57 protein-coding genes and 1 other RNA gene (2 of these 58 running past the window's edge) are annotated in these 57,671 nt (G+C 39.7%); 29 read left to right on the top strand and 29 right to left on the bottom strand.

Translation table 11 applies throughout. The features are described 5' to 3' along the window. Positions 1-2,526, top strand: partial view of a M16 family metallopeptidase gene (locus NBG71_RS11100; RefSeq protein WP_099659997.1) — the 3' portion only. The gene continues 273 nt to the left of window position 1, outside the view; 2,526 of the gene's 2,799 nt are visible here — the last part of the coding sequence; the start codon falls outside the window, past its left edge; the stop codon is at positions 2,524-2,526. 150 nt (positions 2,527-2,676) lie between these two features. Here NBG71_RS11100 and NBG71_RS11095 read toward each other — a convergent pair whose 3' ends face one another. Beyond that, a complete protein-coding gene (locus NBG71_RS11095) occupies positions 2,677-3,093 on the bottom strand; it encodes a DoxX family protein (RefSeq protein ID WP_075671373.1) in 417 nt (138 codons plus the stop codon). Positions 3,094-3,362: 269 nt separating this feature from the next. Here NBG71_RS11095 and NBG71_RS11090 point away from each other — a divergent pair, with 269 nt between their 5' ends. Beyond that, entirely contained in the window at positions 3,363-5,381 is a 2,019-nt protein-coding gene (locus tag NBG71_RS11090) for an NADPH-dependent 2,4-dienoyl-CoA reductase (RefSeq protein ID WP_191901777.1), read from the top strand. A 114-nt stretch (positions 5,382-5,495) separates the two neighbouring features. On the opposite strand, the gene sstT is transcribed toward NBG71_RS11090, so the two are convergent. Then, a complete protein-coding gene (gene sstT / locus NBG71_RS11085) occupies positions 5,496-6,749 on the bottom strand; it encodes a serine/threonine transporter SstT (RefSeq protein WP_156733027.1) in 1,254 nt (417 codons plus the stop codon). Positions 6,750-7,485: 736 nt separating this feature from the next. On the opposite strand from sstT, the gene NBG71_RS11080 reads away from it, so the two are divergent. The 5 genes from NBG71_RS11080 to NBG71_RS11060 all read left to right on the top strand — a co-directional run bounded on the left by NBG71_RS11080 (position 7,486) and on the right by NBG71_RS11060 (position 9,994). Further along, positions 7,486-8,145, top strand: coding sequence for a DedA family protein (locus NBG71_RS11080; RefSeq protein WP_075671379.1), 660 nt, complete (start codon positions 7,486-7,488; stop codon positions 8,143-8,145). Between the two features lie 263 nt (positions 8,146-8,408). Continuing rightward, on the top strand, positions 8,409-8,714 hold the full coding sequence (locus tag NBG71_RS11075; protein ID WP_075671381.1) for an ElaB/YgaM/YqjD family protein: 306 nt from the start codon (positions 8,409-8,411) through the stop codon (positions 8,712-8,714). A 6-nt stretch (positions 8,715-8,720) separates the two neighbouring features. Continuing rightward, positions 8,721-9,131 (top strand): phage holin family protein, encoded by a 411-nt coding sequence (locus NBG71_RS11070; protein ID WP_075671383.1) that lies wholly within the window; start codon positions 8,721-8,723, stop codon positions 9,129-9,131. Beyond that, a complete protein-coding gene (locus NBG71_RS11065; RefSeq protein ID WP_223672548.1) occupies positions 9,112-9,417 on the top strand; it encodes a YqjK-like family protein in 306 nt (101 codons plus the stop codon). Before NBG71_RS11070 ends, NBG71_RS11065 begins: the two co-directional genes overlap by 20 nt. A gap of 184 nt (positions 9,418-9,601) precedes the next feature. Continuing rightward, positions 9,602-9,994 (top strand): DoxX family protein, encoded by a 393-nt coding sequence (locus tag NBG71_RS11060; protein WP_075671385.1) that lies wholly within the window; start codon positions 9,602-9,604, stop codon positions 9,992-9,994. Positions 9,995-10,082: 88 nt separating this feature from the next. Here the strand turns inward: NBG71_RS11060 and NBG71_RS11055 are convergent, their stop codons facing one another. After that, positions 10,083-10,985 carry a LysR family transcriptional regulator gene (locus NBG71_RS11055; RefSeq protein WP_036933024.1) on the bottom strand — a complete coding sequence of 301 codons (903 nt, stop codon included), beginning with the start codon at positions 10,983-10,985 and terminating at the stop codon, positions 10,083-10,085. A 113-nt stretch (positions 10,986-11,098) separates the two neighbouring features. Here NBG71_RS11055 and NBG71_RS11050 point away from each other — a divergent pair, with 113 nt between their 5' ends. After that, positions 11,099-11,803, top strand: coding sequence for a pirin family protein (locus tag NBG71_RS11050; protein ID WP_223672549.1), 705 nt, complete (start codon positions 11,099-11,101; stop codon positions 11,801-11,803). A gap of 67 nt (positions 11,804-11,870) precedes the next feature. Here the strand turns inward: NBG71_RS11050 and rnpB are convergent. Both rnpB and rsmI read right to left on the bottom strand, forming a co-directional pair. Then, an RNA gene (gene rnpB / locus NBG71_RS11045) (RNase P RNA component class A) lies at positions 11,871-12,246 on the bottom strand. Positions 12,247-12,306: 60 nt separating this feature from the next. Further along, on the bottom strand, positions 12,307-13,185 hold the full coding sequence (gene rsmI / locus NBG71_RS11040; RefSeq protein ID WP_075671389.1) for a 16S rRNA (cytidine(1402)-2'-O)-methyltransferase: 879 nt from the start codon (positions 13,183-13,185) through the stop codon (positions 12,307-12,309). A 61-nt stretch (positions 13,186-13,246) separates the two neighbouring features. Here rsmI and NBG71_RS11035 point away from each other — a divergent pair, with 61 nt between their 5' ends. The 4 genes from NBG71_RS11035 to dolP all read left to right on the top strand — a co-directional run bounded on the left by NBG71_RS11035 (position 13,247) and on the right by dolP (position 16,660). Next, positions 13,247-15,001, top strand: coding sequence for a penicillin-binding protein activator (locus NBG71_RS11035; protein WP_099660000.1), 1,755 nt, complete (start codon positions 13,247-13,249; stop codon positions 14,999-15,001). An 80-nt stretch (positions 15,002-15,081) separates the two neighbouring features. Continuing rightward, a complete protein-coding gene (locus tag NBG71_RS11030; RefSeq protein WP_075671393.1) occupies positions 15,082-15,459 on the top strand; it encodes a YraN family protein in 378 nt (125 codons plus the stop codon). A 22-nt stretch (positions 15,460-15,481) separates the two neighbouring features. Next, complete coding sequence (gene diaA / locus NBG71_RS11025) at positions 15,482-16,072, top strand: DnaA initiator-associating protein DiaA (RefSeq protein ID WP_004245257.1); 591 nt, start codon at positions 15,482-15,484, stop codon at positions 16,070-16,072. A gap of 9 nt (positions 16,073-16,081) precedes the next feature. Continuing rightward, the gene (gene dolP / locus NBG71_RS11020) at positions 16,082-16,660 is read left to right on the top strand and encodes a division/outer membrane stress-associated lipid-binding lipoprotein (RefSeq protein WP_036933029.1); all 579 of its coding nucleotides are present in this window, start codon (positions 16,082-16,084) and stop codon (positions 16,658-16,660) included. Positions 16,661-16,774: 114 nt separating this feature from the next. Here dolP and ureG read toward each other — a convergent pair whose 3' ends face one another. Genes ureG through NBG71_RS10985 form a run of 7 tightly spaced genes read right to left on the bottom strand, consistent with a single transcriptional unit; the run spans position 16,775 to position 21,804 of the window. Continuing rightward, a complete protein-coding gene (ureG, locus tag NBG71_RS11015) occupies positions 16,775-17,392 on the bottom strand; it encodes an urease accessory protein UreG (protein ID WP_006535303.1) in 618 nt (205 codons plus the stop codon). Positions 17,393-17,401: 9 nt separating this feature from the next. Beyond that, complete coding sequence (locus NBG71_RS11010; RefSeq protein WP_250916857.1) at positions 17,402-18,067, bottom strand: urease accessory protein UreF; 666 nt, start codon at positions 18,065-18,067, stop codon at positions 17,402-17,404. A gap of 24 nt (positions 18,068-18,091) precedes the next feature. After that, on the bottom strand, positions 18,092-18,583 hold the full coding sequence (ureE, locus tag NBG71_RS11005; protein ID WP_250916856.1) for an urease accessory protein UreE: 492 nt from the start codon (positions 18,581-18,583) through the stop codon (positions 18,092-18,094). 25 nt (positions 18,584-18,608) lie between these two features. Next, complete coding sequence (gene ureC, locus NBG71_RS11000) at positions 18,609-20,312, bottom strand: urease subunit alpha (protein WP_075671399.1); 1,704 nt, start codon at positions 20,310-20,312, stop codon at positions 18,609-18,611. Then, entirely contained in the window at positions 20,309-20,635 is a 327-nt protein-coding gene (locus NBG71_RS10995) for an urease subunit beta (RefSeq protein WP_075671401.1), read from the bottom strand. Before NBG71_RS10995 ends, ureC begins: the two co-directional genes overlap by 4 nt. Positions 20,636-20,643: 8 nt before the next feature. Continuing rightward, positions 20,644-20,946 carry an urease subunit gamma gene (gene ureA, locus NBG71_RS10990; protein ID WP_075671403.1) on the bottom strand — a complete coding sequence of 101 codons (303 nt, stop codon included), beginning with the start codon at positions 20,944-20,946 and terminating at the stop codon, positions 20,644-20,646. Between the two features lie 21 nt (positions 20,947-20,967). Beyond that, positions 20,968-21,804: an urease accessory protein UreD gene (locus tag NBG71_RS10985; protein ID WP_075671405.1), complete on the bottom strand. Its 837-nt coding sequence runs from the start codon at positions 21,802-21,804 to the stop codon at positions 20,968-20,970. 494 nt (positions 21,805-22,298) lie between these two features. On the opposite strand from NBG71_RS10985, the gene NBG71_RS10980 reads away from it, so the two are divergent. Continuing rightward, the gene (locus NBG71_RS10980) at positions 22,299-23,189 is read left to right on the top strand and encodes an AraC family transcriptional regulator (RefSeq protein WP_075671407.1); all 891 of its coding nucleotides are present in this window, start codon (positions 22,299-22,301) and stop codon (positions 23,187-23,189) included. Between the two features lie 2 nt (positions 23,190-23,191). Here the strand turns inward: NBG71_RS10980 and mtgA are convergent, their stop codons facing one another. The 3 genes from mtgA to arcB all read right to left on the bottom strand — a co-directional run bounded on the left by mtgA (position 23,192) and on the right by arcB (position 27,138). Beyond that, positions 23,192-23,893 carry a monofunctional biosynthetic peptidoglycan transglycosylase gene (gene mtgA, locus NBG71_RS10975; RefSeq protein WP_196563737.1) on the bottom strand — a complete coding sequence of 234 codons (702 nt, stop codon included), beginning with the start codon at positions 23,891-23,893 and terminating at the stop codon, positions 23,192-23,194. 20 nt (positions 23,894-23,913) lie between these two features. Then, complete coding sequence (elbB, locus tag NBG71_RS10970) at positions 23,914-24,564, bottom strand: isoprenoid biosynthesis glyoxalase ElbB (protein WP_075671411.1); 651 nt, start codon at positions 24,562-24,564, stop codon at positions 23,914-23,916. Between the two features lie 237 nt (positions 24,565-24,801). Further along, complete coding sequence (arcB, locus tag NBG71_RS10965) at positions 24,802-27,138, bottom strand: aerobic respiration two-component sensor histidine kinase ArcB (protein WP_075671413.1); 2,337 nt, start codon at positions 27,136-27,138, stop codon at positions 24,802-24,804. 672 nt (positions 27,139-27,810) lie between these two features. Here arcB and gltB point away from each other — a divergent pair. From gltB to NBG71_RS10945, 4 genes are all read left to right on the top strand, one after another. Continuing rightward, positions 27,811-32,271: a glutamate synthase large subunit gene (gltB, locus tag NBG71_RS10960; protein ID WP_250916855.1), complete on the top strand. Its 4,461-nt coding sequence runs from the start codon at positions 27,811-27,813 to the stop codon at positions 32,269-32,271. A 9-nt stretch (positions 32,272-32,280) separates the two neighbouring features. Continuing rightward, entirely contained in the window at positions 32,281-33,678 is a 1,398-nt protein-coding gene (locus NBG71_RS10955) for a glutamate synthase small subunit GltD family protein (protein WP_099660007.1), read from the top strand. 502 nt (positions 33,679-34,180) lie between these two features. Then, positions 34,181-35,455 carry a C4-dicarboxylate transporter DcuC gene (gene dcuC, locus NBG71_RS10950; RefSeq protein ID WP_075671419.1) on the top strand — a complete coding sequence of 425 codons (1,275 nt, stop codon included), beginning with the start codon at positions 34,181-34,183 and terminating at the stop codon, positions 35,453-35,455. Positions 35,456-35,469: 14 nt separating this feature from the next. Further along, complete coding sequence (locus NBG71_RS10945) at positions 35,470-36,738, top strand: amidohydrolase (protein ID WP_075671421.1); 1,269 nt, start codon at positions 35,470-35,472, stop codon at positions 36,736-36,738. A gap of 116 nt (positions 36,739-36,854) precedes the next feature. Here NBG71_RS10945 and sspB read toward each other — a convergent pair whose 3' ends face one another. The 5 genes from sspB to zapE form a co-directional block, all read right to left on the bottom strand. Then, positions 36,855-37,364, bottom strand: coding sequence for a ClpXP protease specificity-enhancing factor (sspB, locus tag NBG71_RS10940; protein ID WP_099660009.1), 510 nt, complete (start codon positions 37,362-37,364; stop codon positions 36,855-36,857). A 6-nt stretch (positions 37,365-37,370) separates the two neighbouring features. Next, positions 37,371-38,012, bottom strand: coding sequence for a stringent starvation protein SspA (gene sspA, locus NBG71_RS10935; protein WP_075671425.1), 642 nt, complete (start codon positions 38,010-38,012; stop codon positions 37,371-37,373). A 656-nt stretch (positions 38,013-38,668) separates the two neighbouring features. Beyond that, positions 38,669-39,061, bottom strand: coding sequence for a 30S ribosomal protein S9 (rpsI, locus tag NBG71_RS10930; protein WP_004245284.1), 393 nt, complete (start codon positions 39,059-39,061; stop codon positions 38,669-38,671). A 15-nt stretch (positions 39,062-39,076) separates the two neighbouring features. Beyond that, positions 39,077-39,505, bottom strand: a complete 429-nt coding sequence (gene rplM, locus NBG71_RS10925; RefSeq protein WP_006535327.1) for a 50S ribosomal protein L13 — start codon at positions 39,503-39,505, stop codon at positions 39,077-39,079. Positions 39,506-39,939: 434 nt separating this feature from the next. Continuing rightward, positions 39,940-41,055 carry a cell division protein ZapE gene (gene zapE, locus NBG71_RS10920; protein ID WP_075671427.1) on the bottom strand — a complete coding sequence of 372 codons (1,116 nt, stop codon included), beginning with the start codon at positions 41,053-41,055 and terminating at the stop codon, positions 39,940-39,942. A 203-nt stretch (positions 41,056-41,258) separates the two neighbouring features. On the opposite strand from zapE, the gene zapG reads away from it, so the two are divergent. From zapG to degS, 3 genes are all read left to right on the top strand, one after another. Beyond that, a complete protein-coding gene (gene zapG / locus NBG71_RS10915; RefSeq protein WP_075671429.1) occupies positions 41,259-41,663 on the top strand; it encodes a Z-ring associated protein ZapG in 405 nt (134 codons plus the stop codon). 229 nt (positions 41,664-41,892) lie between these two features. Beyond that, positions 41,893-43,284 carry a serine endoprotease DegQ gene (gene degQ / locus NBG71_RS10910; protein ID WP_250916854.1) on the top strand — a complete coding sequence of 464 codons (1,392 nt, stop codon included), beginning with the start codon at positions 41,893-41,895 and terminating at the stop codon, positions 43,282-43,284. A gap of 207 nt (positions 43,285-43,491) precedes the next feature. Beyond that, entirely contained in the window at positions 43,492-44,562 is a 1,071-nt protein-coding gene (degS, locus tag NBG71_RS10905) for an outer membrane-stress sensor serine endopeptidase DegS (RefSeq protein ID WP_250916853.1), read from the top strand. A gap of 26 nt (positions 44,563-44,588) precedes the next feature. Here the strand turns inward: degS and NBG71_RS10900 are convergent, their stop codons facing one another. From NBG71_RS10900 to mlaF, 9 genes are all read right to left on the bottom strand, one after another. Further along, on the bottom strand, positions 44,589-44,834 hold the full coding sequence (locus tag NBG71_RS10900; RefSeq protein WP_075671435.1) for a CPCC family cysteine-rich protein: 246 nt from the start codon (positions 44,832-44,834) through the stop codon (positions 44,589-44,591). A gap of 33 nt (positions 44,835-44,867) precedes the next feature. Beyond that, positions 44,868-45,929, bottom strand: coding sequence for a DUF2157 domain-containing protein (locus NBG71_RS10895; RefSeq protein WP_075671437.1), 1,062 nt, complete (start codon positions 45,927-45,929; stop codon positions 44,868-44,870). A gap of 195 nt (positions 45,930-46,124) precedes the next feature. After that, a complete protein-coding gene (gene murA, locus NBG71_RS10890; protein WP_099660011.1) occupies positions 46,125-47,387 on the bottom strand; it encodes a UDP-N-acetylglucosamine 1-carboxyvinyltransferase in 1,263 nt (420 codons plus the stop codon). A gap of 48 nt (positions 47,388-47,435) precedes the next feature. Then, positions 47,436-47,690: a BolA family iron metabolism protein IbaG gene (gene ibaG, locus NBG71_RS10885; RefSeq protein ID WP_006535338.1), complete on the bottom strand. Its 255-nt coding sequence runs from the start codon at positions 47,688-47,690 to the stop codon at positions 47,436-47,438. A 140-nt stretch (positions 47,691-47,830) separates the two neighbouring features. Continuing rightward, on the bottom strand, positions 47,831-48,124 hold the full coding sequence (gene mlaB, locus NBG71_RS10880) for a lipid asymmetry maintenance protein MlaB (protein ID WP_075671441.1): 294 nt from the start codon (positions 48,122-48,124) through the stop codon (positions 47,831-47,833). A 1-nt stretch (position 48,125) separates the two neighbouring features. Further along, positions 48,126-48,755, bottom strand: coding sequence for a phospholipid-binding protein MlaC (mlaC, locus tag NBG71_RS10875; protein WP_075671443.1), 630 nt, complete (start codon positions 48,753-48,755; stop codon positions 48,126-48,128). Between the two features lie 86 nt (positions 48,756-48,841). Further along, positions 48,842-49,366: an outer membrane lipid asymmetry maintenance protein MlaD gene (gene mlaD / locus NBG71_RS10870; RefSeq protein ID WP_250916852.1), complete on the bottom strand. Its 525-nt coding sequence runs from the start codon at positions 49,364-49,366 to the stop codon at positions 48,842-48,844. A gap of 3 nt (positions 49,367-49,369) precedes the next feature. Continuing rightward, positions 49,370-50,149, bottom strand: coding sequence for a lipid asymmetry maintenance ABC transporter permease subunit MlaE (mlaE, locus tag NBG71_RS10865; protein WP_075671447.1), 780 nt, complete (start codon positions 50,147-50,149; stop codon positions 49,370-49,372). Between the two features lie 3 nt (positions 50,150-50,152). Then, the gene (mlaF, locus tag NBG71_RS10860) at positions 50,153-50,965 is read right to left on the bottom strand and encodes a phospholipid ABC transporter ATP-binding protein MlaF (RefSeq protein ID WP_075671449.1); all 813 of its coding nucleotides are present in this window, start codon (positions 50,963-50,965) and stop codon (positions 50,153-50,155) included. A 240-nt stretch (positions 50,966-51,205) separates the two neighbouring features. On the opposite strand from mlaF, the gene NBG71_RS10855 reads away from it, so the two are divergent. The 9 genes from NBG71_RS10855 to ptsN form a co-directional block, all read left to right on the top strand. Next, positions 51,206-52,186 (top strand): calcium/sodium antiporter, encoded by a 981-nt coding sequence (locus NBG71_RS10855; protein WP_075671451.1) that lies wholly within the window; start codon positions 51,206-51,208, stop codon positions 52,184-52,186. 18 nt (positions 52,187-52,204) lie between these two features. Next, positions 52,205-53,179: an arabinose-5-phosphate isomerase KdsD gene (kdsD, locus tag NBG71_RS10850; protein WP_075671453.1), complete on the top strand. Its 975-nt coding sequence runs from the start codon at positions 52,205-52,207 to the stop codon at positions 53,177-53,179. 27 nt (positions 53,180-53,206) lie between these two features. Further along, positions 53,207-53,764, top strand: coding sequence for a 3-deoxy-manno-octulosonate-8-phosphatase KdsC (gene kdsC, locus NBG71_RS10845; RefSeq protein ID WP_075671455.1), 558 nt, complete (start codon positions 53,207-53,209; stop codon positions 53,762-53,764). A gap of 16 nt (positions 53,765-53,780) precedes the next feature. After that, entirely contained in the window at positions 53,781-54,359 is a 579-nt protein-coding gene (gene lptC, locus NBG71_RS10840) for an LPS export ABC transporter periplasmic protein LptC (RefSeq protein ID WP_075671457.1), read from the top strand. Then, on the top strand, positions 54,340-54,873 hold the full coding sequence (gene lptA, locus NBG71_RS10835) for a lipopolysaccharide ABC transporter substrate-binding protein LptA (protein WP_075671459.1): 534 nt from the start codon (positions 54,340-54,342) through the stop codon (positions 54,871-54,873). The genes lptC and lptA overlap by 20 nt, the downstream gene beginning before the upstream one ends. A gap of 6 nt (positions 54,874-54,879) precedes the next feature. Then, a complete protein-coding gene (gene lptB, locus NBG71_RS10830; protein WP_006535352.1) occupies positions 54,880-55,605 on the top strand; it encodes an LPS export ABC transporter ATP-binding protein in 726 nt (241 codons plus the stop codon). A 59-nt stretch (positions 55,606-55,664) separates the two neighbouring features. Continuing rightward, positions 55,665-57,146, top strand: a complete 1,482-nt coding sequence (gene rpoN / locus NBG71_RS10825) for an RNA polymerase factor sigma-54 (protein WP_171455255.1) — start codon at positions 55,665-55,667, stop codon at positions 57,144-57,146. A gap of 23 nt (positions 57,147-57,169) precedes the next feature. Continuing rightward, on the top strand, positions 57,170-57,457 hold the full coding sequence (gene hpf / locus NBG71_RS10820; protein WP_036913954.1) for a ribosome hibernation promoting factor: 288 nt from the start codon (positions 57,170-57,172) through the stop codon (positions 57,455-57,457). Between the two features lie 149 nt (positions 57,458-57,606). Continuing rightward, positions 57,607-57,671 carry the 5' end (the start) of a PTS IIA-like nitrogen regulatory protein PtsN gene (gene ptsN / locus NBG71_RS10815; protein ID WP_023582879.1) on the top strand. Its footprint extends 403 nt past the window's final position, so the window shows 65 of its 468 coding nt (coding positions 1-65); it begins with the start codon at positions 57,607-57,609; its stop codon lies off the right edge, out of view.

The following is a 57,671-nucleotide window of genomic DNA, read 5'->3' as shown; positions in this document are numbered from 1 at the left end:
TTTCCGGGAACAACGGGCTTTAAACAACTTGAAAGCCTTGGCATGAAATTAGGTAGCCATGTTAATGCCGCGACAAGTTTAAATGCGACGACTTATAAACTGTCATTACCGAATGCAAACCCGATCCAAATTAAAACGGGGTTAAAGATCTTATCTGATTGGGCATTTGAAATGACATTTGACCCTATTGAATTTGATAAAGAACGTCCGGTTATTGTTGAAGAGTGGCGCTTGCGCCAAGGTATCGGTTTTCGTATTAACCGCCAGTTAGAGGAATTGCGTTATTACGGTAGCCGTTATCTAGACCGTGACCCTATTGGTGATTTAGAAATCGTTAAACATGGCGATGTGAAAGATGCAAAACGCTATTACGATACTTGGTATCAACCAGAAAGAATGGCATTAGTACTGGTTGGTAACTTTAATCAGGGTGACGCTATTGCTGATATTAAGCAGCTGTTTAACGCTAAAAATAGCGAAAATAAAGGAATTGATGATCCTTCTTGGCACAATTTTATTGATCATAAAGATCTACTGGTCAAAACGATTTTCGACAAAGAGCAAGGTTCGCGTATTTTACAGTTCACCTTGCAACGTACTTTGCCAGCACCTTTAAATAGTCGCCAAGGTCAATATGAAGATTTAATGGATTCATTATGGCTATCAATTTTAAATCAACGTTTTTCCACTATTGTTGATAATGGCTTAATGGCTTCTATTAGCGCTAATGCACAAGGCGCAATGTTAGACTCTCGTCGTTCACAACAATTGATGATTGCGCACCCTAAAGGTAATGATTACCAAGGTGCATTAGATATCTTATTTACAGAAGTTCAACGCCTCGCCTCTGTTCCAGTGACTCAAGAAGAGCTAGATAATGCCCGTAACGCAATGCTAAAACGCCTAAGCCAACAAGCTGCAGGTGAAGAGCGCTATGAGCACGATTATTTGGCCAACCAAATCACAACAGCCATTGAATTGGATATGCCAATTCAAACGAAAAAACAGGCACTGAATTTAAGCTATCAATTAATCAATAAAGTGACCCCTGAAACATTGTCAGCTTATTTTTCTCAATATCTAAAACAATCATCACCACGAGTTGCGGTGATTGGCCCTGATAATGATGCTAATTTGTTCAATGCAACTAAAGCTGCGCAACGTTGGCAAGAAATTAGACAATCAAACCCGGGAGCATTTACCCTAAAAACTCAAGCCGTTGTACTCGATATTAAACCTGAGCTCACGGGTTCAGTTGTTTCAACACAATCACTTCCGATTGAAAAAACGCAAGAATGGACGCTGAGCAATAATGTAAAAGTGATTGTGAAAAATGACAGTTATCTCAAAGATAATATTCAAGTTTCACTACGTATTCCGGGCGGCTCTTCACTTGAAACAAATCAAAGCTTAGGTATGGTGCAATGGGCATTAAAATTACCCGAAGTAAGTGGATATGGTAATTATAATGCACGTGAATTAGCGCTATTTACCAAGCAACACCAAATTAGTTTGCGCCCTTACAGCGAACTATTATTCCATGGTTTCCGTGGCGAAGCGCCAATTGATGAACTAGAAACCTTGCTAACATTGATGCATCTAAAAATTACATCTCCACAGTTTAATGGCGAGAAGTTAGAGCAACAGAAGCAAGCGATGGCATTAGGTATTTCAAAAACACCCGTTGAACGTACTTTCTTGGATAATATCAATAAAGAAAGCTATCAAAATGGCGATCGTTTAGTAATTTCTCCGCAAGGTGCTTGGAAACAGTTTACTGCTCAACAATTACAGCGAACAAACCAAATGATCTTAGGACAACCTGCTGATATGACATTAGTTATCAGTGGTCCTGTCAATATTAATCAGGTAAAATCTCTCATTGAACGCTGGGTTGCAAGTCTCCCAACACGCTCTGAACAGCGTCTATTCTGGGCAGATCCTGCCATTAATCCAAAGCTGACTTCATTTAACAAAACATACCCTATCGCAAGCAGTGATAAGAGTATGGTAAGTATTCAATATGCAGCGCCAGCTCAATGGTCACAACAACAAGTACTTGCGCTTAATTTACTGGATACAGTGATCAGCCAACGTTTAAGACTCAACCTACGTGAAAGAGCTGGTGGGATTTATTCACTTGGGTTCTCTGAAATGTTAACGAAAGTGCCTACAAGCTACTATACCGGTCGTTTAAATTTTACAGCATCACCTGAGCGCGCAGATGAATTAATCACTCTCGCCCGTAAAGTCGTGAATGAAGTTAAGCAGTCAGGTATTACAGAGAAAGAGTTACAAGAGGCTAAAAATATCTGGCTAACTGAAAATTCACAGGTGAATGACAGTGCAAGTTATTGGACAGATGCTCTTGCTCAAGTTGCAACGGATGACCAACAGTATCAGCGTTTACTCACTGATCCTGCCATTATAAAAACATTAAGTGTTAACGATATAAACCAAGTTGCTCGCCAGTGGTTAGGTGAAAATGAAAAGGTCTTTAAGTTAACGCCAGCAACTCAAAAATAAAAATGACTTAGGTTAAACCGATAAGCCATAAAGTCACTTAAAATAAAACGCCCAGATCAAGTCTGCATATAGCATGAGAACTGGGCGTTTATTCATCTATTTTAATCAAGTTATAGCAATAATATTCAATTTTATTGACTATTAAATTTATTAATCTTTTTTCACTGCAAAACGACCACTACCTAAAAACATCACCGCAATCGCAGCAAATAGGTAAAAGCCAGCGCTTTCTGGTGCCCATCCCCCTGTTTTAGGGTTTAATGCAAATAAATCACCAGAGTGAACCATCAAGACAGCAACAAACATTGTACCTGCTAAAACAAGTGCTGACGCACGAGTAAACAGACCGATAATCAGTAATATAGGTGCAACCACCTCCCCAATCACGGTACCGTAAGCAATAAAGGCGGGTAGATTAAAATTAGCCAACATCCCCTGAATACCAGCTAATCCACCCGGTTCCATTTTATGAAGCCCATGTAATAACATTAAAACGCCAAGAGAAACACGTAATACAAGTTTACCCAAGTCAGAACAGTCAACAAGTTGATTAAATTTATTAATCATAACGTCTCCAAATTGAAAATAGTGATGTGTATTTTTAATACGTATTAATAGGTACACTACATTATATGATGAAATATTATGAATGAGTGTGATTTTTATTATCACTATTTGTTCTCATTAAGTAATCACTTAGATTATTATTGCTTTATAACGTGCTATTCACCTTTTCCATGATTAAGATCACAACTTATTAACATAATGAACTCTTAATCACCGACTTCTCGTTATGCTATAGATATCTCATCTGACCAGTCTAAAAAGGGTATCTGATGGCACATTATTCTCATCTATTTTCGTCGCTTGATTTAGGGTTTACTGTACTTAAAAACCGTATTCTTATGGGCTCTATGCATACTGGACTCGAAGAAAACCCAAATGATGCCCCAAAACTTGCACAGTTTTATGCCCAACGTGCGGCTGCGGGTGTTGCATTAATAGTCACTGGAGGGATCTCTCCCAATAAACAAGGTGTGTTATTGCCTCATGCTGCGACATTAATGTCTGAAAACCAACTAGCGACTCATCAACTTGTTACGGATGCAGTTCATCAACAAGGAGGTAAAATTGCTTTACAGATCTTGCATACAGGTCGTTATAGCTACCAGCCAAACTTAGTTGCCCCTTCTGCTATTCAATCTCCAATAACCCCTTTTATACCAACAGAAATGAGTCATGAACAAATCGAACAAACTATCGATGACTATATTCATTGTGCTCAATTAGCCCAAAAGGCGGGCTATGATGGTGTTGAGATAATGGGATCTGAAGGCTATTTAATTAATCAGTTTTTAGTCAGTCATACTAATCAGCGAAACGACCAATGGGGTGGAAATATTGAAAATCGTTGTCGTTTCGCTTTACGTATTCTTGAAGGCATAAAAAAAGCAGTAGGTGAGCGGTTTATTATTATTTACCGCCTCTCTATGTTGGATTTAATTAAAGATGGCTCGGATGCCTCAGAGGTGCTTTATCTTGCTAAAGCTGTAGAGAAAGCGGGCGCAACAATGATCAATACGGGGATCGGTTGGCATGAAGCGCGTATCCCAACCATTGCCACTATGGTGCCAAGAGGCCAATTTGCGAATGTAACACGCGAATTAATGGGAAAAGTGAATATCCCTCTTATTACATCAAACCGTATTAATACACCACAAACCGCAGAAGCTATTTTAGCGGAAGGCTGTGCTGATATGGTTTCAATGGCTCGCCCTTTTCTTGCTGATCCTGAGTTCGTACTTAAAGCACAACAAGGACGTGAAGATGAAATCAATACTTGTATTGCTTGTAATCAGGCGTGTCTTGATGAAATATTTTCAGGTCAAACAGCCTCTTGCTTGGTTAATCCTTTTGCTTGCCGAGAAACCGAACTTCTAGTTATTCCAACCCAACAACCTAAAAAGTTAGCGGTTGTTGGTGCTGGGCCTGCGGGATTATCTTTTGCGGTAACCGCCGCAAAACGTGGTCATCATGTCACACTATTTGAAAAAGAAGATATTATTGGTGGGCAACTGAACATTGCTAGCCAAATACCCGGAAAAGAAGAGTTTCAAGAAACCCTGCGTTACTTTAAACGGCAACTACAACTTACGGGCGTCATTGTTAAAAATAATACCGAAGCCACACCTCATCACCTTAAAAACTTTGACGAGGTTATTTTAGCCAGTGGTGTTACTCCTCACAGTCCTGACATTGAAGGGCAAGATAATGAGATAGTTAAAACTTATCTTGATGTTTTAAAACACCATCAACCTGTGGGTAAAAATGTGGTGATCGTTGGTAGCGGAGGTATTGGCTTTGATACAGGCCTTTATCTTACGCAAAAAGGGCAATGCAGTAGCCTAAGTCCTTGTGCTTTTAATAAAGAATGGGGCATTGATCCGACGCTTTCATCTCGTGGTGGTATCAAGCCCACTAATCACCTTAAAGACAATACCAAACACATTGTGATGACACAGCGTAAAGCTGGAAAGATAGGTTTAAGTTTGGGTAAAACAACAGGTTGGATACACAGACTAACATTAGAAAAAAAAGGCGTTAAATTTTTAACACATTGTCATTATCAAAAAATTACGCCAGAAGGTCTTGTTATTGAACAAGATGGAAAACAACAACTTCTTATGGCTGATAATATTATATTGTGTACAGGACAACGCGCTTATCACCCTTTATTTGCCCCCTTAGAAAAAGAAAACAAAACAGTTCATCTTATTGGTGGAGCAAAAGATGCCAGTGCATTAGATGCAAAACGCGCTATTAGACAAGGAACTGAGCTAGCACTTGCCATTTAAACCGTTAACATGATGATAAAATGACAAAAAGAAACCCCACATAAATGTGGGGTTCTATTTTTTATTATTGATTATTATTTTTACAGCATCTTCCTGTCTTACTACCTACCCTTTTTACCCATTATTTTTTTCAGTTAATGGATTATCTGAAATACGATTATCTTCAGCAATACAGACTGTTGCAGTAAAAAGAACATCTGTTGCTGAATTTAATGCAGTTTCTGCTGAATCTTGCAACACACCAATCATGACTCCAACAGCAACAACTTGCATTGCAATATCATTACTAATACCAAACATGCCACAAGCTAATGGAATTAATAGTAATGATCCTCCAGCAACTCCTGATGCACCACAGGCACAAATTGCAGCAACTAGGCTTAATAACAGCGCAGTTGGGATATCAACAGGCATCCCCAGAGTGTTTACAGCCGCGAGTGTCAAAATAGTAATAGTGATTGCAGCTCCCCCCATATTGATGGTTGCACCTAATGGGATGGAAACAGAATAAGTGTCTTCATTTAAATTCATACGACGACACATAGCCATATTCACAGGAATATTTGCAGCTGAACTACGCGTAAAGAAGGCGGTTACACCACTTTCACGCAAACAGGCAAAGACTAATGGATATGGGTTACTGCGAATTTTCCAAAATACAATTATTGGATTCACTACTAAAGCTACAAACAACATACAGCCAATTAGCACAACAAGAACATGCAAGTAACCAGATAAAGCTTCAAAACCTGTTGTTGCGATAGTTGACGACACTAAACCAAAAATACCGATAGGGGCTAAACGAATAACAACACGTACTAGGTTTGTTACTGCATCCGCTAAATCTTGTGTTAAAGCTTTAGTAGTATCACTTGCATGGCGTAATGCTAAGCCTAGTCCGATAGACCACGCTAGAATGCCCATATAGTTACCATTAATAAGTGCATCAACAGGGTTTGCAACCACATTAATTAATACACCTTTAAGGACTTCAGCAATATTTTCAGGTGGTGACAGTTGTGATTCATTAACAACCAGCGTTAAAACGGATGGGAACATAAAGCTTGCCACAACCGCGGTTAATGCAGCAAAGAACGTTGCTAACAGATATAAAATTAATACAGGGCGAATATTCGATTTTTGCCCTTGGCGGTGATTAGCAATCGAAGCCATAACCAGTACCCATACTAAGATAGGTGCTACAGCTTTCAGTGCGCTAATAAACAGGGTACCTAGTAAGCTCACCATCTTGGCAGCTTCTGGCGCTAACCAAGCAAGTAAGATCCCTGCGACTAAACCAACGAGTATTTGTTTGACGAGACTTCCCTTAAAAAACAGGCTGAAGACTCTGGATTGTTGTTTATCCATAGCTATTCCATTACTTAAAATAATATTTAAAAAAGGCATTATTGAGTGTTTGCAATGCCAGTATAAGGAATTGAATCGCGCTGAAAAGCTGATTATGCAAAATATACAGTATTAACCGTTTTTGTTAACAATAAAATAACATAACTGTGATCATAATAGGATTTTGTTCTTTTTAGTATACCAACATGAAATGAAAGAAATTATTATTATCAGTAAGTTATACGTAGCTATCTTACTTATTTTTTATTTTATTTTTCTTCTTTTTGTTTTTTTTAATCAACTGACGGTCTTTTTTATTAACATTATCACTAACAACTATCCGCTCTAAACACCCTTGTTTTGAATAAATAACAAACAAAAAAAGATGAGCAATATAAACAAGATAACGTTTTATTTTCTCTCAATTAATATTAAAAATTTATCTTTTATGATCTCTATAAAATAGAGAATGCCTTTTGATAATATTCATTTTCTTAAGGTTTTATTTTAAAAAACTCTCTATTCTGAACTCAAAAAGAGGTTAGATGTCTATTTTTCACGATCCAATATCCATGCGTAAGTGGTGTCGTCATCCAGTTGAAAAATTTTCTGTCTAGTTTTTCCTGATTTTGTTAGAGTGTTGCTGTTTTAAACAATGAAAAATAGACCCTATGAAGTAGAAAACGGGTAAATAGATTACAACACCTATTGATTTTATATTTACCCCCAAATGACTCAGTTTTAGGAAGCCTTTTATATGGAAATCGTAAGAGAGCTATTCTTGGCGCTATGGCATCAAGATTACGAAACCTTAGCTAATCCTTCATTAATATGGATTATCTACATTTTATTATTCACCATACTATTCCTAGAAAACGGAGTATTGCCCGCTGCTTTCTTACCAGGAGATAGCTTATTAATTTTAGTGGGCGTGTTAATTGCTAAAGATACAATGGATTTTCCATTGACCTTACTTATTTTGACTGCAGGAGCAAGCCTAGGTTGTTGGTTGGGCTATCTTCAAGGACGATGGCTTGGAAATACGAAATTAGTACGTAGTTGGCTTTCACATCTACCAGAACATTATCACCAGCGCGCACATGGACTTTTTCATCGTCATGGTTTAGCTGCATTACTTATTGGTCGCTTTTTAGCGTTCGTTAGAACATTGTTGCCAACAATTGCCGGCCTTGCTGGATTGAATAATACTCGCTTTCAGATTTTCAATTGGTTAAGTGGACTTTTATGGGTCGGTATACTGACCACATTGGGTTATATATTAGGTAATAGCCCACTATTTCGTCAGTACGAACACCATTTAATGAATATCCTTATGCTATTACCTGTTTGCCTATTAGTTATAGGATTAATTGGTAGTATCTGGGTTGTAATTAAAAAGAAAAAAACGAAAGCGTAAGATCTATCAAATAATATCAAGATATTCCGACTACCATAAAAAGCAGTAAGAAAAAATAACAAAGGCCTGTTTCATTCAATTGAACAGGCCTTTATTTTATTTCGCTATACACTCGCCTTAACACCCTCTCATTCTTTTAACTGCGGATATCTATTAAGATTTATCTCTTTTTTTTACCAATAAGTCATTATTTAATTTCATTAAGCGGTAAAATTAGTCTATTGTTATAAGTATCATGTCTATCTCTATTAAAGGAGTGAATTATGTCTCATCAACGTTCAAATGAAGATCTGCGTAGTGAATTGAAATCTCTTGCTGATACTCTAGAAGAAGTGCTGAACTCCTCTGCAGATAAATCCAAAGAAGAAATCCAAAGCCTGCGTGCAAAAGCAGAATCGGCGATAAAAGGCTCTCGTGAAAAACTTAGCGATGCGGGTCGAGAAATTGTTGATAACACCAAAGAAATCGCCGGAAAAGCAGATAACTATGTTCGTGAAAATCCATGGACAGGTGTCGGTATTGGTGCGGCCGTTGGTGTTGTTCTTGGTGTTCTACTGGCAAAACGCTAATTTATAATGAGTGATACTCAAAGACCACAGGGCCCCGCATCCGGGGTTCTGAATTCTCTCAGTAAAATTGGTGCCATCGTGATAGGCATGGTCGAAACTCGCCTACGGCTAATCGCCATTGAACTGGAAGAAGAAAAAACCACCCTGATCCAGCTTATTTTAATGGCTGGTGTTACCTTGTTGCTCACCGCCTTTGGCTTAATGAGTTTACTTATACTGCTATTTTGGGTTATTCCACCTGAATACCGAGTCTATGCGTTAGCTATTACAACCGCTACTTTACTTTTCTGTGCACTGATTGGTGCCATCATGACATTAAGAAAAGCGCGAAATTCCACATTGTTAGGAGACACTCGCCAGCAATTGGAATTAGATAAACGTCTTTTGGAGCAATATCATGATGAACAGACAAAATAAGCAAGCAATCCTCGCAAGACGTAAAAAGCTGTTGTTGAATAAAATTCAGCAACAGCGCTCCGATTTAGGGCAAAGCACGCAAGCTTGGCTTGATGTGACAGAGCCTTATGATAAAGCGTGGCGGATTTTAGTCTCATTAAAACCTGCATTTTTAGTAGGCGCTAGTTTTATTTCTCTTTACAGTATTAAACACCCTAAAAAAATCATACGATTAGGACAACGCGCTATCGGTGCAATTGGCTTAATTCGGACAATACAGAAGTCCTTCAAAAAAAACTCAGATTGAACATCAATTTTTTTGTCTAAGAATGTTAATTCTTCTTAATATCCTCTTTTTCAATTTCCTATTATTGTATATCTCACACCGTAGCCGTGGTTATTAATTCTAAAAATAGAAAATTAACCAACGAAAATACAAATATAAACAGATATACATTGCAGATAATAGAGTTTAATTAGGAATAAACATCATGAAAAAATTTGAAGACATTGCGTTATTAATTGCCCGTATTTTAATGCCGATTTTATTTATCAGCGCAGGCTACGGAAAAATTGGTGGCTACGAAGGTACACAACAATATATGCAAGCAATGGGTGTTCCCGGTTTCTTATTACCACTAACCATTTTATTAGAATTAGGTGGTGGATTAGCAATCTTATTTGGTTTCTTAACTCGCACTACAGCAATTTTTACTGCGGTCTTTACTCTCTTAACCGCATTACTGTTCCACAGTAATTTTGCTGAAGGCATGAACCAATTAATGTTTATGAAAAACATGACAATTGCAGGCGGATATTTATTACTGGTTGTTACAGGCCCGGGTAAATGGAGCTTAGATCGTATTTTCAATAAAAATTGGTAATAACGAGTTCTGAAATAAAAAAGATCCTCTAGGGGATCTTTTTTGTTTGCTTAAAATAAAACTAACTCATTATTTATATTTGTTTTGATTATTTTTTATCGCTCGCAAAGAGTTTAGGTATTTCACGTAGACACCACGATTTAGCTTCACCCATGCTATCTCTGCGCCATGCCATAATAATATTATTTTCATGATGATATTCAGGGCCAACAACACGTAAACGCCCTTCTTTAATATCATCTTCAATTAAATCAATCGGCATTGTCGCCACACCTAAACCTGCGATTAACGCTCTGCGTTTATCTTCAATAGAACTGACCGTTAAACGGCGCTGTTTATCTAACAACAATACTGTCAACACAGGGCGTTCTCTTGCGGTATCTGCAATCGCAATACCCCGATATTTTAAGCGAGTTTCTTCTGCTAATGGCTCAGGCTCGTTATGAATGGGGTGATCTGGGCTGGCAACATAAACGCTAGTGGTATTGTATAAAGGGCGAAAATTGATTTCAGATGAAGTGCGAAAATGCATATCAGGTGAAATCACAATATCACATTTACCGCTTTCTAAGCTTTCCCATGCACCCGCTAATACTTCTGTTACTAAAGAGAGTTGGGTATTGGATTTTTCAGCTAATTTATCGACCAAAGGAAAAAGTCGAGATGCTGGGGTAAGCGCTTCACAAACAATAGTGATATGTGGCTCCCAACCTCTTGCTAAGGCTTCAGCATCTGAGGTTAATTTATCAGCAGCCTCAAGTAATATGCGCCCTCTATCAAGAAGCATTCGGCCAACATTAGTAAATTTAGTTCTATGGCCAGAACGGTCAAAAAGAACAACATCTAAATCTTCTTCTAATTTCTGCATGGTATAACTGAGTGCCGATGGAACTCGATTTAGTTCATCGGCCGCAGCTGCAAAACTCCCTCTACGATCAATGGCATCCATGACTCGTAAAGATTCCAACGTAATTGCTTTGTCTTTACTCATTATACTTATCTCTATCAAATAATTTGATTATGGGCACCAGATTAACTTGCTAACAATAGACAGTCCATACCTCTATGATAAATATATTGATAATCTACTCGAAAAATACCGCCATGATAAAATACAGAACAGCACAACAGTGTGGTAAAGCGGATTATGGTTGGCTACAAGCTCGCTACACATTTTCCTTTGGCCACTACTTTGACCCTCATTTTTTAGACTATGGCACGCTAAGAGTGCTCAACCAAGAAGTGCTTGCCCCAAATTCTGAGTTTAAAGCAAAGACTTATCCTCATGTGGATGTGGTTAATCTTATTCTTCAAGGGGAAGCAACATACCTTGATAATATGGGACGTACAGTGACGGCAAAAGAAAATGAGTGCTTACTTATTTCACCGCATAATACTGATACGTATATAGAGAAAAACAGTAGTCCTGATACACCATTAACTCGTATTCAATTGTGGCTAAATGCGTGTCCACAACAAGAAAGTGTAGCCTCACAAAAATTGGTATTAGATGAAAATTTAAAATATCAATTATTAGCCTCACCTACCGGTGATGATGGCTCGCTAATATTAAGGCAAACCATCTGGCTTTATCATATTTATTTGCAAGCAGGTGATGAAATTACACTACCAATAAAAGGGCAGAAAGGCTTTTTGCAATCCATAAAAGGTGGCACCTATTTGCAAACATCAACACAAGAAAATGGGCAAATTCAGTGTGGTGATGGGGCATTTATTCAAGATAGCCATAATATTACATTGAAAAGCTCGGCTGAATTTCGTGGTTTATTTATTGATATTATCTCGTGATAATCAATTTAGATGGACTTAAAAACAGAAAACCCTCGACACACAATGTGAATCGAGGGTTTTTTATGAGGTGAGTTGACCGTTAAGCCGGGTTCTGTCGTGGACAACCATTCATCTAGGCCAGAACTTGCGCGCTGGCTCCAGCAACCTACCCGGGTTCAATGCGGGCCGCACCATAAGAACCCCTATTTGGTCTTGCTCCGGGTGGAGTTTACCATGCCACAAACTGTTACCAGTTGCGCGGTGCGCTCTTACCGCACCCTTTCACCCTTACCTGATCCTGTAAACAGGCCATCGGCGGTTTACTCTCTGCTGCACTTGTCGTAGGCTCGCGCCTCCCAGATGTTATCTGGCACCCTGCCCTGTGGAGCCCGGACTTTCCTCCCCTCTATCCGTCTCCCCCGAAGGGACAACGATAAAGCAGCGGTTGTCTAGTCAACTCAGGGTGCGGATTATAGGGATTTTGGTAGAAAATGTATAGCAAAAGAAGCTAAAAAATCACTTTACTCGTCTTGAGCTTCACCATTTTGCTCAATGACATGCTTATAGAGTGCATTTTTCTTCACACCATAAATTTCTGCAGTGACTGCGGCTGCTTTTTTCAGTGGTAACTCTTTTTGTAAAATCGCCAATGTCCGTAATACTTCAGGAGAAAAATCGTCATCAACGGGTTTTTCATAACCCTCAACAATTAATACCATTTCACCTTTACGGCGGTTTTCGTCTTCAAGAACCCATTTAAGTAATTCACCAACAGGCATACCTTGAATAGTTTCCCACGTTTTTGTGAGCTCTCTCGCTAATACTACGTAGCGATCTTCCCCCCAAACTGTCACCATATCAGCTAAACTATCTAACAGCCGGTGTGTTGATTCATAAAAAATCAATGTACGAGGCTCTTCTGATAATGACCGTAAACAGTCTTGACGACTTTTTGTTTTTGCAGGTAAAAAGCCTTCGTAACAGAAACGATCTGATGGAAGCCCTGCCGCAGACAGTGCAGTAATAGCAGCACAAGCGCCGGGTAATGGCACGACATTTATGCCATTCTTACGACATTGATTGACTAAATGATAGCCAGGATCGTTAATTAATGGTGTACCTGCATCAGAGACTAATGCGATACTTAGCCCCTGCTGTAATTTGCTAATTAATTGATCTGCTTTTTGCTGTTCATTATGATCATGTAACGCATACAAACGTGCGTTAATGGCAAAGTGCTGTAATAGAAGCCCTGTATGACGGGTATCTTCTGCAGCAATTAAATCGACATGAGACAGCACATCAAGTGCCCGCTGGGTGATATCGCCCAGATTACCAATAGGTGTGGGTACTATGTACAGTGTGGATGTCGTTACCGCTGCTCGATTAGGTTGATTCATTGTTTATTCCGAATGACCGATTTAAAATTGAGCATAATTATAAAACATCACTGGGTACAGTATGCTTTCCTCAATTTTTGTGCGTTTTAAAACAGGTTTATCCTATACTGCGATACTCTCTGCGCTGATTATGTCAGGTTGTACCCTGACGGGGCAACAAGAACAACCTCTCACTCCCGCTGCAAAAGCAGAAATGGAGATGAAACAATTTCAAAAAGTGATTGATGACGCTCAAGGGTTGGCATCTTTAGATGTTATTAGAGCCTATATTGGGTTAGAAACATTAATTACAGATCCTCAACTGCATCAGAAAAATATTGATGATACATGGCTCACGCTAACCAAACTCACACCAGAGCAACGCCGTAGTGTTGTTATCAAAGCAGATGAAAATACACTGCAAGGTTGGTTAGACTTACTGAATACCTATGAATACAACAAAGATGATGCTGATAAATTATCAACAGCGGTCAGAGAGTGGCAGACTCGCTATCCTCGCAACCCAGCCGCATTAACACTTCCAGCATCATTGTTACGTCTTTCACAGCCTTCAGTGAGTGCAAGTAGCCAAATCGCATTATTGTTACCTTTAACAGGGCAAGCGAAAGTTTTTGGTGAAGCTATTCGTCAAGGCTTCCTTGATGCGCAAAGTGGTTTACCACAACCTCAAGAAATGCCAGCGCCACAAGCGCCTAACAATGACGATAGCCTTAATTCAATTTTAGAAGAATTAGGCATCAAAAATACTGAAACACCAACAACAGATACGGCAAAAGAAACAACTGAAAATACGCAAGCGACTCAAGATCAAGAAAAAGAGAGCTCTACATTTTCTGGTGATACAACATTACGCTTAGATCCTGTTGCACAAAACTCTCGCCAAGTGATTGTTTATGATACTAATAGCCAATCTATCGATGTTTTACTGAAAAAAGTACAGCAAGATGGTGCTAACTTAATTGTCGGCCCGTTACTAAAACCTGAAGTCATGAAGACTATTGAGCTTCAAAGTGGCTTACCTGTATTGGCATTAAATGAATTAGACAGTGTTCCTTCAGCAACAACCGTTTGTTTCTTCTCTCTTTCACCAGAAGATGAAACCCGTAATGCGGCACAACATTTACGTCAGCAACAAAAATCAAACCCATTAATTATTGTTCCTGATAATAAATTTGGTCAAAGAATGGCACAAACATTTGCTGATGAGTGGCAACGCACCGGCGGCGGTACCGTTTTACAACAAACTTTTAGCTCTGTTGAAAGCTTAAAAGCCTCTATCAACCGTGGTGTGGGTATTCGAATGACGGGTACGCCTGTTCTCCCAACGGCTAATGCACCTTTACCATTAGAGACTCAATCTATTCCATCAGCAAGTGGTGCCATTGATTCTGTTTATATCATTGCGACTAGCGATGAATTAACCTTAATTAAACCAATGATTGATATGGCGATCAGTACCAAAAAACGTCCACCAATTTATGTTAGCTCACGTAGTAACCAAGGTGGAACCGGCCCTGATTTCCGTATGGAGATGGATGGCATTCAATTTAGTGATATTCCATTGATGACTGGTGCTAATTTGCCATTAATGCAAAAAGCATCAAGCAAATTTGCGAACGATTACTCATTAATGCGTCTTTATGCCATGGGAATTGATGCATGGTCATTAGCAAACAATTACAATGATCTGACAAAAGGCACATTGCGTTTTAATGGTATTTCAGGCTCATTACGTGTTGAAGACAACTGTACTGTTTATAGACAACTCCCTTGGATGCAATTTAAACAAGGTAAGATTGAACCTGTTGCACAGTAATGCACGCATTTAATTATCATTAAAATAAACCGCCATTATGGCGGTTTATTTTATGAGTGATGTAAAGAAGGAAATCATGGATGATTTTTTCTAAAAGCCCTTATTTTTTAGGGCTATACTATGAGCAAAAAGCGCTAAAATATTTACGCCAACAAGGATTAATATTGATTGAGCGTAATGTCCGATATCCCTGTGGAGAAATTGATCTTATTATGCAGGAAAAGAGGACATGGGTATTTGTTGAGGTTCGTTTTAGACGTAACATCTTATTTGGTGATGCTATAAGTTCTATTACTACCTCAAAACGGCGTCGCTTATGGCGTACAGCAAAATATTGGCTAGCACAACGCCAAGAAAGTATCGAGACTTCAGACTGCCGTTTTGATATTTGTGCATTTAATCAACGCCAGCTAATATGGCTAAAAAACATTCTCGATTATACGGAATTTATTCGTTAAATTAGATTATATAGGTCTTAACGTGCTTGATAGAATCAAAGTCTGCTTTACAGAGAGTATTCAAACTCAAATTGCAGCAGCAGAAGCATTACCAGATGCCATTTCCAGAGCCGCCATGATGATGGTTCAATCTTTGTTAAACGGCCATAAAATATTAAGCTGTGGAAACGGTAGCTCAGCAGCAACAGCACAGCGATTTGCCGCAAGCATGATCCATCGTTTTGAAACAGAGCGCCCAAGCTTGCCCGCATTATCGTTAAACACAGATAGCGTTGTGATGACTGCAATTATGGGGAATCAGCAGCACGATGAAATCTATGCAAAACAAGTGCGTGCCTTAGGACAAGCTGGAGATGTGCTACTTGCTATCTCAACTCACGGTAACAGCAGAAGTATTATTAAAGCCGTTGAAGCCGCTGTTACACGAGATATGACCATTGTTGCATTAACAGGTTATGATGGCGGAGAGCTTGCCGGATTATTAGGCCCTCAAGACGTTGAAATTCGTATTCCATCTCAACGTACCGTCAGAATACAGGAAGTTCAGATGCTAACAGTCAATTGTCTCTGTGATTTAATTGATAATACATTATTCCCACATCAGGATGACTAAGGAGTTACTATGAAATTGCTTCCTATCACTGCAGTGCTATGTTCTGCACTTTTACTGCAAGGTTGTATCGGCGCAGCGGTTGTCGGCACTGCCGCAGTTGCGGGTAAGACTGCAACCGATCCTCGCTCATTAGGGCAACAAGTTGACGATGGTACATTGGAAGCACGTGTTTCTGGTGCTCTAAACAAAAACGAACAGATCAAGAAAAGCAATTCACGTATCGTAGCTACAGCTTATCAAGGCAATATTCTGTTAACAGGCCAAAGCCCTGATATGTCTGTTGCGAATACAGCAAAACAAGTTGCGAGTAAGGTTGAAGGCGTGAATAACGTCTATAACGAAGTCCGCCAAGGCGAACCTGTGACATTAGGCACAGCGTCTTCAGATACATGGTTAACAACCAAAGTTCGCTCTCAGATTTTAGGCAGTGATTCAGTAAAGTCTTCTTCTGTAAAAGTGATCACTGAAAATGGTGAAGTGTTCTTATTTGGTATTTTGACTCGCCAAGAAGGGGCCGCGGTTGCAAAAATTGCTAGCGAAACCAAAGGTGTAGTAAAAGTAACCACGGCATTTACTTACCTTAACTGATCCCATTACTAACATCATTTTTGTATTATCCTGTCAGTATCGAGTATTTATAATAAATAACCGATACTGACAGTGTCTTTCTCGACTAAAAACTCACCTTTTCTCAACAAACTATTAGCGTCTTAGCATGCCTTTATCAATGATAAAATCGATAATAGTTTCTAAGCCCACTTTTTCTTTTAGATTTGTGAAAACATAAGGCTTCACAGGACGCATTCTTGCTGTGTCTGCTTCCATCACTTCTAATGATGCGCCAACATAAGGTGCCAGATCGATTTTATTAATAACTAATAGGTCTGAATGTGTAATACCTGGGCCACCTTTACGTGGAATTTTTTCCCCTTCAGCCACATCAATTACATAAATGGTTAAATCAGCAAGCTCTGGGCTAAATGTCGCACTTAAGTTATCACCACCACTTTCCACAAAAACGATATCAAGATTTTTGTGGCGCATTGCTAATTCTTCAACCGCCGCAAGGTTCATTGATGCATCCTCACGAATAGCAGTATGAGGACAGCCACCCGTTTCAACACCAATAATACGATCCGCATCTAATGCTTCAGCTCGCGTTAAGATCTTGGCATCTTCTTGAGTATAAATATCGTTAGTAACAACCGCGATTTCATAAGTGTCGCGCATTGCTTTACAAAGAACTTCTAACAGTGCCGTTTTTCCTGATCCAACAGGACCACCAACACCAATACGAAGTGGTTGATTATATTCTTGCATATAGATTTCTCATGAACGAAAAAGTCGAGTGTATTGTGTTTCATGGCGACTACTGGCAATAATTTGTGCCGGTGTAAAACTCCCAATATCTTCAGTGGGCCAATGTGCAGATTGCTCTACAATCGCAGGGATCTGCTCTGCTAATGTAAACAATATCTTCTGCCCCGCACTTTGCCCTAAAGGGATCAGTTTCACTCCTGACATCACCGTATTTTCAAGCCAACCCCAAGCATAAGCACAACATAACTTTTCAGCAGAAATATTCCATTTCACAGCAGCTAACGCAAATGCCATAAGTTGTGTCTGTTTTACACAAGCTTGTAAGGTTTCATCTAACTCAATATCTAATTGAGGAAGTAAACGAGCAAAAGCGATGCCTCGTTGACGCTCTTCTTGTCGCAACTCTTTAGTTTCACGACTTGCGACAATAAAATCACACCAATACTTCACTTCACTCATTTTGACTTGAGCTAAATTTTCTTGTAATCGCCGTAAGATAGGGAGCTCTAACGTTGCTAAAGTGCTGGTCATTTGGGTACTTAGCCAATCCGCTAATGTTTGAGGACAACAAACCCAGCCCTTTTCAATCGCCCACTCTAATCCTTGAGAATAAGTAAACGATCCCACAGGTAAAGAAGGACTGACTAATTGATATAAGCGCAGATCTGCAAGCATCAATAAGCTCCCTTATTCAAATAATTAGTGATGATGATCGTCATGAGAGTGATGATGATGACCACCTGACGACCCACCATAAGCGCCCGGCTCAGGTTGGTATTTCTCTAATTCCACAACCACATTGGCACCTAAACCTCTCGCCATATCATCTAAAACATGATCGTGAAAATAACGACACCAACCCGCTTCGATTTGTAATGGAACATGACGATTACCTAAGTGGTAGCAAACACGAGCCAATAACAGCGGATCGTCACTATATACCGTTGAAACTTGCTCTTTTGCCGCTTCAATTGTGACTAGCGTATTATCTTCTGACAGTAAGATATCACCTTCTTTTAGCACCGTACCGCGAGGCAAAAATAGCCCCGCTTCTTGCCCATCACTTAACGTCACTTTTAAACGACTTTTGGTTCTTTCATCCATCGTTAAGCATAAAGTAATAGCCTGTATTTCTGGCGTTACTAATTCAAGCGCTTTTTGTTTATCAATAAGTTGAGTAAATCTTTTCATTCTCTACATTCTCGGTAAACGCTAATCAAAAGAGGAAATAGCGTTGTGCCATTGGTAATTGCGTTGCAGGTTCACACACTAATGGCACACCATCAGCTTTCACAATATAGGTTTGAGGATCAAGCTCGATATGAGGCACATAACTATTGTGGATCATCGAAGCTTTAGTGATGTTACGACAGCCTTTAACACGACCAATTAAGCTCTTTAAGCCCAGCTTTTCAGGCACTCCAGCTTCAATGCCCGCTTTTGACATAAAGATCATCGACGTCTGATATTTCGCTTTACCTAAGCAAGCATACATTGGGCGATAATGTACAGGCTGAGGTGTTGGAATAGCCGCATTAATATCACCCATTGGCGCATAAGCTACCATGCCACCTTTCATGATCAACGCAGGTTTCACACCAAAAAAAGCTGGATCCCATAAAACCAGATCCGCTAATTTACCTTTCTCAATAGAGCCGACTTCGTGTGCAATACCATGTGCTAAAGCAGGATTGATCGTGTATTTCGCAACATAACGTTTAATACGATGGTTATCACTTTCAGCGGTATCACCGTCTAATGTACCGCGCTGTAATTTCATTTTGTGCGCACATTGCCAAGTACGAAGAATAACTTCGCCTACGCGTCCCATTGCCTGTGAGTCTGATGACATAACAGAAATAGCACCCATATCATGTAAGATATCTTCTGCTGCGATGGTTTCACGGCGAATACGAGATTCAGCAAAAGCCACATCTTCAGGAATAGACGGATCAAGGTGATGGCAAACCATCAACATATCAAGATGCTCATCTACAGTGTTAATGGTATAAGGCATTGTTGGGTTAGTAGAAGCAGGCAAAATATTCGGCTCACCAACTGATTTAATTACATCAGGTGCATGCCCACCACCTGCGCCTTCTGTGTGGAAAACGTGGATCACACGACCTGCTATCGCTTTCACAGTTTCCTCGTAGAAACCGCCTTCATTTAAAGTGTCAGAGTGAATAGCGACTTGCACATCCATTTCATCGGCAACATTAAGGCAGTTATGAATTGCCATCGGTGTTGCACCCCAGTCTTCATGGATTTTTAAACCAATAGCACCGGCTTCAATTTGCTCGCGAACGGCTTCTGGTTGACTCACACAGCCTTTACCGAATAAACCCACATTAATAGGCAATTCATCAACGGCTTCTAACATGCGGTGCATATTCCAAATACCTGGCGTTACTGTGGTTGCATTTGTTCCAGCAACAGGCCCTGTACCACCACCAATAAACGTGGTGACACCAGACACTAAACCTTCTTGTGCTTGTTGAGGGCAGATAAAGTGAATATGCGTATCAACGCCACCAGCGGTAACAATTTTGCCTTCACCTGCAACCACTTCTGTAGCAGGCCCTACAACAATATCTACATTAGGTTGAACATCAGGATTACCCGCTTTACCGATACCCACAATGCGGCCATCTTTAATACCGATATCCGCTTTTACAATACCCCAATGATCTAAAATAATGGCGTTTGTAATCAGCACATCGACACATTCAGCATTGACAACTTGGCTTTGCCCCATGCCATCGCGAATAACTTTACCACCACCAAATTTGACCTCTTCGCCATAAGTCGTGAAGTCTTTTTCAATTTCGAGAAAAAGCTCAGTATCGGCCAATCTCAGACGGTCGCCAGTTGTTGGACCAAACATATCTGCATAAGCTTGACGTGAGATAGTTTTCATTTTTTCTCACTCTCCAATTTACCCATCACCTTGCCATGAAAGCCGTAAATTTCACGCTTTCCAGCAAAAGCCACTAATTCAACAGTACGGCTTTGCCCTGGTTCAAAACGAACCGCCATGCCCGCTGGAATATTTAAACGAAAACCTAATGTGTCTTCCCGTTCAAATTTCAGCGCCTCATTCACTTCATAAAAATGATAATGAGAGCCAACTTGCACAGGTCTATCGCCATGATTGGCAACCTGTATTGTTTTTGTTTCTCGACCTGCATTAAGTTCGATATCGCCTAATGCTTGGTTAACTTTAATTTCACCAGGTATCATGTTATTACCTACACAATAGGAGAGTGAATAGAAACAAGTTTTGTACCATCAGGGAATGTACATTCCACTTGGATGTCTTTGATCATTTCTGGTACGCCTTCCATGACTTGTTCCGCCGTCAAAATAGTGCGCCCTTCACTCATCAATTGGGCAACTGTTTTACCTTCTCTCGCCCCTTCCATAATGGCGCAACTGATAAGTGCAACCGCTTCAGGATAATTAAGCTTGAGCCCTTTCGCTAAACGTCTTTCAGCAACAAGACCCGCTGTAAAAAGCAGTAATTTATCTTTTTCTCTTGGTGTTAATTCCATTTCTGCTCCTAAAATTAACGATTATGTCGCCCATATACGAGGCGGCTCAGGGCAATACCCTAACCAGTGTTGTCTGACGGTTTGCCAAACTTGAGCAAAACACGCCATCATCGGCTCTGTTTGCGAGCCTAATAACCGTAAAACTAAAATACCGTCTACATCCGTTAAACCATATTCGATAACATGATCGTAAGAAGCGGAGAAAGCCTCGATACTTTGTTGAATAAGGTTTTTTAATTCGTCCGTTGCGGGATAGATATAAAGTGATCCCAGCATCGGAAACTCACGCATGGCGGCTGATCTTTTTTGTAAACCATCGACAAAAAGTGACTCAGTTAATGTCAGTTTTTCATCGATATAGAAATTTAAACGCCCTTTTACATTGCCATCTTCAAACCACTCATTTAAAACGGGGCGACCAAAACATTGAATTTCCCAGCCAATAAATCTGGCAGTAGATGCAATATGAATATGTGTTTCTAGGCGAACTTGGGCTTCAGGAAAAAAGATATTTTCTTGAGGTAACCACTCTAAAAAACCATTAGCTGCCACTTTTAAGGTTTGAACTTGCCGAGCAACACCGCCAGCACTACGGTAAAACTTAGTGGCTCCGGGTGTTGTGAGCAATGCATGAGCTTGGGGTTGCACATCAATATTAATCAATAGTTTATCACCACCGACCACACCGCCAGGAGGATGAAGCAAATAAGTGTGTGCAATACCTTGCTCAGGATAAAAAGGACGCTGAACCATTAATGGGCCGATATGGCGCTTTTCTGTAAGACGTGTTATTTCGCGTTTTACTTCATAACGTAAAACGATTTCAGCAAGCCAACCCTTCCCTGAAAAGTCAGACATACTCACTCCTGCCAATTCGGCAAAATTATCAATAAATCAGGAAAATACGTGAATACATACAGCGCTATCCATAAGATTGAGTCATTCAAAATCAAATAGAAAATAAGCTAATGAATGTTGGATAGGGTGTGGATAAAAGACAAACAGCGATATCCTAAGAACAGAATAATCTCCTTCGTCTGTGACGCGCGATTCTACACCTTATTACGAAAAATGCGTTTTGAATAAATAGCAATTTATTTAGAAAAAATGACACTGTTTAAAATAAATGTAAAAAATGAGCAGATATCTATATTGTCATATTTTATCAACAAGATTATATTCTGCTTCACTCTCATTCTGCTTTGCATGACAACACTAATTTAAATTAGAATAATCTCTCTATTTATTATTCTAGACGTGGCTTATCAGTTTATACAACAAATGAGCTAATTTTGAGTATTGTTCATTTAAGCAAGATTAATGCTTAACTTGCCTACGGTATATCGGAGATCATGGAATACAAACACATCCTGTCCTCTAACCAAATGTCTTTAAAAACGTTTTACATCGAAAACCCGATGATAGCGATGGTTAGTGGCGCAAAAGGTACGATTTGCATCAATGGACAAACTATTGATGTATCCAGCCATTTAACGCTTATTATTCCTAAATACAGTCAAGTCTCTTGCGATATAGTCAGCCAATTTACGCATAAATCGATTGAACTACACACGCTTGTGTTATGTGAAACAGAACTTCAATCTGTTTTCTCTTTATTGAAGCCTTTAATTAAATCTAGTTCACCACTAACAAGTCACTTACCTGCTTACCATTTATCAACGCCTGAAGTGATAAAAAGTAATTTTGGAATTTTAAAGCAGTGCTTACCACTTCCACATGGCTCTCCATCTCAAGAAACCATGTTTATGCAGCAATGCTTGTTTTTTATTTTGATGGCGGTGTATCAAGAAGGTATCGATATTTTAAATATCTTCCGATTTAACTATGATGAACCAAAAAATCAGGCAATTACGCATTTAATTACGCAAGATCCGCAAAAAAAATGGCATTTAGAAGATGTGGCTAAAACACTTTTTACAACGCCATCAACGTTACGTCGGCATTTAAGTAAAGAAGGTGTCTCGTTCTGCCAGCTATTACTGGATGTCAGAATGGGAATTGCTTTAAATTACCTGACATTTTCTAATTACTCTGTTTTTCAAATAAGTCATCGCTGTGGTTTTGGCAGTAATGCCTATTTTTGCGATGCTTTTAAACGTAAATACGGCATGACGCCTTCACAATTTCGTATTCAGTCTCGGCAATCTAACGATCCCTCTACGATAACAAAGCTATCAGAGAAGATTGCTGAGCCTAATAGAAAGATATTTCAAACCTTATAGAGTTATGACAAATTATTTTTCTTTAAGAAGCTAATTCCCCCCATTAGCCGCATTTGATTTAAGATCCACTGTTGCCGCTTTAGAGTATAAGCAGAAGGTTTATTTACATGGTAAATATGCGGATTAGGTAATACTGCGGCTAGTAATGCGGCCTCATGACTTGTGAGTTGTTTCGCTGGCTTTCTAAAATAGTGTTGGGAAGCCTGCTCTACACCGAAGATCCCATCACCAAACTCAACAATATTCAGGTATACGGTTAAAATACGTTTTTTTGACCAAATAAGCTCGACAACAGGCGTCATACCTGCCTCAAGCCCTTTTCTTATCCAACTACGACCATCCCATAAAAAAAGATTTTTGACAGTTTGTTGAGAAATCGTTGATGCACCACGTAATGTTTTCCCGTTGTTATTATTTTTTTTGAAAACTTTCTCAATAGCATCAAAATCAAAGCCCCAATGTTTGGGAAAATTTTGATCCTCAGAAGCAATCACGGCTAAATACATCACTGATGCTATCTCTTTTTCATCTACCCAAGTGGAATGTGATACATAAGAAAAATCAAACTCACTCCAAGCAGAAATTTGTCTTTGAGCCATAACAGCAGAAAAAGGCACAGGTAAAAAAGAAAACAGCACAACTGTTAACAGCCATAAAGCAATTAAAATAATTAATAGTTTCTTTAACTTTCTCACCAGTACCATCTGCTGTTTTTACCTATCGTTTATGCCATTTCAAGGACTTTCTTAACCAGTTTCTCAATACCTACCTGTGCTTGTGCAATAGATTGTGCAAGCATATACGCAGGAGTTGTGACAACACGATATTTTTCATCAACAACAATATCATCAACAGTGCAATCTATATGAATGCCACCCATTTTTTCGATTGCATGTGCTGTTTCTGCGTCATTTCCAATTGTTAATTTTACTGGAGAATTTAACATTTTTGGTAACATTACAGGTGCAATACACATTAACCCTAATGGTTTATTTTGCTGATGCATCGCTTGTACAAATCTTAAGAGATCTTTGTTAATTTCACAGTCACTTCCTTTTGTTGCGAAATTACACAAATTCTTCGCCGCACCAAAACCACCAGGAATAATGACAGCATCAAAGTTTTCAGCCTTTGCCTCTGATAAAGGGGAGATTTTTCCACGAGAAATACGAGAAGATTCTTCCATCATATTCCTTTTTTCTGATTTTTCTTCACCTGTAATATGATTAATTACAGTTGGTTGTAAATCATTAGGTGAAAAATAATGAACTTCAGCATTATTTTGGCTTAAAGCAAGCATTGTGAGCACTGATTCATGGATTTCACTCCCATCGAACACACCACAGCCACTTAAAATTACCGCAATTGATTTCATATCTTTCTCCGTTTGTAGTAGATTACTAGTTACCCATTTATAGGTGTAAACACCAATCGGCATCACATATTTAAATGTTTCTTGTAACAAAAAAACTTATCTTTGCTATTTTGTTGCTTGTATGATGTATGGAATAGTTTCATCCTATTCGCCTATGTAATGAGAATCAAAAAAAGCGGATAGAAAAGTTTCCCTGGTGTTGGCGCAGTATTCGCGCACCCCAACCTTCGGTTGGGGTTATTTTTTTCTAGCGTCTGATAACCAGTTTCTTAAACTTTCCACATCCTTTCTCCAATCTCTTTCTAGCTCATCTACCCACTCTTGTACATTGTCCCACCAAGCAGGTAATTCCGATGATTGGATCTGTTTAGCGAGTTGCTGTAAATGTTTTAAACCTATAGAACCTGCTGCACCTTTAATTTTATGCCCTTCCTCAGAAATCCCCTTCTCATCACGAGCCGTTAGGTTAGATTCAAGGACAGACATATAACTTGGCATCATCTTCTCAAAAACATCTAGACCATCAGTGATTAATTGAGGCCCGACAAGTTCGATGTATTGATTCAGCATGTCTATATCTAATAATTCTTCATTTTTACTCAACAATTCCGATGACTCATTACATGGCACAGAAACCGCACCATCCCCCCAGAATTTATTGATAATCGCGGTAAGCGCATCCACAGAAAGTGGTTTACTTAGCACATCATTCATTCCCGCATCCAAATACTCTTTTTTGTCTTTCAAAACATTTGCAGTTAAAGCAATAAGAGGAGGAAGTTCATTGCTATCGAATTCTTGACGTAATTTTCTTGAAATATCGAACCCTGTCATATCCGGTAATTGAATATCTAATAGCACTAAGTCATATTCATCAGGCTTAAACATCGATAATGCTTCTTGCCCTGTCATTGCTACATCAACAGTATTACCCAGTTTTTCTAAAACAGAGCAGGCGACGATTACGTTGAGTTCAATATCTTCTACAAGAAGAATATTTAAAGCCGGTAATAAGAACTCATCATCACTTTCGATATCGTGATGCTCTTCAATCGCAGGAGCGACGATAGAGAGGGTAAAGGTAGAACCCTCACCTAACTCACTCTCAACACGAATATCACCGCCCATATGCTGTGCTAGGCGTTTTGAGACAGCAAGTCCGATACCCGTTCCCGTTGCAGAGCGACCACCTTGACTATCATTGACTTGATAGTACATGGCAAAGATCTTCTCCAGCTCACTTTTTGGAATACCAATTCCGCTATCTTTCACTTCAAAGAACAACTTATCTGGCGCTTCTTGCCAAATGCGCACTTTGATTTCGCCTTCTTGGGTAAACTTCACGGCATTACCGATGAGGTTCCATAATATCTGGCGTAATCGAGTTCCATCAGAAGTTATTTTATGTGGTAGCGTTTCTTCTGCTTCCAGTGTGAATTTCAATCCTTTTGGCTGTACTAACAGTCCAGACAGGTTTTCTAAATCAGAAATAAATTCAGTAAAGTCAATTGGCTGATTATCTAACTGAATTTTTCTACGCTCAATTTTGTCCATTTCAATCACATCATTAAAAATATTTCCTAACGTAATCGCACTCACATGGATAGTTTTTAAGTAATTGAGTTGTTCTGGCGAAAGCTCGGTATCCAATAAGATACGGCTTAACCCAACAATACCATTTAGCGGTGTACGCAATTCATGGCTGATTGTTGAGATAAAGGTGGTTTTATCACGGCTCGCGTTCTCTAACGCGTCTTGATAGCGCTTACGCTCTGTAATGTCACGTCCAAAGCCCATTAAGCCATGACGTTTACCAATACGATCATAAAACGGCACTTTTCGCAGTTCAAAACAAGCCTTGCGCCCATCCGGATAAACTAACCATTGCTCATAAGTAAGTGACACATTATGGCGGAAGACTTTCTCATCTGTTTCCATCACTTTTATTGCAATATCTTCGTCATAAACATCAAGTGGTGTCAAACCGATAAGTTGCTTCTCGCTTTTGCCTGTCAGTAATTCCGTCGCGCGGTTACATCCTGAAAATTCATTATCTTCATTGCGGTAATAAACTAAGTCAGGAGAGGCATCAAGGAATGAGCGTAAAAGAGAGGATTGCTGTTCAAGCTCGATTTGCGTCAATTCACGACGCTTCATTTCACTTTTTAGTTTTTCGAGTAGTTCAAGGTGCGCTTTTTCAACTTTTTCACGCTCTTGAATTTCCAAGTTTAATTGCTCAATATTCTCTTTTAATTGAGAGTTAAGCTCTAAGTCGCGCTGGCGCATTACTCCCAGTTTATCTACCATACGAGATAAACGGCGTCGTGACTCTTCAAGTTGTTCAACCACAACAGAGAGAAAATAGACAGCCCAAGGCGTAATAATCAGCCCAAAGAAAATAGAGCGAACAAGGTCAATACTGGTAACATCACCTGCAAGCAAGAATGTCACCGCCATTTGAACAACCATCGCTAAAACAACTAATGCAGAAGCTAACAACAATGAGAAGCGAATTAGCCCCAGCTTCATCATTAAGTCAACGTAGTATTGGGCAAGCCCTTTGAGCAATTTCATTGAAAACTCCAATATATTGAATCTATGGAATGATAACCCAAAAATGAATTGGCGCAGTGGCGAACATTCAGAAATCTTGCTAAGAGTGGTTATTTCTCATTACTTTGTTTGATTTAATCCTCTATTTTCTCTTAACAAGAACCTCTCCGATATATGTATTCATAAAAATAATGCAAAACCTAATTACATAAACGATAGCGATATCAACAATAAATAGACCTTATTAGAAAAAACTCAATTTGTCTTTTTTTATACAAATTGTATAAAAACAATAAAAAACTAAATTTATCATAATCATTAGAATAACTAACTACTCGTTTTTATCATTAAAGGATGTGATAAAGCGAAATCGCTTAAATAAAGTGATATAAATCACACTAAAAATAGTGTACTCCCCCCTTCAAAAATTGAATATTTTATTTATTTATCAATATATTAAAATAAAAAATCTCTTATTCATCTTATTCTAGTCAAATCTCCTCATACATTGACCTCATTTTTATTTATCGATAAGTTGAAAAGACATTGCGTAGCAATATAAAAACACTCCAAGCTAAGCAAACACAACATCACCCGATGAGCACCCATAAATTTACCTACATACTTTGAGCCAAAATGTTCCTTTTGCGCTCTGTTTTGAGGTGCCCAGTAAACTAAGTAGGAAGCAAAAAAATGCTCTATCAAAAGACACAGGAAAAAGACAATTGTGGATTTGGGTTGATCGCGCATATTGAAGGGCAAGCCAGTCATAAAATTGTCAGAAATGCAATCCACGGTCTCGCCAGAATGCAACATCGAGGAGCCATTCTTTCTGATGGCAAAACGGGCGATGGTTGTGGATTACTTTTACAAAAGCCCGATCGCTTCTTTCAATTAGTTGCTGAGGAAAAAGGCTGGCATTTAGCCAAAAACTACGCTGTTGGAATGCTATTTTTAAGCCAAGATCCTAATATCGCGACACAATGTCGCCTTATTATTGAAGAAGAGCTTCAACGTGAAACACTCTCTATTGTGGGCTGGCGTAAAGTTCCTATCAACACAGATATTCTAGGTAGTATCGCCCTTTCATCTCTTCCTTTAATTGAACAAGTCTTTATTAATGCACCCGCTGGCTGGCGGATAAGTGATATTGAAAGGCGACTCTTTGTTGCTCGCAGACGTATTGAAAAACGCATTACTGATAATGATTTTTATATTTGTAGTCTTTCTAATTTGGTAACAATTTATAAAGGCCTCTGTATGGCCATCGATCTACCGCGCTTTTTTACCGATCTCGCTGATCTACGGATGGAATCTTCAATCTGTTTGTTCCACCAGCGTTTTTCAACTAACACCACTCCCAGATGGCCACTTGCACAACCTTTTCGTTATTTAGCCCATAACGGTGAAATTAATACCATTACAGGCAATCGCCAGTGGGCTAGAGCACGTGCCTATAAATTCCATACACCTCTTATTCCTGATCTACAAAGTGCTGCCCCTTTTGTGAATGAGAGTGGCTCAGACTCAAGTTCACTCGACAATATGCTAGAGCTTTTTCTCAATGGCGGTATGGATATTGTTCGTGCAATGCGGTTGTTAGTGCCACCTGCATGGCAAAATAATCCACAAATGGATGATGATTTACGAGCATTTTTTGATTTTAACTCAATGCATATGGAGCCTTGGGATGGCCCTGCGGGTATTGTGTTATCAGATGGTCGTTATGCTGCGTGTACGCTAGATAGAAACGGTTTACGCCCTGCTCGCTATGTTATTACCACAGATAACATCATCACTTGTGCTTCTGAAATTGGTATTTGGGATTACCAGCCTGATGAAGTGCGAGAAAAAGGACGCGTCGGTCCCGGCGAGCTAATGGTTATCGATACTCATCATGGACGTATTCTCCACTCTGCCGAAACCGATGAGGATTTAAAAAGACGTCATCCTTATAAACTGTGGCTAGAGCGCAATGTCAAACGCTTAACGCCGTTTGAAGAGTTACCGGAACAAGAGGCTACCGGACAACGCGCTTTTGATGACACTTTACTAGCCACTTATCAAAAACAGTTTGCATATAGCCAAGAAGAGCTTGAAAGCATTTTGCACGTGCTTGCAGAAAATGGACAAGAAGCGACAGGTTCAATGGGCGATGACACCCCATTTGCTGTACTTTCTCAACGCCCTCGTCTTATTTATGACTATTTCAGACAGAAATTTGCGCAAGTCACAAATCCTCCTATAGATCCATTAAGAGAAGCCCATGTCATGTCTTTAGCGACCTGCATTGGACGCGAAATGAATGTATTTTGCGAAGCGGAAGGTCAAGCACATAGACTGAGCTTTAAATCGCCTATCTTGCTTTATAGCGACTTTCAGCAGCTTATTAATCAAGAAAGTCCTTATTACCAATCCGTTCTTCTTGATATCACTTATCAACCAACAGAATGTAACCTAGAAACTGCATTACGCCAATTATGTGCAAAAGCGCAACAGGAAGTTCATAGTGGTGCTGTGTTATTGGTTTTATCCGATAGAAACATCACCAAAGAGCGATTACCTATTCCTGCCCCTATGGCAGTTGGCGCAGTACAAAAAGCGTTGGTAGACAATAATTTACGCTGTGATGCCAATATCATTGTTGAAACTGCCAGTGCCCGTGATCCTCACCATTTCGCCGTACTACTTGGATTTGGTGCTACCGCTATTTATCCTTACCTTGCTTATGAATCTTTAGCTCAACGAGTTGATAGAAAAATCCTGCAAGCAAGCTATGCCCAAGTGATGCTTAATTACCGCAACGGCATAAATAAAGGCTTGTATAAGATCATGTCTAAAATGGGTATTTCAACTGTGGCGTCTTACCGTTGCTCTCAACTTTTTGAAGCTGTCGGATTAAATGATAGGGTTGTCGAGCTCTGTTTTGCAGGCGTTGATAATCGGATTAATGGCGCTGATTTTAGCGATTTTGAGCACGACTTATTTAATCTATCTAAGCGAGCTTGGTTAGCCCGTTATCCTTTAGAAGCGGGTGGTTTATTAAAATACGCCCATAAAGGGGAATACCACGCTTATAACCCTGATGTCGTTCAAGCACTACAAAAAGCTGTAAATAGCGGGGAATATACAGACTATCAGCATTACGCAAATCTTGTGCAACAGCGCCCAATCACAACCTTGCGTGATATGTTAGTTCTCAATAACAAGACAACGCCTATTTCGATTGAAGAAGTCGAACCTGAAACCGAGTTATTTAAACGCTTTGATACTGCCGCTATGTCAATTGGGGCATTAAGCCGAGAAGCTCATGAAGCGCTTGCGCAAGCGATGAATATATTGGGCGGTTTTTCAAATTCAGGAGAAGGTGGCGAAGATCCAGCACGTTACGGTACCGATAAAGTCTCTCGCATTAAACAAATCGCCTCTGGTCGTTTTGGCGTAACACCCTCTTATTTAATGAGTGCGGATGTTTTACAAATCAAAGTCGCACAAGGGGCAAAGCCCGGTGAAGGCGGACAACTTCCCGGCGATAAAGTGACACCTTATATTGCGCAACTGCGTTATGCCGTACCTGGTGTTACCCTAATATCACCGCCTCCTCATCACGATATCTACTCTATTGAAGATTTAGCACAACTTATTTTCGACTTAAAACAGATCAATCCAACTGCACTGATTTCTGTAAAATTAGTATCAGAGCCCGGTGTAGGCACTATTGCTACAGGTGTTGCTAAAGCTTACGCAGATTTGATCACCATTGCGGGTTATGACGGCGGTACAGGTGCAAGCCCTTTAACTTCCGTAAAATATGCCGGTAGTCCGTGGGAATTAGGCTTAGTTGAAACTCAACAAGCGCTGGTGGCAAATAATTTACGCCATAAAATTCGTTTGCAAGTTGATGGTGGATTAAAAACAGGTCTAGATATTATTAAAGCGGCAATTTTAGGCGCAGAAAGTTTTGGATTTGGTACTGGGCCAATGGTGGCATTAGGCTGTAAATATCTGCGCATCTGCCATTTAAATAATTGCGCAATGGGTGTTGCAACCCAAGATGAAACACTCCGTCGCAATCATTATCATGGATTACCTGAACGTGTTATTAACTACTTTCGTTTTATTGCGCAAGAAACTCGTGAGTTAATGGCCTTACTTGGTGTGAGAAAAATCACCGATTTAATCGGTCGAACTGATCTGCTTTTATGCCTAGAAGGTGTTAGCAGTAAACAGCAAAAACTCTCTTTAAGTGGATTGTTAGAAACAGCAACTTCACCATCAGGCAATGCGCTTTATTGCCAGAAAAATAATCATACTTATGATAAAGGCGAGTTAAATCAGCGAATTGTTGCTCAAACCTATGATGCTATCGAACAACAAAAAAGCCAAACACATTATTTTGATATCCGTAATACAGATCGCTCTGTGGGAGCAACATTATCGGGCATTATCGCCAAGAAATATGGCGAAAGTGGCTTATCTGCCACACCAATTAAACTTTATTTTACCGGAACCGCAGGTCAAAGCTTTGGTGTATGGAATGCACAAGGCGTTGAATTAACCTTAGTGGGTGACGCCAATGATTATGTTGGTAAAGGTATGGCTGGAGGCCGTATTGTCATTTCACCTCCTGTTGGCTCTGCATTTAAAAGTCATCACGCCACCATTATGGGAAATACTTGCCTTTATGGCGCAACAGGCGGAAAACTTTATGCTTCAGGATTGGCTGGGGAGCGTTTTGCTGTTAGAAACTCTGGCGCAATTGCTGTCGTTGAAGGTGTTGGTGATAACGGTTGTGAATATATGACGGGCGGTATTGTCTGTGTTCTGGGTAAAACAGGGATTAATTTTGGTGCGGGAATGACTGGTGGATTTGCCTATCTATTAGATGAAGATCTCACATTATCACAACGGATCAACACTTCATCGATTGAGTTGCTTCCTGTTGCATCCTTTGCCATTCTTGCTGAACATCTACGTGGCATGATTGCAGAACATGTCAGACTAACTGGTTCACAACAAGGCGAAAGATTACTTTCACAATGGGAATATTGGTCACAACATTTCAAATTGGTGAAACCAAAATCCAGTGATGTTAATGCGTTGCTTGGCCATCCTCGTCGTTCATCTGCTGAATTACGCGTTCAGGCACAATAGGAGAATATTATGAGTCAGAATGTGTATCAGTTTATCGACTTAAATCGTGTTGAGCCAACCAAAAAGCCATTAGCAATTCGCAAAATTGAATTTGTTGAAATCTATGAAGCTTTTTCACCGCAACAAGCCTCTGCACAAGCCGATCGTTGTTTAGGCTGTGGTAATCCTTATTGTGAATGGAAATGTCCTGTTCATAATTACATTCCTAATTGGCTAAAGCTGGCAAACGAAGGACGTATTATTGAGGCAGCTGAGCTTTCTCATCAAACAAACAGTTTACCTGAAATCTGTGGTCGTGTTTGCCCTCAAGATAGACTGTGCGAAGGCGCTTGCACGCTGAATGATGATTTTGGTGCAGTCACAATTGGCAATATTGAACGTTACATCAATGACACCGCCTTAGCACAAGGATGGCGACCTGATCTTTCTCACGTCACAATGACCGATAAAAAGGTCGCAATTATCGGTGCAGGTCCCGCGGGTCTTGCCTGTGCAGATGTTCTTATTCGACAAGGTGTAAAACCCGTTGTTTATGATAAACACCCTGAAATTGGGGGGTTACTTACCTTTGGGATACCTTCTTTTAAACTCGAAAAATCATTGATGATCCGACGCCGTGAATTATTTAGTGAAATGGGTATCGAGTTTTGCCTCAATACGGAAATAGGCAAAGATGTCTCCTTAAATACCCTAATAACACAATATGACGCTGTATTTCTTGGTTTGGGCGCTTATCACAGTTTAAGCGGTCATTTTCCTAATGAAAATGCTAATGGTGTTTATAGCGCACTACCTTATTTAATTGGGAATACACGTTATTTAATGGGTTACGATGAAGATCCTCAAACGCCTTATATCGACCTTAAAAATAAAAATGTGGTGATATTAGGAGGAGGTGATACCGCAATGGATTGTGTCCGTACTGCCATTCGACAAGGTGCAAATAAAGTTACTTGTGTTTATCGTCGTGATGAAAGCAATATGCCGGGTTCAAAACGTGAAGTAAAAAATGCCAAAGAAGAAGGTGGTGAATTTTTATTTAATCTTCAACCTATAGATATTGAAGTCAATAACCAAAATAAAGTGGTTGGTATTCGCGTTATTAAAACTCAAAGCGATAAAACATTAACTCCTATTGAAGGAAGTGAACATGTGTTATCTGCTGATGCGGTTATTCTGGCATTTGGTTTTAAACCTGCACATTACCCATGGTTAGATGAAAATAATATTGAATATGCCTCTTCAGGCAGAATTATTATTTCAGATAATCAAGAAATACCAAAACAAACAACAAACCCTAAAGTGTTTGCAGGGGGGGATATTGTACGAGGCTCAGATCTTGTTGTTACTGCAATAGCAGAAGGAAGAGAGGCGGCTGAAGGCATATTACGATATTTATCATGCTAAATATTTTTTATTTTCGTTATTTAAAATAACAATTTCTCTTGTTTATTATCCCATTTAATTTAAGTGGGATAATTTTTCAATATTATTGGTGAAATTAATAAATAGTATTTAAGGATTATCAAGATATCTGACCAATTAATCATTCTCATTACCATTTAATGTAATTTCTAGAATAATAGCCTGATAAAAAGCGATATTCTTTTTTGTATCAAAATAACACTCTTGATCTATAGTAAATATAATTTATTTTCGTATTTTTTACTTTATCTCTTTTTATTTAACCTTTCCGTCATCTTTTAATGATAATTGTTTTACGGCATTTGTTAATAACATCACAGTCTAAAAAAATAGATTTTATTTCGGCTATTAAATTTGATAACAATCAAATATTGTCAATCTACCAACTTCATAATGGAGTCACCTAATAACTTTACAGAAAAATATAATTTATTGATGTTAGGTTCGTTTTCATAAAATTGTCATAATTAACTAGGGGATCACTATGGTGATGCAACTTATCGCAGTAGCAGTTATTATCGTAACTGTCTATTTGCTAATAAAAAAATATGAAACCCGAATGGTGCTAATTGGTGCCGGCTTATTACTCTGTATTTTAAGTCTGAGCCCATTAGATGCGCTTACCGCATTTAGCGAGCGCATGGTGTCTTCATCATTAATTCAAGCAATCTGTTCGAGTATGGGTTTTGCTTATGTTATGAAATATACCAAATGCGATATGCATCTGGTCCATGTTTTATCAAAAGTAATGACTCGTCTGGGCTTCTTCCTTATTCCAGCCACTGTTGTCGTAACATACTTTATTAATATCGCAATCCCATCAGCGGCAGGTTGTGCAGCTGCGGTAGGTGCAACACTCATTCCATTATTAATCGCAGCACGTATTCACCCAGCTATCGCAGGTGGTGCAGTATTATGTGGTACTATCGGTTCAATGTTAAGCCCAGGTATGTCACATAATGCCTTCGTTGCTAACATGGCAAATATGGAAGTGGTGGATTTAATCGCTCGCCATAGCCCATACAGCTTAATGGCTGGTGGTATTGCTGCAGTTTCACTTGCTGTTGTCGCTTTAGTGAAAAAAGAGTTCAAAATGGCTTCTGTTACTGGTGATGCATCTTCTTCATCAGCACAAGCAACGCCAGAAGCTGTTCGTCCTAACTACTTATATGCAACAGCACCTTTTATTCCTTTAATTCTGTTAGTTCTGCCATTCTTTGAAACATTTAGCACTTTCAAATTGTCAGTACCTGCAGCAATGTTAATTGGTGCAATCTATGCCCTGCTCATCACATTAACTAACCCAGCTCAAATCACAAAAGAGTTCTTTAAAGGTATGGGTAATGCTTATGGTGATGTATTAGGTATCATCATTGCAGCAGCTGTATTCGCAGCAGGTCTGAAAGCATCTGGTTTAATCGACGCGTTCATCAACTTCTTAACTCATTCTCCTGAATTTGCTCGCTGGGGTGGTACTTTAGGGCCATTCTTAATGGGTATTATCACAGGTTCTGGTGACGCAGCAGCATTCGCATTCAACGAAACAGTCACACCACATGCTGCACAATTCGGTTATGAAATTCCTGATATGGGTATGGCAGCGGCATTATCTGGCGCATTAGGTCGTACTATGTCACCACTGGCAGGTGCAGCGATTGTTTGTGCTGGCCTTGCAAATATTAACCCTATGGAAATCGCAAAACGTACTGCACCAGGTATGATTATCGGCGTCATCGCGGTTGCGTTATTCATGCTATAAGTGGAGAAATGAATATGTCAGCAATTACACTAGAAAAATTAATTAAATGGCGTCGTGAATTTCACCAATATCCTGAAATTGGCTGGTCAGAGTTTTTAACCACAGCAAAAATCGTCAAAGAATTACGTGGATTAGGTTTAGAAGTTAAAGTTGGCCCAGAAGTTATTAATCAAGAGTTCGCTTTTGGCCGTCGCCGTCAAGTCGTTGAAAAAGGTCTAGCCGTTGCAAGAGAGCATAAAGTTGATGAAGCTCTGCTTGATGAAATGAAAGAACTAACGGGCTGTGTGGCTATCTTCGACAGTGGTAAAGCTGGCCCAACTGTAGCACTGCGCTTTGATATCGACTGTGTGGGTGTTAACGAAGCAACCGAAACTCAACACCGTCCTCATGCTGAGAACTTTGCTTCTTGTCACGCTGGCGAAATGCACGCTTGTGGTCATGATGGACACATTTCTATCGGTTTAGGTGTTGCTCACTGGTTAGTTGAGAATAAAGATAAAGTCGTTGGTAAAGTTAAAATCTTATTCCAACCAGCAGAAGAAGGTGTTCGTGGTGCTCGTGCGATGGCTGAAAGTGGTATTGCCGATGATGCAGATTATTTCTTAGGTGCACACTTAGGCTTTATCGCTAACAGTGGTGAGATTGTTATCAACCCAACACATTTCTTATGTACCACTAAATATGACTTCCGTTTTAAAGGTGCACCATCTCACGCAGGCGCAGAGCCTGAATTAGGTCGTAATGCATTAGCAGGTGCTTGCCACGCAGCAACACAAATGCTAGGTATTTCTCGTCATGGTAAAGGAATGTCACGTATCAACATCGGTGTATTAAAAGCCGGTGAAGGCCGTAACGTCACCCCAGCTAATGCTGAGATGCAAATTGAAGTTCGTGGTGAAAATGAAGAGATCAACAGCTTTATGGCTGCAAATGCAGTACGTATGGCTGAAGGCGCAGCACATAGCTTCCAGTTAGAAATGGAAAGCGAGATCATGGGTGAAGCCGTTGACCTGACAAATGACCAAGAACTGATTGATGTTATGACCAAAGTTGTTGGTAAACATTCTGAGCTAACAGCGGTTGCTACACGCCCATTCGGTGGTAGTGAAGATGCGACAGTATTAGCAAAACGTGTACAACGTTGCGGTGGTAAATCTCTGTACTTCGTTGTTGGTGCTGATAGAACCGCAGGTCACCATCAAGCAGGCTTTGATTTCGATGAAAAACAATTAATGACTGCGGTTAATCTTTACACTGGTTGTTTAGAAGAACTGCTGAAATAATTTTTCAGTAATACAATCCAATAAAGCGTTCTATAGCAATATAGAGCGCTTTTTTTGTACATAAAAAAACCCAGTTCATAAACTGGGCTTTTTATTCATACTAATAAGATAATCTCTTATTTCACAACGCGCAGTGCTGGACGACCTGTTGGGCGAGGTGGTTCTGGATCATCATCTGGTGAAGAGATATCAGCTTCAACAGCTTTGTCAGTAACGAGAGATAAACCTTCGCTAGCCGGAGCTATATCGTTCTCTTCACTATCATCTTCAGCAAACTGTAATGATGCACCAGATTCATAAGCAGGCTCTGGTTCAAACATCATTCCCGCACCGTTTTCTCTCGCATAAATAGCCATAACAGCAGCCATAGGCACTCGTACTTTACGAGGTATGCCACCAAAGCTTGCACTAAATAAAACCTGATACGGCGTTAACTCTAAGTCATCAACTGCACGAGATGAAATATTTAGTACAATCTGACCATCGTGCGCATATTCCATTGGGACTTGAACACCAACGATATTCACATCAACAACTAAATGCGGTGTTAAATCGTTTTCGATGATCCAATCATAATGCGCACGTAATAAATGCGGACGACGCGGAGACATATCCATAATCTCCATACTTTATTACCCTCTTGAAGGTAAGCGCATCTCACGCTCTGCTTCGGTTAATGATGCGAGGAAAGAATCACGCTCAAAAACACGCTGCATATAAATTTGTACATCTTTAGCGCCAGCACCACTTAAATCTACACCGAGTACTGGTAAACGCCATAATAGAGGAGCTAGGTAGCAATCTACTAAGCTGAACTCTTCGCTCATAAAGTAAGGATATTCTTTAAACACAGGAGATATAGCCAGTAGCTCTTCTGCTAACTGTTTACGAGCAGCATTTGCTTGCTGTTCTGTTCCTTTCTCGATGGTGTTCATTAAAGAATACCAATCATGCTCGATGCGATGCATCATTAAACGGCTGCTACCACGAGCAACAGGATAAACTGGCATTAAAGGAGGATGAGGGAAGCGTTCATCAAGATATTCCATGATGATGCGTGAATCATACAGGGTCAGCTCACGATCAACCAAAGTCGGTACACTTTGGTAAGGGTTTAGATCGATAAGATCCTGTGGAAGATTACCAGCTTCAACCTGTTCAATTTCAACACTGACACCTTTCTCCGCTAGGACAATTCTGACCTGATGGCTGAAAATATCAGTCGGACCGGAAAACAAAGTCATTACCGAACGTTTGTTGGCAGCGACAGCCATGAAAACCTCCAAGTTAATCAATTAAAGAAATGAATTAGCACAATGCCCCTTCCATTTCCCCATTCCTAAAAGACAAGCACACAAACGCAGTAGACCTAAATAAATATTTAAGTTATTAACTGCGTTGGGTAACTACCTGTATAACAGTGTTATCGTGGGATAATCATATTTTACAGGGTTAAAAACTCACCTGTCTTTGCGGCACATATCATTATCAAGTAATACCAAAATAATCATTCAACAATCATTATTGTCATAATAATTTTGGTATGACTTTCAAACTCATTACAGGTATTACTATCGATATACCCGTTGGCAACATTGTGAAGTCATAGAAAGAAAGACACCAAAGCCTGCTATTCTACCAGAATTCATGTTACTTAGGGGGGCTAATGCAAATAATTCAACACAATATGCCACATTACCTTAAAACTAAGATTATAATATCAAAAAATAAAATTATTTAGAGATAACATCTAAAAAATACGTTTTTTAATACTACTGCTATCTTACATAAAGCCTGTTTTATGAGTGATAGCATCATGCTTTAGCAACATTATGTTTTTATTATTAATAAACACAAATAAGTCAAAAATAAAAAACCCGTCTGTGAAGACGGGTTTTCAACATCAAATTGATATCTAAAAGATAACAAATTAACGTTTAGAGAACTGTGGACGACGACGTGCTTTACGCAGACCCACTTTCTTACGTTCAACAGAACGCGCATCACGGGTTACGAAACCAGCTTTACGCAGATCAGAACGTAGAGTCTCATCATATTCCATCAGTGCACGAGTGATACCGTGACGGATCGCGCCAGCTTGACCAGAAATACCACCACCTTTAACAGTGATGTATAAATCTAATTTACCCAGCATATCAACTAATTCCAGCGGTTGACGAACAACCATACGTGCTGTTTCGCGGCCGAAGTAAACTTCTAGGCTACGTTTGTTGATTACGATATTACCGCTACCTGGCTTAATGAAGACACGTGCGGAAGAACTTTTGCGGCGACCTGTGCCGTAGTATTGATTATCAGCCATTGCCTATTATCCCGATTAAATGTCCAGAACTTGCGGTTGTTGTGCCGCGTGGTTGTGCTCAGATCCTGCGTAAACTTTCAGTTTACGGTACATCGCACGACCCAGAGGCCCTTTTGGCAGCATGCCTTTTACCGCGATTTCGATTACACGCTCAGGACTACGGGCGATCATCTCTTCGAAAGTCGCTTGTTTGATACCACCTACGTGACCAGTATGACGGTAGTAAACTTTGTCAGTACGTTTATGACCAGTTACCGCTACTTTCTCAGCGTTTAAAACGATGATGTAATCACCAGTATCAACGTGCGGAGTATATTCCGCTTTGTGCTTACCGCGTAAACGGCTAGCAATTTCAGTTGCTAAACGGCCTAAAGTTTTGCCGTCTGCATCAACAACGTACCAGTCGCGTTTTACGGTTTCTGGTTTAGCTGTAAAAGTTTTCATTATTGAAAATTACCCAATGTTTAGTTACACGTTGGTGAACGCTCGGTTCAAATACTATTGAGGTTCACACGACTCTTGTGTCCAGCAAACCTACCCCTTCGAGTAGCACTGCTGACTCTAAAATGCGAGTTTTTTGGGAAATAAAAAACTTGCTGCAACGTGGGGTCGCAAGATTATAGAGAAGTCAGAAAAAAAAATCGAGTCATAATTGAAAAACAATTGAATTCTTTTTCAATATTTCAGCGAAAAAAACGAATCTGGCACTTTTTTCTGATTTGACTGATAAATTCTTGCTACCTGAAGAGAAGAATTGTTCCTTTCCAGAGCGCTTGTAAGCTGCCTAATACTTTCTATTTTCATAGAAAAAAACATCAAGCAACTTAACCTGCGTCATCCTACCATAATGAAAGATGACTTTCTTCAAGAATTAAAAATTAAGCGAGATGTGGTTGAACTAAATATTCTTCACTTTGCATCTCTTGTAAACGAGATAAGCAACGTTGATATTCAAAGCGTAAAAAATCACCTTGGTAAATCTCATTCATTTCAACATTTGCATTAATAATAAGTTTCACCTTACGCTCATAAAATTCATCAACAAGCGCTAGAAACCGACGCGCAGCGTCTTCATTTAATGTTCCCATTTGTTTCATGTCATATAACAAAACAGAGTGGTAATGCTTAGAAAGTTCAATGTAATCAAGCTGGCTACGTGGTTCCATACACAAGGTTGAAAAATTAACAGCGAGTACACCATTAGACGCTTTTCTTACTTTCATAGGGCGATGATTAATGGTTAAGGTACAATCAACTTGTGGTTCACTGGTTGCCAAATGCATGAAAATTCTATCCATCTCTTGGCGATTTTCATCGTTAAGTGGAGATAAAAAAAGATGTGCTTGCGTTAATGTTCTAAGACGATAATCAATACCTGCGTCAACATTTAAAATGTCACAATGATGTTTGATTTGTTCTATTGCAGGTAAAAAACGAGAACGTTGTAATCCATTACGATAAAGCTCATCAGGTGGAATATTTGAGGTTGCTACCAGCGTGATACCTCTGGCAAATAACGCTTCAAGCAAGGTACCTAAAATCATTGCATCAGTAATATCGGAAACAAAAAACTCATCAAAACAGAGCACATCGGTTTGTGCTTTAAACCCATCAGCAATAATTTCTAACGGATTTTCATGCCCTTGTAAGTTTCTCAACTCTTCTTGAACACGTAACATAAAGCGATGGAAGTGTAAGCGAAGTTTTCGTTCTGTCGGCAAACTTTGATAAAACATATCCATCAACCATGTTTTACCTCGTCCAACACCGCCCCACATGTATAAACCACGTTCTGGTGCAACAATCTGTTTTTTTGTGCGAATTCGCCCGAATAATCGCTGTGTTAGCGAATTTTTTTCTGGTGGAGTCTCTTTTAATAATGCATGGTATATCTGTTGAAGGTGGAGAACAGTTTTTCTCTGAACATCATCAGGTTGATAATCACCTTGCTTCAATGCGGCTTCATAAAGTGATAACGGCGTACTAACAGTCATGAATGCCCTCTTATCCTTAATTTTCTGACATACTGATTTGTGTCTGTCGAATGCCTCTATTATAAGCATTAAGAATTGTTTTAACATCAGCGTAACACACGAATTTTATATTAAGCTTAAGGATATTATTCCACCCATGCCTTTTAGCGGTTATGATGTTATAAGAATCCATCGTCCTCACTATTAGATGAAAAGGAGTTGCCATGGTTTGGGTTTATGCACTGATTGGATTAGTTGTCGGTCTTATTATAGGCGCACTTGCAATGCGTTACGGTAACAGCACCCTTCGCCAACAAGATGCTATCAAAGCAGAGTTAGACACGAAAAAAGAAGAACTTGATACTTATCGCAATGAACTTGTCAGCCACTTTGCTAGAAGTGCTGAACTATTAGATAACATGGCGAGAGATTACCGTCAGCTTTATCAACATATGGCAAAAAGCTCTAATGAGCTCATGCCTGATATGCCTGCTCAAGAAAATCCATTTAATTACCGATTAAGTGAGTCAGAAGCAGCTAATGATCAATCTCCAATAAAAATGCCTCCTCGTGATTACTCCGAAGGGGCATCTGGATTGTTCAGACCCACAGAGAAAAAAGACAGTTAATATTAAAACGCCACATTTTTGTGGCGTTTTTCTTTCTACTAAATATCATAAAATGACAATTATTTGCTATGGTTTTAAAGATAGCTTTTGTCTTGTAAATCCATGTAAAAGGAAGCAAAGCACATCATGTCTTAATGAACTTTCCTTTGTCAGTACAGGTCTTAGTGACATCGAGCTCATTTTGAGCAATAACTTTTATTTTGATAACTGTATCAAGAGACTCTAATTCATGTTGACTAAAAAAAGAAAATTATTACTTAGTGCGTTAGCAATGAGTGTCGGACTTTCACTCTCTACTATTCCAGCAACCAGTATGGCGGCACTGCCTGCAGTTATGCCATCAGGCGAACAACTGCCAAGCCTTGCACCGATGTTAGAAAAAGTGTTACCAGCTGTTGTCAGTGTGCACGTTTCAGGAACGCGAGTACAAAGCCAGCAAGTGCCTGAAGAATTCAAATTCTTCTTTGGTCCAAACTTCCCATCACAACAACAAAGTATTCGCCCTTTTGAAGGTTTAGGCTCAGGTGTCATTATTGACGCAAAAAAAGGCTATGTATTAACAAACAACCACGTTGTTGATGGTGCAGATAAAATTCAACTGCAAATTAATGATGGTCGTGAATTTAGTGCGAAATTAATTGGTAGCGATCCACAAACAGATATCGCATTACTGCAAATTGAAAAACCAACTAACTTAACCGCAATTAAAATGGCGGACTCTGACCAATTACGTGTTGGTGACTTTGCTGTTGCAGTAGGTAACCCATTTGGTTTAGGCCAAACAGCAACATCCGGTATTATTTCCGCATTAGGTCGTAGCGGTTTAAATCTTGAAGGTTTAGAGAACTTTATCCAGACTGATGCTTCAATCAACCGTGGTAACTCTGGTGGTGCACTCGTTAACTTAAATGGTGAGTTAATCGGAATTAACACTGCTATTTTAGCACCGGGTGGTGGCAACATCGGTATCGGCTTCGCCATCCCAAGTAATATGGCGCGTGATCTTAGCCAACAACTGATTTCTCATGGTGAAGTTAAACGTGGCATCTTAGGTATTCGTGGTACAGAAATGAATTCTGATCTGGCGAAATCCTTTAATATTGATGCACAACGCGGTGCTTTTGTTAGCGAAGTCATGCCCGATTCATCCGCTTCAAAAGCAGGCATTAAACCAGGTGACGTCTTAATTTCAGTTGATGGTAAACGTATCAATAGCTTTGCTGAATTAAGAGCTAAAGTGGGTACTACACCTCCGGGTAAAGAGATCCTAATTGGCTTGATCCGTCAAGGTAAACCAATGGATGTTAAAGTGACATTAGAGAAACAATCGGCAGATGCAACTCGCGCAGATAACTTCTCTCCTGCATTACAAGGTGCCACATTAAGTAACTACTTAAACAAACAAATTAAAGCAGTTGCTGTTGATTCTGTTGAGAAAGATTCCGCAGCGGCGGCATCTGGTTTACAGAAGGGCGACCTTATTATAGGTATAAATAATACGCCAATTACCTCACTAGGCGATTTGCGTAAAACAATTGATGCTAAACCGCCCGTTCTTGCATTGAATATTCAGCGTGGTAATGAAGAAATTTACCTGCTGTTACGTAATACACCGCGCTAAGAAGTAAGCTTTTCACCTATCTAATTTATTGATTTCTTTAGCCCTATAATTTCCATTATAGGGCTTTTTTTATACCTCTTTTTGATAAGAGTCATTGGCTTAAAAGGGGATTTTATGCGCTGAGCGATGCTTTCATAAGTTAAACTATGCTATTCTCACCGCTCCTACGCGAATAATTTCACAGTCAGACATAAATACAGGATTTTTATGTTAACTAAGTTACTGCGATCAACACTAATTGGTCTTCTCACAGCAGCAATTCTTTTGATTGCAGTCCCTTCAATTCGCCCTATTTTTATTGAACGCCTACTTAATGGTGATTTTCTCAATGCACCTTTTAGCTATAACACCGCGGTACGACGAGCAGCTCCTGCGGTTGTTAATGTTTATAGCAGTACGATGGGAAGTTTTTCTCAAGAAGGTCGTGAACTAACATCTCTAGGCGCTGGCGTTATTATGGATAGTCGTGGTTATATTCTGACAAATCAACATGTTATCAATAATGCTGATCAGATCCTTATCGCACTCCAAAATGGTGATCTTTATGAAGGCTTACTTATTGGTTCCGATCCTTTAACTGATCTTGCAGTATTAAAAATAGATGCCGATAAACTCCCTACAATTCCCATTAATACTAAACGGGTTTCTCATGTAGGTGATGTTGTGCTGGCTATTGGTAACCCATTTAATATTGGGCAAACTATTACGCAAGGGATCATCAGTGCTACGGGGCGCGTTGGATTAAGTCCAACCCGTTACCAAAATTTCCTACAAACAGATGCCTCAATTAATGAAGGTAACTCTGGTGGCGCGCTAATTAATACTGAAGGTGAACTTGTAGGTATTAATACTATGACGTTTGATTCAGGAACCTATAACGGATACCGCCCTACTGCCGAAGGGTTAGGTTTCGCTATTCCGACCGAACTTGCAGTTAAAATTATGAATAAGCTAATTCGTGATGGTCGTGTTATCCGTGGTTTTATTGGTATTACAGCAAAAGAATTACCAAGAATTCGCTCATCAAATACCGATATTAAGCAAATTCAAGGGTTGCGCATTTTTAGGATCACCCCAAATGGCCCAGCAGATAAAGCCGGAATAAAAACAGGTGATATCATCCTTAGTATTAATCATGCGCCAGCGACTTCCGCGATGGAAATGATGGATTACATTGCAGAAACACGCCCTGGTACGGCATTACCTGTCACGTTATTACGGGAAGGTAATGAGATTAATGTTGATGTCACTATTTCTGAATACCAGCCAGAATCATAGCTAACAAAAAATCTCCCTATGCTTGGCTAGTAGGGAGATTTCATATAAAACGTCGCACTGTGTAAGCAATTTTCTTTAAAGCTTTCAGTATTGCGATAATCCTCTAATGTGCTGTGATTACAACCGCTATATTGCCCTTCTTTAGTACCATCATTTTGCCAACCACATACGGGGCAGATCTCAAAAAATGCCTCATCTTTATCTTTGAAAACAAAATAATGGCACGCAACACAACTCACTTCTAAAGGAAGATGACAACTTCGCTTTTCCATAGGATGGGTTCTCCTATCACATTATTAATTATACTATTCGCTCTTACTCTCTTTATTAGCAATTGAGTTATTTTCAACAGCATGCCAAATTTTTTCCGCTTTTCGTCCAATTAAAATCAATGATACTGCCAAAATAAAGAAGAAAATCGCACTGTGTAAACTATCCCAGAAATATTCAAAGAATCGGGTATAAAGGTTGATACCAAGGAATGTTAGGCCAAAACCTCTTAACATACCGTCATCTGTTTTAAGACTAATATAGATACAGATAACTGAAACGACAGCAAATAACAGTGCCCAAGGTAACAAATTCACACTTGAAGTACGATACCAAGTATCAGGATCGTAATTACCGAAAATAGACATTATCCATAACGCAATAAACAAATAGGTTAGCCCCATTATTTTTGTCATGGAAAATAAACGACGATGTACCAACATATTTTGTAGGAAATAACAGCTTGCTAATAATATCGCTCCAAAAAAGACAAAACGGATAGGATAGTTCATCCCTAGCCAATACGCTCCCCAACCAGAGACATAGCCCGTTTCAGCACCAAACCAATTTCCTAACATCAATAAGAAGAATAACCACACCAATGAGGAGCGACTAATAAATCCAATTGCACCATAAATGACACAGCCAATTAAAAAGAGAGGCGCAATATGGCCACTTCCTGTATCCAGCAATTCTCCCAGTTGCCAAAGAAAAATAGCCGTAAACATCACACCTAAAAAGAGAATAAATTCAGTACTGTAATGCCATTGTGTTTCTTTTCGCTGACGTTTAAATCCCCAAAAATAAAGTATGCAGGCAATAAGTGCCGGAGATATCACACGCATAATTTCAGAAACGCTAAAAATTTCAATTAGATAATAAACTAATGCGCTATCACTAAAGATACTGCCAGCAGCAATAATCAAGCACACCATTGCTATCCAAAATGCATAGCGACTCAACCGTTTCCAATCAAAGGGAATTCGATGCAATGTACTTCCTAATTGCTGATATTCTTGTTCTGAAATCTCACCAGATTGTTGCCATTCATCCAGAGCTTGACGAACTAGGCGCTCTTGTTTCCTTGTTACCTGCATACATGTTCCTTCCTTTTAGCTCATAGTGATTTTTATAACACAGGTCTGTTTTTCTTACTGTATCTTGCGACGAAAGAAATGCCTTATGAATTATCCTATTCTGTTGAGAGTCTTATTAAAATAATGCGCAAAAAAAACCATAGCACAACAATGCACTATGGTTTTAAATAACTAAAAAAGGATAACTAAAATAAATTAGTCATTAGAATGCAAACGTTCTATTTTTGCCCCTAATCCTTGTAATTTAGCTTCAATATTTTCATACCCACGATCAATATGATAAATACGATCAACAATGGTTGTGCCTTGAGCAATACAACCTGCAAGTACTAAACTTGCAGAAGCGCGTAAATCCGTTGCCATTACTTGTGCGCCTGAAAGTTTTTCAACACCGTGGCATAACACAGTATTACTTTCGATTTCAGCGTGAGCGCCCATACGGATTAACTCAGGAATGTGCATAAAACGATTTTCAAAAATAGTTTCAGTGATCATTCCTGCGCCTTCAGCCACTAAGTTTAAGAGGCTAAATTGTGCTTGCATATCGGTTGGGAAACCCGGATGTGGTGCAGTACGCAAGGTTACCGCTTTAGGACGTTTACCATGCATATCCAGGCTTATCCAATCTTCACCAACTTCAATATCAGCGCCTGCTTCACGTAATTTTGCCAACACAGCATCTAATGTGTCAGGTTTAGCATTACGACAAACAACGCGACCACGAGAAACAGCAGCAGCAACTAAGAAAGTACCAGTTTCAATACGATCAGGTAGGATTTGATAAGTACCACCTCCAAGACGCTCTACGCCTTCAATAGTAATGCTATCTGTGCCCGCACCGCTGATTTTGGCGCCTAATGTATTGAGGAAGTTTGCAGTATCTTCAATTTCAGGCTCTCTTGCCGCATTCTCAATGATGGTTTTGCCTTCAGCTAATACCGCAGCAGTCATAATAGTGATAGTGGCACCCACGCTCACTTTATCCATGACGATATGCGCGCCTTTTAAACGCCCATCAGCGCGTGCTTTCACATAACCTTCATCCAGTGTGATCTCAGCACCTAATTGCTCTAAACCTGTAATATGAAGATCAACAGGACGAGCGCCAATGGCACAACCACCCGGTAAAGAAACCTGACCTTGGCCAAAACGCGCCACCAGCGGGCCTAAAGCCCAGATAGAAGCACGCATGGTTTTTACTAATTCGTAAGGAGCGCAAAATTCATTAATGTTACGAGCATCAACAAAAACAGAGCCATTGCGTTCAACATTAGTTCCTAAGCGATTAAGTAACTTAATCGTGGTATCGATATCTTTTAATTTAGGAACATTCGTTAATTCTACTGGCTCTTCGGCAAGGATCGCAGCGAACAGGATTGGTAGTGCGGCATTTTTTGCGCCTGAAATAGTGACCTCACCTGATAAACAGGTTGGCCCTTGTACTCTAAATTTATCCATCTGTAGAACTCTCTTTTTTATTTTGCTGTACGCTGTATACCTACTGAATCAAAGCCCGTTAAGTTTACGATCTCTCTTCCACTCTTCAGGTGTGTAGGCTTTAATAGACAAAGCGTGAATACGGTTATCTGCAATATATTCCATCAAAGGGGCATAAATGGTTTGTTGTTGTTTTACTCTGCTCATTCCCTCAAACATTGCGCCAACAACGACAACTTGAAAGTGACTACCATCACCATTGACGATGACTTCATCTAAAGACAGGCTGTCCATTAATACTTGTTTGATTTCATTTGTATCCATAATTGCTCAATCTCAACGTTAAAATAATAATCAGTCGTCTATCCTAATGGAATCCGCTCTACTCTTAAACCATCAAAAACCCCCTTAATGATAAAAGTATCACGAAGGGGGCTTTTTAATACCTTTACTCAAAATCTGTATTAGGTAATATTCATAATTTCATCAAGATCATAGAGTGTAATTAAAGTCTGAAAACGCTCACTTACGCCTTGAATAATAAATTGACGATTTTGCTCTTCCATTTCAGCTTTTAAGTGAACAAAAAGCGCCAACCCTGTTGAATCAATATGTCCTAAGGCAGAAATATCGATGATATTAATATCAGCTAATAATGCTTTACGTTGCTGCCAAGCAGGCAATAACGTTTCACGATCTAGCGTTCCTTGGAAATAGAGGACCCCCTCCTTTTTTTCCCAATTTAACGAAGCTGACATGTTATTTTTTCTCATCCAGTGTAATTGGTGTTTTAGCACTGATTTCTAACTGTTTTGTTAAACCATCAACACCTTTAGAATTTAAAATATCTGACCACTCATTCTGTTTTGTTGTGATCATGCTGACACCTTCAGCAATCATATCATACGCCTGCCATTCGCCTGTTTTGCTGTTTTTACGCCATTGAAAATCAAGACGAACAGGTGGGCGACCATTTGTATCAATGATAGTGACACGAATAGTTAGAGTTGATTTATCTGCGAAAGGTTTTGCAGGCTCAATACGGTACTCTTGGCCTTCATACATCGCTAATGCTTGACCATATACTTGAGCAAGATACGCTTCAAATGCCGTGAAATAAGCATCACGTTGTGCAGGTGTTGCATTACGATAATGCGGTCCTAACACTAATGCGCCCGCATATTTAATATGTACATAAGGTAATAATTCTTGCTGAACAATTTGACGTAAAACTTCAGGGTTTTTACGAATTTCAGGCTGTTCATTTTTTAATTTACTAAAAGTCTTTTGCGCCGCATCTTCCATCAATGCGTAAGGATTGGTTTTATCGACTGCCATTGCAAAAGGTGTTATCACTAATAGTGCGACCATCAATAAGCGTTTAAACATACGTTCGCTTCTCCTCAAATAGGGTTTCGATAATACGATGCATTTATGACGCTAAATGTATAAGTGCATCGTATAGGAATTAATGATTAAGGTAATGCTGGATGTTCAGATTCAGATTTTGCTGAACCATCACCATCACCCGTTTTATAAAGGAATTGACCAATAAGATCTTCTAATACCATTGCTGAATTGGTGTTTGTGATCCGTCCTCCGTCTTCGAGCAGAGTAGAATCTAATGCTTCATCATAAAAACCTAAATTCAATGCAAGGAATTGTTCACCTAATAAACCCGATGTGCGAATAGACAGTGAACTACTTTCTGGAATGTGGTCATAAATGCTCAGAATATCGAGCGCGACTTCAGGGCGATAATTCCCTTCATCTTCTTCTTTTAAAGTGATAGAAGAAACACGGCCAATCACCACACCACCAATCTTAACTGGGGAGCGTTCTTTTAACCCACCAATATTACCGAAGCTGGCATAAACGCGATAAGTCGGTTGATTACCCATTTCTTTAATATCAGCCACTTTAAGGCATAAGAAAATCACGGCAGCTAACGCAATCAGAACAAATAGACCAACCCAAACTTCAATTTTTTTACTTTGCATGACTTAGTTCCCAAACATCAGTGCTGTTAGCACAAAATCTAAACCCAATACGGCTAACGATGAATGAACAACGGTACGTGTTGTTGCTCTGCTAATCCCTTCTGATGTTGGGATTGCGTCATACCCGTTAAAGAGTGCTATCCAAGTGACGGTAATAGCAAAAACGACACTTTTAATAAAGCAATTTACTAAATCGAGTCGCCATTCAACGGCACCTTGCATAGATGCCCAGAAAAAGCCTTCATCGATCCCTTTCCAATCCACACCTACAATTGCTCCCCCCCAAATACCGATGGCAACAAAAATAAGTGAAAGCAATGGCATACTAATAAGACCCGCCCAAAAACGGGGCGCAACGACACGTCTTAAAGGATCGACGGCCATCATTTCTAAACTAGAAATTTGTTCTGTGGCTTTCATTAAGCCGATTTCAGCTGTTAAAGCCGAGCCCGCACGCCCCGCAAATAATAATGCTGTAACGACTGGGCCTAATTCTCTTAACAATGAAAGTGCGACCATCATGCCAAGACTAGCTTCAGCACTAAAGGTTGTTAAAACAAGATAGCCTTGTAATCCCAACACCATGCCAATAAATAGGCCAGACACCATGATAATTAATAAGGATTGAACGCCGACGTTATACAGTTGCTTCAGTAACAGAGGCCACTGTTTACGAAATTCAGGCTTACCGACTAATGCTCGAAAGAGCATGATGCCTGCTCTACCGAAGGTTGCAAAAATCGCTAACGCTCTAACACCAATGCGAGATAATAAATTTACCACGTACTAATTTCCTCGTCCTAATAGGTCGTCCTGATAATCTCCCGCAGGAAAACGGAAAGGTACAGGGCCATCAGCAATACCATCTAAAAACTGTCTTACTTGCCTATTTGGATTATCCTGTAATTCTTGTGCGCTACCTTGAGCAATGACTTTTTGCTCTGCAACAATATAGGCGTAATCTGCAATACTTAACACTTCAGGCACATCATGGGAAACTACAACACAGGTCACACCAAGCGCATGATTTAACTCATCAATTAACTTAACAAGTACACCCATAGTGATAGGATCTTGCCCAACAAATGGCTCATCAAACATAATCAGTTCAGGATCAAGCGCAATAGCCCTTGCTAATGCAGCCCTTCTCGCCATTCCTCCTGATAATTCAGAAGGCATTAAACTTGCCGCACCACGTAAACCTACAGCTTCAAGTTTCATCATCACCGTTGTACGGATCAATGCTTCAGGTAAATTTGTATGCTCTCTTAGTGGAAATGCCACATTTTCAAACACATTCATGTCTGTAAACAGTGCACCTGATTGAAAAAGCATACTCATTTTCTTTCTTGCCTGATACAACGCAGAGCGTGATAGCGCAGGAATATTGTCGCCATCAAACCAAATTTCACCACTATCTGGAAGGATTTGTCCTCCCATTAGGCGTAACAAGGTTGTTTTACCAATCCCTGAAGGGCCCATAATCGCAGTCACTTTTCCTCTTGGTACAACAAGATTAATCTCTGAGAAGATCTTTCTGCTACCGCGAGTGAAGTTCATATTGCGCACTTCAATTAGATTGTTAGATTGTGCGTTCATGAATAAAACATCCTCAAGCCTGTCTGCATAAACGAATTTTTACGCTATTTTGGCAGGTCATTCGCTATGTTACAAAGAAATCACCACTATTTAGCAATTTATTGCACGGTTAATTTTACTTTTCGTGCTTGGCTAGTCAAAATACGGTTAATTAGCAAAACCTTTTGACAATATGTTTTTTTTATCAGCCCTGTCTTATTGGTTTTTTCTTTATTCGCTCATTGTTGGAAAACTGATGGCATGTTGATTACTTTGTCTCTTTTAATTTTTGGGTTGATGTTACTCGTTTATGCATCAGACCGATTAGTTTATGGTGCGAGCGTTTTTGCGCAATCGTTAAAAATCCCACCCGCCGTTATCGGTATCTTAATTGTAGGCACAGGTACTTCACTGCCTGAGCTTTTTGTTTCAACCGATGCAGCTGTGCATAATTTGCCTGATATTGCTATCGGGACAGCCATTGGCTCTACACTCACCAACCTTCTTCTCATCGCAGGTATTGGCGCGATGATTTATCCCATGAACATTCAATCCGCAGTGCTCAAAAAAGAGCTTCCCTTGATGATTATAGTCATCATGCTCGTTGGCATTATCGTTTCTAGCGGAAACTTAGGGCTTAGAGAAGGCACGCTACTCTTTTTTATTGGTTTTGCATCCATCTTTCTAATGATAAAAACGATGCATAAAACACTCACGCAAGAGCGTCACGTATTACCTTTAGAAACCTTAACGCGTTTCGAATTACAAACAAATCCCCGCAATTCTGTTGCACTTTTTTGGGTTGTTATTGCTTTACTTATTATTCCAGTTGCTACTCAAATGATATTGGATAATGTCTTTATTTTAATGCAACAGTATCATCTTAGTGGCTTTTTTGTTGGTTTAACCTTGCTATCTATAGGAACAAGCCTACCTGAATTAGCCACAACTATTGTGGCAGCACTAAGACGCGAGAATGAATTAGCATTAGGGAATATTATAGGCGCTAATATTTTCAATCTAACTTTTGTGTTAGGAATGCCAGCATTACTCTCACCAAGCACATTTAATATCAACACATTTTATTTTAGCTTTGCTGTGCTTGTTGTCGCCAGTTTACTGTTTTCTCTCTTTTCATTAGGACGTAAACGACGTCTTAATCGAGGAAAAGGGATATTCTTGTTAGTTTGCTTTATTGTTTATATTACGGTGTTGTGCGTCGCACATTCTCTCTTAACCTAAAATAAATGGTACAAAAAAATGACCGAGTTTGATTTTCAGCAAGCAGGTAAAAAAGTCCTTCATATTGAGCGTGATGGGTTAGCTGAACTAGAACAATACATCAATGATGACTTCACTCTTGCCTGTGAAAAAATTTTCCACTGCCAAGGTAGAGTCATTGTTATGGGTATGGGTAAATCTGGCCATATTGGACATAAAATTGCGGCTACATTCGCCAGCACAGGAACACCTTCTTTCTTTGTTCATCCCGGCGAAGCAAGCCATGGTGACTTAGGCATGGTGACAGAAAAAGATATCGTTCTGGCAATTTCAAACTCAGGTGAAGCCAGCGAGATCCTCGCGCTGATCCCAGTACTTAAACGTAAACAGATAACACTGATTTGTATGACACGCACTCCTCAAAGTACAATGGGGAAAGCGTCTGATATTCATCTTTGTATCAAAGTACCTAAAGAAGCCTGTCCTTTAGGACTTGCACCAACAACCAGTACAACCGCAACCTTGGTAATGGGTGATGCACTCGCGATCGCACTGTTACGTGCCCGTGGTTTTACTGCTGAAGATTTTGCGCTTTCTCATCCAGGTGGGGCATTAGGTCGTAAATTACTCCTTCATGTCAGTGATTTAATGAATAAAGAAGCGGATATTCCACGCGTCACTAAAGACGCCACTTTACGTGAAGCTCTTGTCGAGATAACCCGTAAAAAATTAGGTATGACCGTTATTTGTGATGATAGTATGCTGATCAACGGCATCTTTACTGACGGTGATTTACGAAGAATATTTGATTTAGGGATAGATCTTAACAATGCCAAAATATCAGATGTTATGACAAGAGGCGGTATTCGTATTCGCCCCGATTGTTTGGCGGTTGAAGCACTGAATTTAATGCAAGCAAAACATATCACCTCCCTATTAGTAACAGAACAAGATAGTGATATCCTGTTAGGTGTTTTACATATGCATGATTTATTACAGGCTGGTGTTGTATAAGCTATTCATAACGTTCGAAGGATAAAAATGAATACAATGATAGAAACTTGTTATGGTGCAGTAAGTGAGCAAATCATCAAAAAAGCAGAAAAAATCCAATTGCTGATTTGTGATGTTGATGGTGTGATGTCGGACGGACTCATTTACATGGGCAATAATGGCGAAGAATTAAAAGCCTTTAATGTCCGTGATGGGTATGGCATCCGTTGTTTGCTCACATCTGGCATTGAGGTTGCTATCATTACAGGTCGTCAGTCTAAACTGTTAGAAGATCGTGCTAAAACCCTTGGCATTACATATCTTTACCAAGGTCAGCATAATAAGCTTTTGGCGTATCAACAACTGTTAGATACACTAAACCTTAAATCTGAACAAACAGCCTATATTGGTGACGACCTGATTGATTTACCTGTAATGGAAAAAGTGGGACTTTCTGTCGCCGTGGCTGATGCACATCCATTACTTACACCTCGTGCAAATTACGTGACACGCATTGCGGGTGGTCGTGGTGCAGTACGAGAATTGTGTGATTTAATCCTTTTAGCGCAAGGTCGGCTTGAAGAAGCTAAAGGTCTTTCGATTTAACGTATAACGATACAGAATGAATAAATTAAAATCCTGGTTTACCTTAATTCTTGCCATTATCGCCCTCGGGCTGATTGGCTGGAACTATACTAATAACACTGAATTCGGTGATGGTGAGATTGTTGATGATGGTCAGCCAACCTATCAATCCAAATCATCGATATCTTTTGTTTACGAGCCAACAGGTATACTCGGATATAAACTTGTTGCTGATGATGTCAAAAACTATGCTCAGCAAAAGTTTACATGGTTTACTAACCCTGTCTTAACTACCTATTCACCGACAGGGGATGCAACATGGACAGTACGCGCAAATAAAGCCAAGCTAACAAACAGTAAAATGCTCTATCTTTATGGCGATGTTCAAATTGATAGCTTAACGGATGATTCTCAGCTACAGAGAATAAGCACAGACAATGCTATTGCAAATTTGGATACACAGGATGTTTCCTCTGATGATGAAGTGACTATTATCGGCGTCGGACTGAAATCAGTCGGCTTAAAAATGCGAGGCAATCTGCGCGAGAAACGTGCAGAGCTGATTGAAAAGGTAAACACCTATTATGAGATCCCTAATGAATCAAAAAATCCGTAATACACTGATTATCGGTACACTTTTAGCGATAAGTGTACCTGCGATGGCGCTTAAAGATGACACACAACAACCTATTGTTGTGAACTCAGAGAAACAGTCGCTTGATCTAGAAAAAAACGTCACAACCTTTACGCAAAATGTTGTGATCAAACAAGGTTCTATCGATATTCGTGCTGATAAAGTTGTTGTCACACGCCCAGGCGGTGACTCCAAAAGGATCGTAATAGAAGCGTTTGGTAACCCTGTGACTTTTTATCAGTTACAAGATGATGGTAAACCTATCAAAGGTCGTGGCGAGAAAATGACCTATGAAATGGATAAAGAGTTAATGACCTTAACGGGTAAAGCCTATCTTGAACAATTAGACAGTAATATCACCGGTGATAAGATCACTTATCTCGTCCCAACTCAGCAAATGGAAGCTTTTAGCGGTAAAGGTAAACAAGTGACTACTGTTTTACTGCCTTCCCAGTTGCAAGAGAAAGGCCCTGGTGTTAACAACAAAGGTAAGTAACACTTTATGGCGCTGTTAAAAGCTGAAAATTTAGCAAAAGCATACAAAGGGCGCACCGTTGTCGGTGATGTGAGCCTAAACGTTAATTCAGGTGAGATTGTCGGCTTACTTGGACCCAATGGTGCAGGTAAAACAACCACATTTTATATGGTTGTTGGCATTGTAGCTCGTGATGCAGGTAGTATTACAATTGATGATGAAGACATTACGCTGTTACCGTTACATGAACGAGCACGTAAAGGCATTGGCTATCTTCCTCAAGAAGCGTCTATTTTTAGACGCTTAAGCGTTTATGACAACATTATGGGGATCTTAGAAATCCGCCATGATCTAACGCCTGAAGAACGAAAAGACCGTGCAGAAGAGCTGCTCGAAGAGTTTAATGTCAGCCACTTACGTAACAGCTTAGGGCAATCATTATCAGGGGGTGAACGCCGTCGTGTTGAAATCGCACGGGCATTGGCCGCAAACCCTAAATTCATTTTATTAGATGAACCTTTTGCAGGTGTTGACCCTATTTCCGTATTAGATATTAAAAAAATTATCCAGCATCTACGTGATTATGGACTAGGTGTACTGATTACTGACCATAACGTTCGTGAAACATTAGATGTGTGTGAACGTGCTTATATCGTCAGCCAAGGTCACCTTATTGCTCATGGTTCACCAGAAGAAATTCTTGAAAATGAGCAAGTTAAACGTGTTTACTTAGGTGAAGGCTTCCGCCTGTAATCTTTGATTCACTTTTACTCTGTCATGGATGACTACAGCAAAGGATTCATCGCATTATTATGAAACAAAGTCTGCAACTTCGTCTTAGTCAGCAACTGGCAATGACGCCACAGCTACAACAGGCTATTCGTTTGTTGCAACTTTCGACGCTTGAATTACAACAAGAAATTCAGCAAGCACTTGAGTCTAATCCACTTCTAGAACAAGACGATGATCAACAAGATCCCGTTTCAGATGATACCTCTCATACAGAAAGTCAGTCAGACTCCACAACAGAAACAACAACTGAAAACGAAGTTGAAGAGTTCGATACACTGGATGCTTTAGAGCAAAAAGAGATGCCTGATGATCTCCCTTTAGATACTCAATGGGAAGAGATCTACACCGCAGGCACACCTTCTGGCACCAGTAATGACTATACTGATGATGAACTTCCACTGTATCAAGGCGAAACAACCGCTTCATTGCAAGATTATCTAACCTGGCAGGCTGATCTCACTCCATTTTCAGAAACAGACAGAGCAATTGCGATAAGTATTATTGATGCTATTGATGAAACAGGATATTTAACTGTCACAACAGATGACATCCTTGCTGGAATGGGCGATGATGAGCTAGAGCTTGATGAAGTCGAAGCTGTATTAAAACGTATCCAACGCTTTGATCCTATTGGTGTTGCTGCGCGTGATTTAAAAGAGTGTCTTTTGATTCAGCTATCCGCTTTTTCAACAGAAACACCTTATCTTAAAGAAACGCAGTTAGTGATTAGCCAATATTTAGAGTTGCTAGGTAACCGTGATTTTCGCCAATTGATGCGTCAAACGAAGTTACGAGAAGAGACACTTAAATCTGTTATTGAGATGATCCAGTCTCTTGATCCTAAGCCCGGATTAAGTATTGATACAGGCGAGTCAGAGTATGTTATTCCAGATATACTGGTAAAAAAATCAGGTGAACGCTGGCAAGTTGAGTTAAATACAGATAGCATTCCTCGCCTACGAATAAATGAGACCTATGCGGCATTGGGTCAATCGACTCAAAATGAGAGCGATGGAAAATTTATTCGTGACAATTTACAAGAAGCCAAATGGCTGATAAAAAGTCTAGAAAGCCGTAATGAGACATTATTAAAAGTCGCTCATTGCATTGTTGACACACAGCAAGCATTTTTCGAATTAGGTGAAGAGCATATGAAACCCCTTGTGTTAGCAGATATTGCTGAGCAGGTTGAAATGCACGAATCCACCATTTCTCGAGTGACAACGCAAAAATTTTTGCATTGTCCAAAAGGAATTTTCGAATTGAAGTATTTTTTCTCTAGCCATGTGAATACTGATAGCGGAGGCGAAGCCTCTTCAACAGCAATCAGGGCTTTAGTGAAGAAACTAATCGCAGCAGAAAACCCAGCGAAACCACTTAGTGATAGTAAACTGGCTGATATGCTCGGAGAGCTTGGAATACAAGTTGCTCGACGCACTGTTGCGAAGTATAGAGAGTCATTATCCATCCCGCCTTCAAATCAACGCAAAGAGTTGGTTTGAGCATAATTGAGAAGGAAGACACTATGGAACTTCAAATCACTGGTCATAATATTGAATTAACCGATGCTCTGCGTGATACAGTCAAAGCAAAAAGCGCGAAATTACCTCAGTTCTTTGACAAAATTAATAACGTTCAGGTGATCCTGAAAGTCGAGAAAGTTAATAAAATCGCGGAAGCGACCATTCAAGTTAATGGCGGTGAGTTGCATGCCTCTGCAGAAGCAGAAGATATGTACGCAGCAATTGATGGATTAATGGATAAGCTGGCTCGTCAATTAACCAAACACAAAGATAAACTGAGACAACATTAATTCATTTCCCATTGTAAAATGGGGATACAATCGGCGAAGTTACTGCGTTGTTTATGACTCGGTTTAATCCAACGCCTAATCAATATCAGTAACAAAAAACCAGATGTCACTTTGTGGCATCTGGTTTGCTGGTCTAAGTGAATAAGACAATGAACAACGATACAAAGATGAATATTAGCGACGTACTTTCTCTGGCATGTACGCATAATGATGT

It is taken from the genome of Proteus sp. FZP2095 (assembly GCF_023701425.1).
GTDB lineage: Bacteria > Pseudomonadota > Gammaproteobacteria > Enterobacterales > Enterobacteriaceae > Proteus > Proteus cibarius.
Note: the sequence above shows the minus strand (reverse complement) of the source record. Positions and strands in the feature narration are given on the sequence as shown.

What these genes read in the sequence shown, in the direction of transcription:
- NBG71_RS11095 (WP_075671373.1), bottom strand. Translation starts at nt 3,093, where the DNA reads ATGATTAATAAATTTAATCAACTTGTTGACTGTTCTGACTTGGGTAAA.
- NBG71_RS11090 (WP_191901777.1), top strand. Translation starts at nt 3,363, where the DNA reads ATGGCACATTATTCTCATCTATTTTCGTCGCTTGATTTAGGGTTTACT.
- sstT (WP_156733027.1), bottom strand. Translation starts at nt 6,749, where the DNA reads ATGGATAAACAACAATCCAGAGTCTTCAGCCTGTTTTTTAAGGGAAGT.
- NBG71_RS11080 (WP_075671379.1), top strand. Translation starts at nt 7,486, where the DNA reads ATGGAAATCGTAAGAGAGCTATTCTTGGCGCTATGGCATCAAGATTAC.
- NBG71_RS11075 (WP_075671381.1), top strand. Translation starts at nt 8,409, where the DNA reads ATGTCTCATCAACGTTCAAATGAAGATCTGCGTAGTGAATTGAAATCT.
- NBG71_RS11070 (WP_075671383.1), top strand. Translation starts at nt 8,721, where the DNA reads ATGAGTGATACTCAAAGACCACAGGGCCCCGCATCCGGGGTTCTGAAT.
- NBG71_RS11065 (WP_223672548.1), top strand. Translation starts at nt 9,112, where the DNA reads ATGATGAACAGACAAAATAAGCAAGCAATCCTCGCAAGACGTAAAAAG.
- NBG71_RS11060 (WP_075671385.1), top strand. Translation starts at nt 9,602, where the DNA reads ATGAAAAAATTTGAAGACATTGCGTTATTAATTGCCCGTATTTTAATG.
- NBG71_RS11055 (WP_036933024.1), bottom strand. Translation starts at nt 10,985, where the DNA reads ATGAGTAAAGACAAAGCAATTACGTTGGAATCTTTACGAGTCATGGAT.
- NBG71_RS11050 (WP_223672549.1), top strand. Translation starts at nt 11,099, where the DNA reads ATGATAAAATACAGAACAGCACAACAGTGTGGTAAAGCGGATTATGGT.
- rsmI (WP_075671389.1), bottom strand. Translation starts at nt 13,185, where the DNA reads ATGAATCAACCTAATCGAGCAGCGGTAACGACATCCACACTGTACATA.
- NBG71_RS11035 (WP_099660000.1), top strand. Translation starts at nt 13,247, where the DNA reads ATGCTTTCCTCAATTTTTGTGCGTTTTAAAACAGGTTTATCCTATACT.
- NBG71_RS11030 (WP_075671393.1), top strand. Translation starts at nt 15,082, where the DNA reads ATGATTTTTTCTAAAAGCCCTTATTTTTTAGGGCTATACTATGAGCAA.
- dolP (WP_036933029.1), top strand. Translation starts at nt 16,082, where the DNA reads ATGAAATTGCTTCCTATCACTGCAGTGCTATGTTCTGCACTTTTACTG.
- ureG (WP_006535303.1), bottom strand. Translation starts at nt 17,392, where the DNA reads ATGCAAGAATATAATCAACCACTTCGTATTGGTGTTGGTGGTCCTGTT.
- NBG71_RS11010 (WP_250916857.1), bottom strand. Translation starts at nt 18,067, where the DNA reads ATGCTTGCAGATCTGCGCTTATATCAATTAGTCAGTCCTTCTTTACCT.
- ureE (WP_250916856.1), bottom strand. Translation starts at nt 18,583, where the DNA reads ATGAAAAGATTTACTCAACTTATTGATAAACAAAAAGCGCTTGAATTA.
- ureC (WP_075671399.1), bottom strand. Translation starts at nt 20,312, where the DNA reads ATGAAAACTATCTCACGTCAAGCTTATGCAGATATGTTTGGTCCAACA.
- NBG71_RS10995 (WP_075671401.1), bottom strand. Translation starts at nt 20,635, where the DNA reads ATGATACCTGGTGAAATTAAAGTTAACCAAGCATTAGGCGATATCGAA.
- ureA (WP_075671403.1), bottom strand. Translation starts at nt 20,946, where the DNA reads ATGGAATTAACACCAAGAGAAAAAGATAAATTACTGCTTTTTACAGCG.
- NBG71_RS10985 (WP_075671405.1), bottom strand. Translation starts at nt 21,804, where the DNA reads ATGTCTGACTTTTCAGGGAAGGGTTGGCTTGCTGAAATCGTTTTACGT.
- NBG71_RS10980 (WP_075671407.1), top strand. Translation starts at nt 22,299, where the DNA reads ATGGAATACAAACACATCCTGTCCTCTAACCAAATGTCTTTAAAAACG.
- mtgA (WP_196563737.1), bottom strand. Translation starts at nt 23,893, where the DNA reads ATGGTACTGGTGAGAAAGTTAAAGAAACTATTAATTATTTTAATTGCT.
- elbB (WP_075671411.1), bottom strand. Translation starts at nt 24,564, where the DNA reads ATGAAATCAATTGCGGTAATTTTAAGTGGCTGTGGTGTGTTCGATGGG.
- arcB (WP_075671413.1), bottom strand. Translation starts at nt 27,138, where the DNA reads ATGAAATTGCTCAAAGGGCTTGCCCAATACTACGTTGACTTAATGATG.
- gltB (WP_250916855.1), top strand. Translation starts at nt 27,811, where the DNA reads ATGCTCTATCAAAAGACACAGGAAAAAGACAATTGTGGATTTGGGTTG.
- NBG71_RS10955 (WP_099660007.1), top strand. Translation starts at nt 32,281, where the DNA reads ATGAGTCAGAATGTGTATCAGTTTATCGACTTAAATCGTGTTGAGCCA.
- dcuC (WP_075671419.1), top strand. Translation starts at nt 34,181, where the DNA reads ATGGTGATGCAACTTATCGCAGTAGCAGTTATTATCGTAACTGTCTAT.
- NBG71_RS10945 (WP_075671421.1), top strand. Translation starts at nt 35,470, where the DNA reads ATGTCAGCAATTACACTAGAAAAATTAATTAAATGGCGTCGTGAATTT.
- sspB (WP_099660009.1), bottom strand. Translation starts at nt 37,364, where the DNA reads ATGGAGATTATGGATATGTCTCCGCGTCGTCCGCATTTATTACGTGCG.
- sspA (WP_075671425.1), bottom strand. Translation starts at nt 38,012, where the DNA reads ATGGCTGTCGCTGCCAACAAACGTTCGGTAATGACTTTGTTTTCCGGT.
- rpsI (WP_004245284.1), bottom strand. Translation starts at nt 39,061, where the DNA reads ATGGCTGATAATCAATACTACGGCACAGGTCGCCGCAAAAGTTCTTCC.
- rplM (WP_006535327.1), bottom strand. Translation starts at nt 39,505, where the DNA reads ATGAAAACTTTTACAGCTAAACCAGAAACCGTAAAACGCGACTGGTAC.
- zapE (WP_075671427.1), bottom strand. Translation starts at nt 41,055, where the DNA reads ATGACTGTTAGTACGCCGTTATCACTTTATGAAGCCGCATTGAAGCAA.
- zapG (WP_075671429.1), top strand. Translation starts at nt 41,259, where the DNA reads ATGGTTTGGGTTTATGCACTGATTGGATTAGTTGTCGGTCTTATTATA.
- degQ (WP_250916854.1), top strand. Translation starts at nt 41,893, where the DNA reads ATGTTGACTAAAAAAAGAAAATTATTACTTAGTGCGTTAGCAATGAGT.
- degS (WP_250916853.1), top strand. Translation starts at nt 43,492, where the DNA reads ATGTTAACTAAGTTACTGCGATCAACACTAATTGGTCTTCTCACAGCA.
- NBG71_RS10900 (WP_075671435.1), bottom strand. Translation starts at nt 44,834, where the DNA reads ATGGAAAAGCGAAGTTGTCATCTTCCTTTAGAAGTGAGTTGTGTTGCG.
- NBG71_RS10895 (WP_075671437.1), bottom strand. Translation starts at nt 45,929, where the DNA reads ATGCAGGTAACAAGGAAACAAGAGCGCCTAGTTCGTCAAGCTCTGGAT.
- murA (WP_099660011.1), bottom strand. Translation starts at nt 47,387, where the DNA reads ATGGATAAATTTAGAGTACAAGGGCCAACCTGTTTATCAGGTGAGGTC.
- ibaG (WP_006535338.1), bottom strand. Translation starts at nt 47,690, where the DNA reads ATGGATACAAATGAAATCAAACAAGTATTAATGGACAGCCTGTCTTTA.
- mlaB (WP_075671441.1), bottom strand. Translation starts at nt 48,124, where the DNA reads ATGTCAGCTTCGTTAAATTGGGAAAAAAAGGAGGGGGTCCTCTATTTC.
- mlaC (WP_075671443.1), bottom strand. Translation starts at nt 48,755, where the DNA reads ATGTTTAAACGCTTATTGATGGTCGCACTATTAGTGATAACACCTTTT.
- mlaD (WP_250916852.1), bottom strand. Translation starts at nt 49,366, where the DNA reads ATGCAAAGTAAAAAAATTGAAGTTTGGGTTGGTCTATTTGTTCTGATT.
- mlaF (WP_075671449.1), bottom strand. Translation starts at nt 50,965, where the DNA reads ATGAACGCACAATCTAACAATCTAATTGAAGTGCGCAATATGAACTTC.
- NBG71_RS10855 (WP_075671451.1), top strand. Translation starts at nt 51,206, where the DNA reads ATGTTGATTACTTTGTCTCTTTTAATTTTTGGGTTGATGTTACTCGTT.
- kdsD (WP_075671453.1), top strand. Translation starts at nt 52,205, where the DNA reads ATGACCGAGTTTGATTTTCAGCAAGCAGGTAAAAAAGTCCTTCATATT.
- kdsC (WP_075671455.1), top strand. Translation starts at nt 53,207, where the DNA reads ATGAATACAATGATAGAAACTTGTTATGGTGCAGTAAGTGAGCAAATC.
- lptC (WP_075671457.1), top strand. Translation starts at nt 53,781, where the DNA reads ATGAATAAATTAAAATCCTGGTTTACCTTAATTCTTGCCATTATCGCC.
- lptA (WP_075671459.1), top strand. Translation starts at nt 54,340, where the DNA reads ATGAATCAAAAAATCCGTAATACACTGATTATCGGTACACTTTTAGCG.
- lptB (WP_006535352.1), top strand. Translation starts at nt 54,880, where the DNA reads ATGGCGCTGTTAAAAGCTGAAAATTTAGCAAAAGCATACAAAGGGCGC.
- rpoN (WP_171455255.1), top strand. Translation starts at nt 55,665, where the DNA reads ATGAAACAAAGTCTGCAACTTCGTCTTAGTCAGCAACTGGCAATGACG.
- hpf (WP_036913954.1), top strand. Translation starts at nt 57,170, where the DNA reads ATGGAACTTCAAATCACTGGTCATAATATTGAATTAACCGATGCTCTG.